This is a genomic window from Myxacorys sp. (genome assembly GCF_059501405.1).
The window spans coordinates 56,484-110,975 of the sequence record NZ_JCACCM010000161.1; the positions used below are offsets into that span (position 1 = coordinate 56,484).

Annotated in this window: 42 protein-coding genes, 1 tRNA gene, 1 pseudogene and 2 CRISPR repeat arrays (1 of these 46 cut by a window edge); of the genes and pseudogenes, 10 read left to right on the top strand and 34 right to left on the bottom strand. The window is 47.0% G+C overall.

Annotated elements, in window-relative coordinates:
• The 4 genes from AC5I6P_RS22090 to AC5I6P_RS22105 all read right to left on the bottom strand — a co-directional run.
• Positions 1-332: the 5' end (the start) of an SGNH/GDSL hydrolase family protein gene (locus AC5I6P_RS22090; protein WP_495695921.1), read on the bottom strand. The gene continues 571 nt to the left of window position 1, outside the view; 332 of the gene's 903 nt are visible here — the first part of the coding sequence; it begins with the start codon at positions 330-332; the stop codon falls past the left edge of the window.
• 164 nt (positions 333-496) lie between these two features.
• Complete coding sequence (gene ilvA / locus AC5I6P_RS22095; protein ID WP_495695922.1) at positions 497-2,008, bottom strand: threonine ammonia-lyase, biosynthetic; 1,512 nt, start codon at positions 2,006-2,008, stop codon at positions 497-499.
• Positions 2,009-2,084: 76 nt separating this feature from the next.
• Complete coding sequence (nudC, locus tag AC5I6P_RS22100; protein WP_495695923.1) at positions 2,085-2,948, bottom strand: NAD(+) diphosphatase; 864 nt, start codon at positions 2,946-2,948, stop codon at positions 2,085-2,087.
• A 163-nt stretch (positions 2,949-3,111) separates the two neighbouring features.
• On the bottom strand, positions 3,112-3,603 hold the full coding sequence (locus AC5I6P_RS22105; RefSeq protein ID WP_495695924.1) for a CHRD domain-containing protein: 492 nt from the start codon (positions 3,601-3,603) through the stop codon (positions 3,112-3,114).
• 1,796 nt (positions 3,604-5,399) lie between these two features.
• Between AC5I6P_RS22105 and AC5I6P_RS22110 the strand changes: the two genes are divergently transcribed.
• Complete coding sequence (locus AC5I6P_RS22110) at positions 5,400-9,878, top strand: NACHT and WD40 repeat domain-containing protein (RefSeq protein WP_495695925.1); 4,479 nt, start codon at positions 5,400-5,402, stop codon at positions 9,876-9,878.
• Between the two features lie 618 nt (positions 9,879-10,496).
• Here the strand turns inward: AC5I6P_RS22110 and cas6 are convergent.
• The 9 genes from cas6 to AC5I6P_RS22155 form a co-directional block, all read right to left on the bottom strand.
• Positions 10,497-11,321 (bottom strand): CRISPR-associated endoribonuclease Cas6, encoded by an 825-nt coding sequence (cas6, locus tag AC5I6P_RS22115; RefSeq protein ID WP_495695926.1) that lies wholly within the window; start codon positions 11,319-11,321, stop codon positions 10,497-10,499.
• Positions 11,290-12,075 carry a type I-D CRISPR-associated protein Cas5/Csc1 gene (gene cas5d / locus AC5I6P_RS22120; protein WP_495695927.1) on the bottom strand — a complete coding sequence of 262 codons (786 nt, stop codon included), beginning with the start codon at positions 12,073-12,075 and terminating at the stop codon, positions 11,290-11,292. Before cas5d ends, cas6 begins: the two co-directional genes overlap by 32 nt.
• Before the next feature lie 14 nt (positions 12,076-12,089).
• On the bottom strand, positions 12,090-13,127 hold the full coding sequence (gene cas7d, locus AC5I6P_RS22125) for a type I-D CRISPR-associated protein Cas7/Csc2 (protein ID WP_495695928.1): 1,038 nt from the start codon (positions 13,125-13,127) through the stop codon (positions 12,090-12,092).
• Positions 13,124-15,973, bottom strand: coding sequence for a type I-D CRISPR-associated protein Cas10d/Csc3 (cas10d, locus tag AC5I6P_RS22130; RefSeq protein WP_495695929.1), 2,850 nt, complete (start codon positions 15,971-15,973; stop codon positions 13,124-13,126). The genes cas7d and cas10d overlap by 4 nt, the downstream gene beginning before the upstream one ends.
• A gap of 466 nt (positions 15,974-16,439) precedes the next feature.
• The gene (locus AC5I6P_RS22135; protein WP_495695930.1) at positions 16,440-16,715 is read right to left on the bottom strand and encodes a hypothetical protein; all 276 of its coding nucleotides are present in this window, start codon (positions 16,713-16,715) and stop codon (positions 16,440-16,442) included.
• A 64-nt stretch (positions 16,716-16,779) separates the two neighbouring features.
• Complete coding sequence (locus AC5I6P_RS22140; protein WP_495695931.1) at positions 16,780-17,094, bottom strand: HNH endonuclease; 315 nt, start codon at positions 17,092-17,094, stop codon at positions 16,780-16,782.
• Positions 17,095-17,194: 100 nt separating this feature from the next.
• Positions 17,195-17,833: a hypothetical protein gene (locus AC5I6P_RS22145; protein ID WP_495695932.1), complete on the bottom strand. Its 639-nt coding sequence runs from the start codon at positions 17,831-17,833 to the stop codon at positions 17,195-17,197.
• 108 nt (positions 17,834-17,941) lie between these two features.
• Entirely contained in the window at positions 17,942-18,250 is a 309-nt protein-coding gene (locus tag AC5I6P_RS22150; protein WP_495695933.1) for a hypothetical protein, read from the bottom strand.
• The gene (locus AC5I6P_RS22155; protein ID WP_495695934.1) at positions 18,247-18,552 is read right to left on the bottom strand and encodes a hypothetical protein; all 306 of its coding nucleotides are present in this window, start codon (positions 18,550-18,552) and stop codon (positions 18,247-18,249) included. Before AC5I6P_RS22155 ends, AC5I6P_RS22150 begins: the two co-directional genes overlap by 4 nt.
• Positions 18,553-18,701: 149 nt before the next feature.
• Between AC5I6P_RS22155 and AC5I6P_RS22160 the strand changes: the two genes are divergently transcribed.
• Positions 18,702-18,872, top strand: coding sequence for a hypothetical protein (locus AC5I6P_RS22160; RefSeq protein WP_495695935.1), 171 nt, complete (start codon positions 18,702-18,704; stop codon positions 18,870-18,872).
• A gap of 416 nt (positions 18,873-19,288) precedes the next feature.
• Positions 19,289-22,412: a CRISPR direct-repeat array (repeat unit 36 nt; unit sequence GTTTCCATTCAAGTGGTTTCCCCAGCGAGTGGGGAC).
• 199 nt (positions 22,413-22,611) lie between these two features.
• Here AC5I6P_RS22160 and cas2 (AC5I6P_RS22165) read toward each other — a convergent pair.
• From cas2 (AC5I6P_RS22165) to AC5I6P_RS22210, 10 genes are all read right to left on the bottom strand, one after another.
• Positions 22,612-22,890 (bottom strand): CRISPR-associated endonuclease Cas2, encoded by a 279-nt coding sequence (gene cas2, locus AC5I6P_RS22165; RefSeq protein WP_495695936.1) that lies wholly within the window; start codon positions 22,888-22,890, stop codon positions 22,612-22,614.
• 25 nt (positions 22,891-22,915) lie between these two features.
• A complete protein-coding gene (gene cas1, locus AC5I6P_RS22170) occupies positions 22,916-23,899 on the bottom strand; it encodes a CRISPR-associated endonuclease Cas1 (RefSeq protein WP_495695937.1) in 984 nt (327 codons plus the stop codon).
• Between the two features lie 65 nt (positions 23,900-23,964).
• On the bottom strand, positions 23,965-24,246 hold the full coding sequence (gene csx18, locus AC5I6P_RS22175; RefSeq protein ID WP_495695938.1) for a CRISPR-associated protein Csx18: 282 nt from the start codon (positions 24,244-24,246) through the stop codon (positions 23,965-23,967).
• Positions 24,247-24,331: 85 nt separating this feature from the next.
• The gene (locus AC5I6P_RS22180) at positions 24,332-25,609 is read right to left on the bottom strand and encodes a hypothetical protein (protein WP_495695939.1); all 1,278 of its coding nucleotides are present in this window, start codon (positions 25,607-25,609) and stop codon (positions 24,332-24,334) included.
• 90 nt (positions 25,610-25,699) lie between these two features.
• Complete coding sequence (locus AC5I6P_RS22185) at positions 25,700-27,268, bottom strand: hypothetical protein (RefSeq protein WP_495695940.1); 1,569 nt, start codon at positions 27,266-27,268, stop codon at positions 25,700-25,702.
• Between the two features lie 10 nt (positions 27,269-27,278).
• Positions 27,279-28,949 carry a hypothetical protein gene (locus AC5I6P_RS22190; RefSeq protein ID WP_495695941.1) on the bottom strand — a complete coding sequence of 557 codons (1,671 nt, stop codon included), beginning with the start codon at positions 28,947-28,949 and terminating at the stop codon, positions 27,279-27,281.
• 6 nt (positions 28,950-28,955) lie between these two features.
• On the bottom strand, positions 28,956-29,357 hold the full coding sequence (locus AC5I6P_RS22195) for a hypothetical protein (RefSeq protein WP_495695942.1): 402 nt from the start codon (positions 29,355-29,357) through the stop codon (positions 28,956-28,958).
• Entirely contained in the window at positions 29,354-30,178 is an 825-nt protein-coding gene (cmr4, locus tag AC5I6P_RS22200; protein WP_495695943.1) for a type III-B CRISPR module RAMP protein Cmr4, read from the bottom strand. The genes AC5I6P_RS22195 and cmr4 overlap by 4 nt, the downstream gene beginning before the upstream one ends.
• Positions 30,179-30,189: 11 nt before the next feature.
• Positions 30,190-31,203, bottom strand: a complete 1,014-nt coding sequence (locus AC5I6P_RS22205; RefSeq protein WP_495695944.1) for a type III-B CRISPR module-associated Cmr3 family protein — start codon at positions 31,201-31,203, stop codon at positions 30,190-30,192.
• On the bottom strand, positions 31,188-32,903 hold the full coding sequence (locus tag AC5I6P_RS22210) for a Cas10/Cmr2 second palm domain-containing protein (protein ID WP_495695945.1): 1,716 nt from the start codon (positions 32,901-32,903) through the stop codon (positions 31,188-31,190). Before AC5I6P_RS22210 ends, AC5I6P_RS22205 begins: the two co-directional genes overlap by 16 nt.
• A gap of 182 nt (positions 32,904-33,085) precedes the next feature.
• Between AC5I6P_RS22210 and AC5I6P_RS22215 the strand changes: the two genes are divergently transcribed.
• Positions 33,086-34,276, top strand: coding sequence for a helix-turn-helix transcriptional regulator (locus tag AC5I6P_RS22215; RefSeq protein ID WP_495695946.1), 1,191 nt, complete (start codon positions 33,086-33,088; stop codon positions 34,274-34,276).
• Between the two features lie 44 nt (positions 34,277-34,320).
• Here AC5I6P_RS22215 and AC5I6P_RS22220 read toward each other — a convergent pair.
• From AC5I6P_RS22220 to cas1 (AC5I6P_RS22240), 5 genes and pseudogenes are all read right to left on the bottom strand, one after another.
• Positions 34,321-34,980, bottom strand: a pseudogene (locus AC5I6P_RS22220) (IS630 family transposase); the annotation flags it as partial.
• A 93-nt stretch (positions 34,981-35,073) separates the two neighbouring features.
• A complete protein-coding gene (locus tag AC5I6P_RS22225; protein WP_495695947.1) occupies positions 35,074-36,216 on the bottom strand; it encodes an IS4 family transposase in 1,143 nt (380 codons plus the stop codon).
• 58 nt (positions 36,217-36,274) lie between these two features.
• Entirely contained in the window at positions 36,275-36,655 is a 381-nt protein-coding gene (locus AC5I6P_RS22230) for a helix-turn-helix domain-containing protein (RefSeq protein WP_495695948.1), read from the bottom strand.
• A gap of 227 nt (positions 36,656-36,882) precedes the next feature.
• Positions 36,883-38,787: direct repeats of the CRISPR family, unit length 36 nt; unit sequence GTTTCCATTCAACTGATTTCCCCAGCGAGTGGGGAC.
• A gap of 183 nt (positions 38,788-38,970) precedes the next feature.
• A complete protein-coding gene (gene cas2, locus AC5I6P_RS22235) occupies positions 38,971-39,249 on the bottom strand; it encodes a CRISPR-associated endonuclease Cas2 (protein WP_495695949.1) in 279 nt (92 codons plus the stop codon).
• Positions 39,250-39,257: 8 nt separating this feature from the next.
• Entirely contained in the window at positions 39,258-40,253 is a 996-nt protein-coding gene (cas1, locus tag AC5I6P_RS22240) for a CRISPR-associated endonuclease Cas1 (protein ID WP_495695950.1), read from the bottom strand.
• Between the two features lie 360 nt (positions 40,254-40,613).
• Between cas1 (AC5I6P_RS22240) and AC5I6P_RS22245 the strand changes: the two genes are divergently transcribed.
• The 5 genes from AC5I6P_RS22245 to AC5I6P_RS22265 all read left to right on the top strand — a co-directional run bounded on the left by AC5I6P_RS22245 (position 40,614) and on the right by AC5I6P_RS22265 (position 47,301).
• On the top strand, positions 40,614-40,793 hold the full coding sequence (locus tag AC5I6P_RS22245) for a hypothetical protein (RefSeq protein ID WP_495695951.1): 180 nt from the start codon (positions 40,614-40,616) through the stop codon (positions 40,791-40,793).
• A gap of 343 nt (positions 40,794-41,136) precedes the next feature.
• Positions 41,137-43,893 (top strand): TnsB C-terminal domain-containing protein, encoded by a 2,757-nt coding sequence (locus tag AC5I6P_RS22250; protein ID WP_495695952.1) that lies wholly within the window; start codon positions 41,137-41,139, stop codon positions 43,891-43,893.
• Positions 43,894-43,895: 2 nt separating this feature from the next.
• Positions 43,896-45,017 (top strand): ATP-binding protein, encoded by a 1,122-nt coding sequence (locus AC5I6P_RS22255; protein WP_495695953.1) that lies wholly within the window; start codon positions 43,896-43,898, stop codon positions 45,015-45,017.
• Positions 45,004-45,915, top strand: a complete 912-nt coding sequence (locus tag AC5I6P_RS22260) for a TniQ family protein (RefSeq protein WP_495695954.1) — start codon at positions 45,004-45,006, stop codon at positions 45,913-45,915. Before AC5I6P_RS22255 ends, AC5I6P_RS22260 begins: the two co-directional genes overlap by 14 nt.
• Before the next feature lie 24 nt (positions 45,916-45,939).
• Positions 45,940-47,301 carry a TniQ family protein gene (locus AC5I6P_RS22265; RefSeq protein ID WP_495695955.1) on the top strand — a complete coding sequence of 454 codons (1,362 nt, stop codon included), beginning with the start codon at positions 45,940-45,942 and terminating at the stop codon, positions 47,299-47,301.
• A gap of 158 nt (positions 47,302-47,459) precedes the next feature.
• Here AC5I6P_RS22265 and AC5I6P_RS22270 read toward each other — a convergent pair.
• The 6 genes from AC5I6P_RS22270 to purE form a co-directional block, all read right to left on the bottom strand.
• Positions 47,460-47,541 (bottom strand) — tRNA-Leu (locus tag AC5I6P_RS22270).
• A 97-nt stretch (positions 47,542-47,638) separates the two neighbouring features.
• The gene (locus AC5I6P_RS22275) at positions 47,639-47,971 is read right to left on the bottom strand and encodes a hypothetical protein (RefSeq protein WP_495695956.1); all 333 of its coding nucleotides are present in this window, start codon (positions 47,969-47,971) and stop codon (positions 47,639-47,641) included.
• Between the two features lie 174 nt (positions 47,972-48,145).
• The gene (locus AC5I6P_RS22280) at positions 48,146-49,501 is read right to left on the bottom strand and encodes a 2-succinylbenzoate--CoA ligase (protein WP_495695957.1); all 1,356 of its coding nucleotides are present in this window, start codon (positions 49,499-49,501) and stop codon (positions 48,146-48,148) included.
• Positions 49,486-50,430 (bottom strand): o-succinylbenzoate synthase, encoded by a 945-nt coding sequence (locus AC5I6P_RS22285; protein ID WP_495695958.1) that lies wholly within the window; start codon positions 50,428-50,430, stop codon positions 49,486-49,488. The genes AC5I6P_RS22280 and AC5I6P_RS22285 overlap by 16 nt, the downstream gene beginning before the upstream one ends.
• Entirely contained in the window at positions 50,430-51,335 is a 906-nt protein-coding gene (gene menA / locus AC5I6P_RS22290; RefSeq protein WP_495695959.1) for a 2-carboxy-1,4-naphthoquinone phytyltransferase, read from the bottom strand. The genes AC5I6P_RS22285 and menA overlap by 1 nt, the downstream gene beginning before the upstream one ends.
• Before the next feature lie 109 nt (positions 51,336-51,444).
• Positions 51,445-51,963, bottom strand: a complete 519-nt coding sequence (gene purE, locus AC5I6P_RS22295; protein ID WP_495695960.1) for a 5-(carboxyamino)imidazole ribonucleotide mutase — start codon at positions 51,961-51,963, stop codon at positions 51,445-51,447.
• Positions 51,964-52,002: 39 nt separating this feature from the next.
• Here purE and nagA point away from each other — a divergent pair, with 39 nt between their 5' ends.
• Together nagA and bchM are read left to right on the top strand one after the other, a co-directional pair.
• Entirely contained in the window at positions 52,003-53,241 is a 1,239-nt protein-coding gene (gene nagA / locus AC5I6P_RS22300; protein ID WP_495695961.1) for an N-acetylglucosamine-6-phosphate deacetylase, read from the top strand.
• Positions 53,242-53,748: 507 nt separating this feature from the next.
• Positions 53,749-54,432, top strand: coding sequence for a magnesium protoporphyrin IX methyltransferase (bchM, locus tag AC5I6P_RS22305; RefSeq protein WP_495695962.1), 684 nt, complete (start codon positions 53,749-53,751; stop codon positions 54,430-54,432).
• The last annotated feature ends 60 nt before the right edge of the window (positions 54,433-54,492 follow it).

Genomic DNA, 54,492 nt, shown 5'->3' on the forward strand with positions numbered 1-54,492 from the left:
TCACGAGCATTTGCTGTTGTTGCACCACCATAAGCAAAATTGTTAGTCTGCTCAGCGCTCAATCCCAACTTAGCCGCCAATTGTTCAACCCAAACTCGACCATTCGAGTAGCGTCCCTGAAAGTAGGGTGGCGTGGGTGGATATGTGCCCTCGGTTACACGAAACACATTTCCCGAATCAGAAAGACTATCCCCAAAAACATAAAGCTGATTGATCTGGGAATTGCTAGGAGAAGTGACTTGCATTACCTTAGGCTGAGAAGTTTGAGATTGGGTGGTCTGACACGACGCCATCAGTCCTGTCAAAGCAACAGCTAAAAATGAAAGCCGCATAAGAATTTTCTTCACGTAGATTCCTTGGTTTTACAGACATCAGTGTATAGAAATTGGTAAGTAAGCACACTGTCTTTAGTCGTAACATTTCTTTGGAGCCGTTACTCCCTCGAAACTGTCTAGGACGCTACTTAATGGCTACCCATCTGTTAAAAAGACCACAATCAACTCAGAAACAATTTATAAGCTGGATTTTGACTTTCATTCCAATAGCGATATCCTAACGTATCTAGAAAGGCTTGCCACTCTTCCATTTCATGAGGCGGAACTTGAGTTCCAATCACAATTCGTCCGTAGTCTGCGCCGTGATTGCGATAGTGAAATAAACTGATATTCCAATCAGGACTCATACAATTGAGGAATTTAATTAGCGCACCAGGACGCTCAGGAAATTCAAACCGATACAGCAATTCATTATGAGCCAGCGGCGATCGCCCACCTACCATATGTCTTAAATGCAATTTCGCTAACTCATCATCGGTTAAGTCAATGGTTTTAAATCCATGAGCTTCAAACGTTGTGGCAATGTGAGTCGCATCGGCGCGGTCTTGAATTTGCACACCGACAAAGATATGCGCATCACGCTCGTCTGCAATGCGATAGTTAAACTCGGTTAAACCACGTCTGCCAATGCAATCGCAAAACTTGCGTAAGCTGCCTCGTTCTTCGGGAATAGTGACAGCAAAAATGGCTTCTCGACGTTCTCCGAGTTCAGCGCGTTCTGCTACAAACCGGAGTCGATCAAAGTTCATGTTTGCACCGCACGCGATGGCGATCAAGGTTTGATTCTGAATTTGCTCTCGTTCCACGTAGGATTTTGCAGCCGCGATCGCAAGCGCGCCTGCTGGTTCTAATATCGATCGCGTGTCTTCAAACACATCTTTAATGGCAGCACAAATTCCATCTGTGTCGATCAGCATCACTTCATCCACATACTGCTGGCAGAGGCGGAACGTTTCGACGCCGACTTCTCGCACCGCGACTCCATCCGCAAACAAACCGACTTGCGGCAATCTAATGCGGTGTCCTGCTTGCAACGATTGATACATCGCATCTGCATCAACTGGCTCAACGCCAATGATTTTGATTTCAGGACGCAAGCGCTTGACATAAGCCGCAATTCCAGAAATCAATCCGCCTCCACCAATGGCAACGAAAATTGCATGGATTGGTTGTTGGCACTGTCGCAACAGTTCCATGCCAATGGTTCCTTGTCCGGCAATCACATCGGGGTCATCAAAGGGATGAATAAACGTCAGTCCTTTTTCTGCTTCTAGCTGACGAGCATAAGCGTATGCATCATCATACGTGTCGCCGTGTAAGACAACTTCTCCGCCACGGGCTCTCACCGCATCAATCTTCACTTGCGGCGTGGTGAGTGGCATGACAATAATTGCCGTGGTTTTTAACCGCTTTGCCCCCAACGCCACGCCTTGAGCATGATTGCCCGCCGACGCCGCAATTACGCCTTGCTTCAGAATATCCGATGGAAGCTGCGCCATTTTGTTGTAGGCACCCCGCAACTTAAACGAAAAGACAGACTGCATATCTTCTCGCTTGAGCAGCAGCTTGTTGTTAAGCCGCGTGGACAAATTGGGTGCATAGTCTAACGCCGTTTCTTGAGCGACATCGTACACACGGGCAGTCAGAATTCGTTCGAGATAGTCGGAGTGCATGGCGTCAATAAGGTGGAGTAAACCCAGGAGAAGACCCTATTTTACCTGACTCGCTTGGCTCCACTCGCTTGGCTTCTTAGAGGAAGCGCTTAGTGTCGGTGCGATTCACCTTAGGAAGCTCCGCAGGATCGACGTCGCAAAACCAATCAATCAGCTTACGCGCAATGCTCAGCTTCGGTGGAATCTTGGGCAGGGCTGATTTGTGAAACCACGCCGCCGCTTCTAACTCTTGGGGATCAAGCCTTAGTTCACCCCCTGCATACGCCGCCGTAAATCCAATCATGAGGGAATTGGGAAATGGCCAAGGCTGCGACCCAAAGTAGCGGATATCTCGAACGGTAATGCCTGCCTCTTCGTACACTTCTCGCACGATCGTTTCTTCTAACGATTCTCCAGGTTCGACAAATCCCGCTAAAACGCTATACATTTCAGCGGAAAATCGGGGAGCGCGTGCTAACAAAATTTCTTCACCGCGATGAATAAGCACAATCACCGCAGGTGATAACCGGGGATAGCTAACGAGACCGCAGTTTGGACACCGTTTCGATCGCTCGTGAGGTGATTGCGTAGTCGGAGTTGCACAATGCCCACAGAATTGGTGAGTGCGATCCCACTCCATAATTTGAATGGCGCGACCCGCGATCGCAAACAGATCATCGTCTAACTGTCCATACACCTCGCGCAGTCCTTCAAAGCGCATTCCCACGGGTGCCGTTGTCTCTGGCGCTAATTCGGCGGAGTAGCAAGGTTGATCATCCAACATGCCTAAAAACTGCGTGCGGATAGGCTCTAATCCAATCTCAGCAAGGCTGTGAGCGTGAGGCAACTGGATTTCTGTCTCTAATTCCTCTACCAGTAGCTGATTGTTTAGATAGGCGAACCAGCAGGCCGATCGCGACTCTTGAGGAGAAACAGTACTGGGAACGAAACTGCGAGACATGCCAATAGTTGATGGGTCGCTTCTATCCTATCGCAGTCAAATCATTGGTTTTGTTGCAACCAAACTGTTGCAAAAGGTAGATACTCATAGACGATCGTCTCCAGCACCTTCAAGCAGAGGTGTTCATTAAGTTGGCTCAGTGAACACCTTTAATCTGCATTAATTAATAGGAACGAAGGATACCGCGTAGTTCTCCAGCACGATTCTTCTTGGTGTGGATATCGACATAGAGCATACCGTTAGATAGCGCTTGCTGTTGCTCACTGGTTAACGTGTATTCACCAGCAAATCTACCACCCATGCCACTTTCATTGGGGTTGACGGTTAACGCATATTGAAACGGACCATTTTTTGTTGATTCGCCTCGGTGGATGTGTACGGCAGACGTGATGTTGGGATTAGCAGGACTGACCGGATCGGTTGCATAGTCGCGAAGAGGACTCGATAGGTTACTGAAATCTCCCCGCATCACTAAGCGATCGCCGACTAACACCGCTCCGGCTGCCCCAAAAGCAGCATTCGAGGGTTTGGTTGGCACAACGGCATCTTTCGTGAGGACTGCCACATACCGTGTCATTGTCTGGGTCGGCATCATTTGAGCTGGCATCATTTGAGCTGGCCTGTCTTGAGCCGGCATGTCTTGAGCTGGTGTCATCTGAGCAGTTATGACAGATTCTGCTTGCTGTAGATTCGATAGCAATTGTTGATTGAGCCAATCAGGAGATTGTGCAATTTGAGAACTAAACGACGGAGATGAGAGACCGATGATAGCGACACAAGTAACCAGAGCAAAAAGGAAATTGACTAGAACCCGTTTATTTTTTTTCATGGCTTTTGGTTTGAGTGCATTGGCCTAGCCAGTAGTACGGGCAACTGAATCACTTAGATTCACTTTGTCTAAGTATTCAGTACAACCAGCGATAAATTCGGTTCAGAAAATCGTCAAAGTAGACACGCCTCGGGCAACGCTTTGCAAAGAGGCTTACTTTCGAGATCCAACGGTTACTGCTGCACTGTACGCTGTACAGCAAGAACTGGGCTTAGAGTACTCTTCGAGGAAGCTGCAAGCCTAAGTTGTCCGGGTTGGACAGCTTAGGCTTGTACGACTTTAACCATAAGTTGAACATTGTTTGAACCATAAGTTGAGCAAAGATGGGAGAAAAAGCTGATCCCACCATGCTGTCTTAACCTTAGGTCTTCCAAGTTTTTAATCATAAGTTGAACGACAGTACAAAGATAGAGGCATAAACTGAACAAAATTTTGTAAACAAAACTTTATGATTGGTCGATTCTTATTCTTCACCATTAAGAATTATAAAGATCATGGTGCTGGTAAAGATGTAACTGCAACCCTAGGTTGTCCAAGCGTAAAACTTCAGTTAGCTCTAGTTTCTTCGTGTTCAAAAAAGCAGCATTCAAAAGGGCAATTCTCTTTGCCCTTTTGTTAACTGGAATCTTCACCTTTGCCACGATCTCAGAGGCACGTCGCCCAGTTCTGCATCCATAATCCACCTCACGAACCCAAAATGTCTCTGGACAATTCGACTATTATGCACTGACGCTTTCTTGGTCGCCCGACTGTTGTGCGGCAAAGAGCAGCAGTGATCCGCAATCTTTACAGTCCCGTAAACCGGAATAGGCTCTCTGCAACCCCTCCCTATGAACGGTAGGATGTCTGCGGAAAATGCTTCCTTCTGATAGTGTTGTCATGAAACTTGAGCCAATTCGCCTGTGTGCTGCTTGCTATGTAGAAGTACCTTGTCATCAAATTAGATGGCAGTTCAAGGAAACGCAGGGCGGCGATCGCCATAAAATGATGCTTTCGTCAGAATGCCCTATGTGCAAAGCACGGTTCAAGATCCCATCCTTGTGGAGTGAGAGCTTATGCCACAGATGTTTTACCCCTTTGGGGAAGCTAAAAAAGTTTCAGAAAACGTGGGTTTCAGAGGAGCTAATTTAGAAGATCATCAGTAAAAGTAACGAAGCTGTTTAGAACAGACGGATATTGAACATTAAGGTAGTCCCAACTGATACCTTCAGTTATACCTATTGCAGCAATCAAATAAGAAAGTTTATAACAAGCTAGTTCGAGATCGTACCCCCGAGATTATCCATGCAGCAGGGAGACAATGTGCGACAGACGTGTGGTTATTGGATGATTTGAGAAAGATTCGCGATCGGCGAGGTTGGCAGAAGTACTTGGAAGAACACTATGCAGAATTAAAGGGGCATCGAGTAGTTTGGCAGAAGGATGCTGACCCATATTGCATAAAGCTAGCGCGTTCTATGATGCGGACAAGACAGGGAGAACGAAAAGCTAGGGATTGAAGAGGCTGGATTTAGCTGGAGCAGCAGCCAAGTTAAACAAATCTACGTAATTTACCATTTTCTCTGAAGAGTTTGGATAATTAACGATTAAGTGTCCAGCGGAGCGAAAGTAGGAGAACGCTTGTGTTTGAGTTGGCTAAGTTGATTGACATGATTGTCGGGTTCGCAACTCCAGTCGTACAAGATAAGCTCCAGCGCAGTGAGCTTGTGATTAAGCTGTTGAAGCAACTGAACCTCGAGCCAGATCATCCGCCCGCTGATTTTACAGCCGTTTACCAATACACGCTGGTGGAATATGGTCTCGGCAAGCCAAGGGTAGTCTTGGAGATGTTCCGACACGCTGAAATTCAAGCCATTTTTCGCAAAGCACTGGATCAGAATAACCCAAGTCTGTTGCTCAAAGAAGGCGAGACGTTTCTCTCTGGAAACACGTTAGGCGATCAAATTCGAGAGCTAGGGATTGACGCGAGACAGGAGTTTTACCAGTTTGCGGCAGTATTTATCGAAGTTGCCAAACGCACCCGCACTCCGGCTGAAGTCTTAGCAAATCACAAGCTTGAGTCCTTGCACCGACAAATTGGCAGTATCCAGGAGCGATTGCATCGGCTGCCGACACTCGAAGCCCTGCGGACGGAGATGGCGCGATTAGCGGCTCAGAACTATCCGGCGTTGCCTGGAACTGGAACCATGAAAACTCCTGCATCGATTCAAGCAAGACAGTTTCAGGAAAGCCAGTGCCGAGCCTTCGCGCTTGCCCAGCAGATGAAAGGCTGGTTTGAAACCTTGGGATACCGATTTGAGTTGCATGAGGAATGGCAAGACGATTATTTTGAATGGATTATCGATATTCCGGTGCGGCGCGGGCGGTACGATCGCATCTTGGTGCGCGGCATTGATGGTGAAGCAGGATTAGGAGATATCAGGGCAGTGCGACAATCGGTTGAAGCACAACGAGCCGATGAAGGCTGGTTGGTAACAACACGGCGCATTAGTCGAGCAGCACGGGAGGAAGTTGAGAAAGAAGAGAATCACGACCTGGGTTGTTACACATTCGATGAACTGCTTGATCAAGATGCAGACTTTGGTGGCTATCTAGACTGGCTAGAATCAGAAATTCAGCGACGGGGCATTGAGCAAAAGTACATTCCACTGGCTTGCATCAAAGAAGAGGTTGATCCCGACACGAAGCAGCGCATCGGCGTGAGTCGCTATGACGATCGTGATGGTTGGATTGATGGCTATATTGATTTATGGCTAGATGACCCAGCAAAAGAACATATTTCGGTGTTAGGAGAGTTTGGCACAGGCAAAACCTGGTTTGCATTTCACTATGCGAGTCAAGCTCTCAAACGGTATCGAGAAGCTCAACAGCGTGGAGTCGAGCGCCCTCGATTACCGTTGGTAATTCCATTACGAGATTATGCTAAGGCGGTGAGCGTAGAGTCGCTGTTCTCAGAGTTCTTCTTCCGGAAGCATGAGGTGAGATCGCTGACTTATTCTGCGTTTGAACAACTCAATCGCATGGGCAAACTGCTGCTGATTTTTGACGGATTTGATGAAATGGCAGCGCGAGTCGATCGTCAAGAAATGATCAATAACTTCTGGGAACTCGCGAAGATCGTTGTGCCAGGAGCGAAAGTTATTCTTACCTGTCGAACAGAACATTTTCCAGAAGCGAGAGAAGGACGGGCACTCTTGAACGCTCAGTTACAGGCATCCGTCTCGAATTTAACTGGAGAAATGCCTCAGTTTGAGGTGCTAGAACTAGAAAAATTTGACGATGAGCAAATCCGACAGGTGATGTCGCTGCAAGCGGAATCTGACACTGTGGAACAGGTAATGAACAATCCGCAGCTTCTAGATTTAGCACGTCGTCCAGTAATGACGGAGTTGATTATAGAAGCGTTGCCCGATATTGAGGCAGGCAAACCTGTGGATATGTCACGGGTGTATTTGTATGCAGTGCGGCGCAAGATGGAGCGGGATATCAAGGAGGAGCGCACGTTCACGTCATTGGCAGAAAAGCTCTATTTTCTGTGTGAGTTGTCTTGGGAGATGTTGAGTAGTGATCGCATGAGTCTCAACTATCGAGAGTTTCCTGATCGCATTCGTCGCCTGTTTGGGTCGGTTGTTCAAGAGGAAAAAGACCTGGATCACTGGCATTACGACATGATGGGGCAGACGATGCTGATTCGGAATGCGGATGGTGACTATATGCCAGCGCATCGATCGTTGTTGGAGTTTTTTGTTGCCTATAAATTTGCAGCGCAGTTGGGAGCATTAGCTCCTGATTTTATAGAATTAGCACAAGCACAGTCTTGTTTAGATACAGGTGCAGAACCACAGGATTATAATTGGTCTGCTTACTTTCGCCGTGAATTAGATGAAAAAGGACTAAGTAAAGCGATCGCACCTTTGAATAGCTTTATCAGTGAAAAACTTGAGGAACTACAATCAAGCTTTGGAAAAGCTCCATTAGTAAAAGCTGTAATAGACTTATTAGTTCCAATGCTAGTCTCTACAGATCCCCTCATACAGATTCTAAGAAGAACCCAAGGTAGAACCCCTGAGCAAGTCCGATATGTTGGTGGAAATTCAGCGACATTGGCAGTGGAATTAAACAATTACGCGCTTGAGGGGCATGATCTCAATCAAGTAATAGTAATTGGTGCTAATTTTTCAAAATCCAGCTTACGCCATACTAATTTTACTGATGCGACCCTGATCGAATCTACTTTCACCAACGCTCTTAGTGAAAACTACTCGGTCGTGTGGAGCTCAGACGGAGAAGTTCTTGCAACAGGTGGTGGGGATGGATTAGTTACTTTGTGGAATACTGAAAGTGGAAAAAGGCTAAAGACTTTTGCAGGGCATACTAATTGGGTGCGTGGTGTTGCTTTTAGCACTACGAATGATTTGCTAGTAAGTTGCAGTGCTGATAAAACAATTCGGCTTTGGGATATTCAAACAGGGCAATGCTTGAAAACTCTTCAAGGGCACACTGGTCAAGTGACCTCTGTAGCTTTTAGTCCTGATAGGCAAGTTATCGTTAGTTCAAGTGCTGACAAAACATTAAGAGTCTGGAGCGTTGAGACTGGAGAATGCTTGCATATCCTTGAGGGGCACACAGACTGGGTTCGTGCTTTAACAATTAGCCCTTCAGCAGAGTTTGTTGCTAGTGCTTGCCGCGACCGTACAATACGACTGTGGAACATCAGAAGTGGACAATGTTTATATACATTAACAGAACATGGAGGTCCGGTTAATTCAGTAAAATTCAGCCCTTGTGGTTCTCTTTTGATCAGTGGTAGCGATGACTGCACTGTTAAGATTTGGCAAGTACACGATGGTCAATGTCTGAAAACGCTAGAAGGTCATACTGAATTAGTTTGGTCAGTTGCTTCTAGCTCATCAGGTAAATATATTGCTAGCTCGTGCAGCGACAGGCTAATTAGAATTTGGGATGCAAACAATTATCAATGCATCAAAGTTTTACGAGGTCATACAGGCTGGATTTCTGGTCTTGCCTTTAATCCAGTAAGAGACATTCTTGCTAGCGGAGGCTCAGATCAAACTATTAGAATTTGGGACTTGAATACCACAGAATGTACAAATATTTTGCAGGGATATACCAACAATATTAATGCTGTCGCATTTCACCCATTAGAATCAATGCTAGCTAGCTGTAGTTCTGATCACACAATAAGATTGTGGAATGCTAAGACTGGACAGCACTTAAAGACACTTCAGGGCCACAACAAATGGGTGAACTCTATTGCGTTTACCTCCAATGGAAAACACTTGGCTAGTGGAAGCTCTGACCACACAATTAAGCTTTGGGAAGTTCAAACTGGTGAGCTGACAAGAACAATGGAAGGACATACTCAACCAGTGCGCTCAGTCGCCTTTAGCCCGTCAGAAGAAACTTTAGCCAGCGGTGGTGAGGATGGATCAATTCGGCTTTGGAACATTCACAATAGCGAATGTTATAAGTTGTGGCAAGGACATGATGACCGGGTACTGTCTATTACCTTCCATCCAACAGGCAATTTTCTTGTCAGTGGTGGTAGTGATCATCTACTCAAGCTTTGGGACAAATATAGCGGTGAGTGTCTTTGCACCTTTGAGAGACATGATGAATGGGTGCGCGGTGTAGCAATTGATCCATCGGGAAATTTGATTGCTAGCTGTTGTTCTGATGGCACAATTCGTCTATGGGATATTCATACAGGGCGATGTTTGCATATTTTGCAAGGGCACACTGATTGGATTGATTCTGTTACTTTTAGCCCATCTGGCAAAATTCTTGCCAGTGGTTGTACTGATCACACTGTACGCCTGTGGGATGTTAGTAGTGGGCAATGCTTACGTATTTTGAGAGGGCACTTAAATCCTGCATTATCCGTTGCCTTTAGCATAGACGGTCAAACTTTAGCAACGGGTGGACGGGATGATGCTATCCGATTTTGGGATGTTGAGACGGGAGAATGTCTAAAGATAGTTCGAGATCGTCCCTACGAAGGTATGAACATTACAGGTGTGAAGGGGTTGACCGAAGTCGAGCAAGCCATACTAAAGGCATTAGGGGCAATTGAATATTAAAAACTTATGTTCAATCGCTTCCAGTATCCAATTTTCAATGCCTTTCTTTGTGGGTACTCTGTTGCTGGTAAACGTCCAAATGCTCCGCCTGTGCAGTGACCCGTAGCTGATGTGAATCGGTCGATCGCTCCCATAGTAGTACAGTGAATCAAACGGCAATCTCTGTCCTAGAATCCACTCCACTAAGCGATCGCAGTAATACTTGCCATTCTGGTTCTTCTCGCGTGTTGTGTTCTGATCACGACTTAAAGTTCAACCTATGGGTGAAGTCGTATAATTTTACAATCCCGCAAATCGGGAGATGCTTCACGAGTTATACAGCCGCAACACCAGCGGTATTGTTGCTTGAACTTTCAGTCCCGCAAACCGGGGGATGTTTCGTGAGCCTTTAGCATACTCAGAGCCAACCGTGACAAAATCTTAACCATGTCTTTGGCAAAGCTGATTCTAGGAAAGTTAAGATTCAGCCCTTAAAGCCAGGAATTATTGAACTTATTTATATCATGAGAAATGAGTAGAGCCTTGAGTCTTAAGCATTTTAATAGTTTTAGCAAACCTTCTGAAGATTTGGAACTTGCTGCAGTCTGCCACAAGTCTATGCCCTAGTTTTGGTCACACTCAACTTGGAGTTGTTCCTTTAAGTAGAGTCAATCCCATGCCCATTGCCGTTTTGCGTCCTACTCCTGAGAAGAAGGCAAAGTGAGCCAAAACGTTTGCAATTCTAGCTTGTTGCAAATCGGGAAACTGGTATCTAACCCATCCAACGGAACCCAGCTCAACTGTCCTGTCCAGATTTAGCCGCTGGGATTTAATTTCAAAGTCACAAATCAATCCCGCCCATTGAGTTTTGGGAAACCGTAACTCTTTGGGAGCAAAGGTATTCCAGCGACGCTGTAAACTTCCAAAAACTGAATCGGGCAATGGAACTGGTTGAATGTACCGATTTTGAGCGAGCTTAAAGCTAGTCGGAGAGAGGAACCTTAGTGTTAGCGCTTTTGCGTCTGAAGGCATTTGGGCAAGCAGAGTGTAGTCTGAAGAGCCGACCAGAAAGTGGCTACCTGGCAACATATTGATATCTTTGATAACAAAAGGAAATTTAGAAAGGAGCACTACTTGACTTTCCCACTGCTCTAGCCCTTTCAACAACGGTTCAAGCAGATTTCCATTCAGTAACCCAACCCGAAAGTAGAATTCATCTCCCTCCTGCACAACTCTTCCAAAGCGCTTGCCCATTAGTCCTGAGAGGCTGATGGGAGACTCCTGACTATCATGAATTGCTTGAGAAATTTGTGGTTGTCCTAACTGAAACCATTTCAGAACTTGAGCATGAAGTGCTCGGCTACAGGATAAGGAAAAATCTCCATTGCCCGCAGCCCCGAGTTTAATCACCAATGTCTGCAATGCTGTCGCTTCAAGGTGTGGTAACGAGAGTGTTAGCTCCATAAGCAACTCCTCTTGGCAAACAAATCGTTTCAGGCAAATTCTCTAAGCTTGACCACTCAGACAATTTAGCCCACTGAGCTGGTTTTGAGATCTCCCAATAGTCACCCAACAATTTTGCCTGGCTCACCAGACTAGAAGGTGGCATGACAATCCGGTTATACAGCAATAATCGGGTCGTTTTAGAGAGATCTACAGGATTGAGGGGATGCTCAGAAACATACTCGCCTGCTGCCCTTTGAATTCCACTTTTAGGAATGGGGATGATCTCGACTCGAATTTTCGCTGACCATTTGCCTAGTCTTATCCAGCGGGGGATTCTCGTTTTGGCAGGAGCAATGATGAAGGTTCTGTACTTGCTGCCAACTGCGAGTTCCTTTGCCCGTCCATAGCTGATTGGGTAATTGAGAATATGTCCTCCCGAGCCCAACCGTCTTGATTTTTGATGGTAGAAGGCTTGAGACACATTGAATGTATTGACCTGATATGTCCACTGAAGCGGCAGGGCGGGAAAAACATAAATTCCTTGCTGATTCAGATGTAACAGGTTTTGCTCACTATCAATCTCTAGATACGTAGGACGCTGGGCGACTGCCCCTTCCAATCGATAAGGTCTAGGAATGTAGGCGCTTTCAAATAGCGCATAGCTAAGTGCCCAATTGTGCAGGTATTTTTCTGTCTCATAGAGAGTTCCCATCTCCCGTGAGGCAAAGAAAACATTGTCATGCAAGGTTAAATGGCAAAAATAGAAAACCATTATTCCACCATCCCTCAGATCGAAGAGCCTTGCTGTGCTTTTTTCTTTTCCTCTTTCTTCTTCTCAGGAAAAATTGCTCCGTAGCTTTCACTGTAGATCTGGGTCTGTTGGTAAAGCGTGGTCATAATAAGGCGCTGTTTAACTTCATCCTGATAGATGCCCGTCACTTCTTCGAGCAAGGCATCGAGTTCAGCCCCAAAAATTGTGATGCTGCGAACTGGCTCCTGTTTCAGACAGTTTTTTGCCACCCTTGCTGCCTCATGTCGAAAGTCCTCGATCGTCACGCAAATATCCCCCTTTGCATTCAAGGCATCATATAGCGCTTGTGTGAAATACAAGTTGCTGAAAACTTCACCATCGCAAAAGGCAATACCAACAATGTGATTCATCATCGTCCCGGTTCGGGATTCTTGACCTCCATAGCGGCGCGTGCGAATCAGGTTGCCCAGCACATAAATAAACCCCTCAAATGTGGGATCACGCAGCGTTTCAACACTAGGAAACATCACTTCCGGCAGGACATGGTCTAGATCGTTGATCGAACTTCGCAGTTCTCCCTTTTCACTCATCGTGCCATTTTCTGACGGCGCATTGAAGGTGAAACTGCGGTGGGAAGTTTCATAAGGACTGAGCGAGAACGCTGAGTCTGAGTAGACTTTCGAGCGTTCTGCACCTTTGTCTCCAACCCCGAATCCGTAGATAATACAGTCTGGGCATTTCTTGCACGATTTCTGACTGTTGTATTCGCAAAAGTTGACTTCGCCTTCTACAGCACTGGTTAGTCCTAGCGATCGTAGCAGTTGTCGTCCAACCAGTCGTTCGGGTGTTACTTGCTTGCGCTTGAACATGACCAATCGGTTGATCGATTGCCTAGATTTATCATCTTTGGAATCCAAGCCAGCTTGAGTTCGAGCCGTATTGAGGACACCATCTGTTTGAAACACGGGAAAGGATTGACTGTGACGTACCAGGAAGACATGAACATACTTCCCGGATGCCAGACGGGGAAAAGCCGAATGGAATTGAGGTTTCAATTCTTCTAACACACTCATATCTGTGCTCCTTCAATTTCTTGCTTTTTCGTTTTTGGTTTTGGCTCCTGCATAGCTAGTAAACGATACGCAAACTCTGCACCCGATTTAATTCGGTTACGGTGTTCTTGCAGTAGGGCGCGATCGCCTTTGTACTGAGCTAAAAATAAATCATTGATGCAAGTGGTGACAAATCGTTGAATTGCCTGAATCTCGTTATTGACACGAATCTCAATTGATAAAGACTGATCCATAATCAGGGGGCGTTTGTAGGGTTCCTGTCGCTTCAAAGCGTCATGTAACCGTCCCGATGTCTGTAATATCAGAGTTTCAATTGGCAGATCACTAGGAGTTGAAAGAATCTCCTCTAAAACCTTTAGCAGCGGGAGCACGATCGCGTGGGTTGCTTTCGCTACATGAACTTGGTAGAACGCGCGATATTCCTGGACCAGTCGCTGAGTTAGCTCCAATTGCTGTTCCATGTTTGAATCTCCTGCTGCCCATACTTGAGCAAAGTGCCAGTATCGTTGAACTCTGTCATCCGAAAGACTTTGAAAATGCGAATGAGCAAGGCTAAAAATCGCTGAGACATCAGTTGTTATAGCCTGCACTGTACCGGGAAACAATTGCCAACGAGAGTCAGGGGGATTCGCTTGACAGTCAAGGTGAATACTGTAAGCAATTAGTAGGCGATCGAGCCAATCATTCAGGTGTTTGACCCGTCCCTGGATCTTCTCTTCCAGCCGAATGCTGGTTGGCAAACCCAACAGGCTCCAGAAGCTCGCAGGTCCGTCTATCTTCACTGTTTCGGGGAACTCGCTACTCCTGTTATAAAGTGGTACTGGACTTGCCGTAGCGACTACTTTAATGCCCAGCACAAGTGAGAGCGCCAATACCAAAAAAGCAGGTTCAATCCAAGCCTGTGTCGTCGTTTTACCAGCTGTGGTGGTGTAAGTGATTGCTAGGAAAGGGAGATCACGTTTACCATTATCGTCTGGTCTGGGATCAGACTTCAGCCAAGAGTAGAAGCGCAGGGTATTAGCATTCATCCCGTGTACCTGCCAGAATCGACAAACTTTCCACAAATTGACTCGTTTAAGTTGATTGACTAGGATACGAATCGCTTTTGCGACCTGAGGGGAATGAACCAAACTGGGAAAAAAGTACAGAAAGACAGGTTGTCGCTCTTCCAGCTTGCCTGCGGAAACTGACCAGAAAGACTGCCGCAGAAGCATCTCTAATGACCAGAGTTTAGAAATTCCTCGCTTCAGTTGCCACCCTCCGAGGGGATTCTTGTTGCTATACTGCTGAGGCTTGAATAGCACAACAGAATCTAGCTGGTCTTCTGAGTCAAATTCACTGGAACTGAGGGAGCAAATTGGTTGTTTAGCGGCTTTTGTTTTTGCCGCTACATACGTTGCCAATTCATGTTGAAAGGATGGCGCTGAATTATTCCACCTTGGGAATTCCAAGTACTGAGCTAAGTATTGATTGAAAACCTCACGAGTCGGACTGATTTGAGGTGGAAAAAGTTCTTTCTCTTCAGCCCAGTCCACTAGTTGATTGGCGATCTCCTGAAGCTTGATCGTTACATCATCTGAGTCTAAGTGAGGGTTACTGGCGACGTAATAAGCGGCTGCGTGATACCATCCCCTATTTACCCCGCTTGAGAAGATTTGAGTCTGTTCTGGAGTGATGGCAGATTGAATGCCCAGTTGGTCGAGAACTCGATCGATAAATTCAGGATTAGTCCCAAAAAACTTCTTCTGCAAGAAAAGGATAAATTCTGCAATGCGATCGCTTCTTAGATCCGCCCCACAAGCTAAAAATTCTCGATCTGTTGGATCAAGGTCAAGATTTGCCAGTCGTTTAGGTGTTGCAGGTTCCGTCTCATTCTTGACACAGGCATTAATGACAGTGGGTAGATTCCGAATGAATTGAGCTGGTGAGAATAGCTCCAGCGTTTGAGGCGCAGCTTTCATCCCTTTGCCATCTCGCTTGAAACCAACTTTTCCTCGAAGCATACTGATTGCTAACTGCTCACTAATCTGCTCCCAGATAAAGGTTTGTAGTTTTGAGCAATCAAGCAGTTTGCTGTCAGAGGGAACCAAATAAACGATCCCTTGGGCAAAGAACAGAATGGATTGCCAGTCGAGAGGTTGTACAAAACGCATAATGGCATTGTGGATGCCCTCAGTTAAGAGTCCTGTGCAGGCGCGTACTCGATGATAAGTGAGTTGATGCTGAACACCCAGACGTTTCAAGCATTCTTTTAAGACATTGCCTTCCGGTTTGATGACAATATCAGCGGGATCAGTAAGCTGGGCAGCGATCGCCCCAAACAGAAGCAATGGACGTAGAGGCAACTCTAGGCGATTAGCAGGAATTTTGAGAGCAGTCTTCTTGATTGACAAAGCATGCGGTTGGGTGCTTTGGGTTAAATAAACTATATCTGTCAAATACTCACGCCACTCAGTCCAGAACGCCGCCAGATTTAGTTTGTCTCCAAATGCTCGGTACTGTTTTAGGGTTTCATTAACACCAAGCGTAGGAGGCGAATTATTCTCTCGGCTCTGGCACTTACTGTTGTCATTTTGAAAGATAAGACTCAAGCAAAGCAATCGTTTCTCGTTGTCTGATAGCGCCAATTTTGAGGATAGGAACGGGAACAAGTTCCAGGCAGTCAGCAAACTATTGAGAATGTGAACCAGCAAGCTTTGCTCAGTTTGACTAACATCGTTAGAAACTGGAATCAGACCGAACTCCTGTTCTACAGCAGGTAATACAGTCTCAACATAAGCCAGCAATACTGGATCAATGTCAGACGGTAGAGTTTGAAGTAGAAGAGTCTGGAGTAAGGGCTTCATGGTGAACCCAGTCCTAGGTTAAGACACGACTAATTCCTAAATATTATTACTGGTAAATATTGGGAGAAACTAAAAGAGTAATATTTTGTTCTAATTGTTATTAGGAACAGTATTGCGGCTCACCTAATGAGAAAAGCCGGTTAACCAGGGAGTGAGGCGGAAATCGTTTTGTAGGGCATATATGAACAAGCCAAGTTAGAGCCCTTCAGATGCGCGGATTACTCTCGCCTTTTATACCCAAAACAGCCTGCTGACCAACGATTGTCAAGCTGGATACCTTCATTCAGGTGTGCGAGTGCATCTGGTGATTGATCCTGTTCTAGAGGCAGGACACCGAGGAGTGAAACCGAACGATCTTCACATTGGATTAAACAGAGTTAGGCGGTTGCGATCGTGCTTCAGGTCAATTCTCTCGATGTGACGATGCTAAGGTGCTGAGTCTAATTTCTAGGCATTAGGGGAAAAGTTAGGAGGACTGAAATTGCAAATCGAGGCGATTGGCGATCGAGATCACAATTCCTTTTTTGCGGAGTTCTCCTAGAGCTTTATAGAAGTCTCCATCCCCCAGTTCCCATCGATTACAGAAGGAATCAACTTCAATGGTGGGATTAAGTTTGCCTGGATAGTCGATTTGCAGAGCGAAGAAGAGGTAATCACGATCGCTCGTCAGCAATTTCATCTGGCGGATGCGGAAGAGTTCGTCTCGATCAAGGGGGTAACTGGGGTGAGTTGAATGCGTCATAAAATAACCTGAGATGAAAATCGGCAGAAAACCAAACTGGGCTGGAATCTGGAATATTGCGGCTCTAGTCCTCCCATACGAGCGATCGCCAATCAGACGGAATCAATCCATCTCGCAGCGCGGCAGCGATCATCCCCTGATGGGCAATGCTGGCTCGAAGACAATGGCAGCGGCGACACAGGGTACGCAAATTTCCATCTGCATCTGTACCGCCCTTTGACCGCTCCAAGATGTGATCGATCTGAGCCTCGTTCAGAGGTAGAGAATAGAAAAGCCGATGTTGGCAGTAGGGACCCTGGCAGCGTCCGTTATCTCTGTGCCAGATTCGGGTCCGTGTTGTTTGCCATCCGCTGGACAGCTGTCGTTTAGACGAAGCCATTTTTCACTCCTGATCCCTGCAAAAACCGTGCCTTGCCGAACCTACGCCTAGCCTTGCCGAGGCATACCAAGTCAAGCCGAACTAGCGCCATTCCGTTGAGTTAGACCTCGCTAGCAGAATGGACGTGAAACTGAATAACCTCAAACCGCCCGTAGCCAATCGAGCGTCCGTCTGCGAGTCCAACCAGTTTTCCTGCATCGATTGCAACAGCTTCCATTTCCTGCCTGGAAATAATGGTCTTGTCCCACCACAACGTAAATGAGCATTGCCAACCTAGGGCAGCAGCCACTCGATAGCGAATGTTGTGCCCCCGTGTCGCCACGTTTTTGACGACGCTCATAAAGATATAGACTTCCTGATCAATGTCCTCAGTGGCTTTGAGCGGTTCTTGTGGAAGATAGCGATTCACTAGAATCCGTCGTTCTGGCACTTGCAAGGTGGAAGCCATTTGGCTCAGGAGGCTACTTCTGCCCCGTTTGGTGTATTTAGCCGCATCTCGAAAACAGCCGAAGATATGGGTGGGTAACAGATAGAGTTGCCGTTCGTGAGTGATGAGGACATTGCGCTGCCACTCGGTTGGATCATTCCCGGCAGTTCCACCTCGTTCTCGGCGCTGACCAAAAGATTCAGAAGGATGCAGGTGGTTCCAGAGGAGCGGGCGAGTGCCTTGAATGAGAACGTGCGCATGCAGTTGATTGCCAATCTTAGCTAGAGGGGGCTGGAGAGTCAGTTCGCTCATGTGTTGACCAAGTGAGTTGAGCAGGCGTACTACCTAGCCTTCTATTAAAGATGCCGTCGGTGGGTAGGGCAACTCTCCACCCGCACGGTGCGAGGAATTTACAAAGACTCACATGCTTGAATCGCGATCCCTTCTACACAACTGCTGGCGCAGATCAGCTGGAATTTGCTCGTAATGCTCCCACAGGAAATCGATTTCGGCTAAGCGTCTGAGGTAGATCGGCTCTGGGAGTTGCTTGCTTCGACCCTGTTGAAACCAGCGATCCACTGTGGATTCGGAACAGCTACAGATTTGAGCCATTTGAGCATGAGTCACGTTCCACTTGGCATAGAAGTCAGTTGGGGTGATGCCTAGTTGGCAATGACTGTATAAGTTCAACAAGATATATTCTCTGCGTCCTAGATGTCTCAAGCTCATCGCTGCTGATTCTCCAGAGTGACTTGAGGATGAGTGCCAGTCGTCAGAGGTTCCAAGTCAGCTTCCCAAGCCGTGTCAGTCCTGACCCAACGGCAAGAGGGACTGTGGCAATCCAACCAAATGGTGTACTTCCAAGCCCAGGTCTGTAGGTGGGGAGCCGGGGCGTATTGGATACCTGTGATAGTGCCGAAGTCGAGGGTAGGTTGGGGCCGCCATTGCACCCGCTCTCCAATTTGGAAGTTTGGGGTTGGGAGATGCTCAGGAAAGCCTGTTGGTAGAGCGTTGAGGGGGAGGAAAGACATGACGGCAGGTGAATGCAGCAGTAAGGAGAGCCAAGTGACATCCATCCTACGCCGCTATAGCGCAATAGCGCAAGCGTCATAATGGAAGATTGAGTTTTCAGCCAAAAGCTATGTGACAATTGACCGCACTATTCAAGCAGTAAGGTCAGATGGCACAGGAAAGTCGAGAGGTTCGGGGACGAATTCCCAAGGATTTGAAGATTGCCTTCGAGGTGGCTTGTGTCAGGATGGAGATTACACAAGCAGCTGCCTTAGAAGAGGCGATCCGGGACTGGTTGGTGAAAAAGGGGCTACCCACGAGTGATGAAGGGCAGGGATGAGGAGACAAAAGGCGAAAAATCTTGGAGTATCTTGGAGTATATAGTGAGGATAGAAATGAGTATCGCACCTCAACTACGCTGACTTTCAGCAACAGTTGATATCTAAGTAAGTATCTAAAGCGGGTGGATGCGGAACAGGCGTAAATCGCTCCAGTAGGGTTCTAGATTCGGTAGTTTTAGTTTTAGAAGCGGTAATATCAGGTTCTTTATAACGACTCTCACCATTTCTAAACATTACTTATCTTCATGTATGCCTAGCGGCTAGCAGTTCCTTTGGGAAAGCAGCAGACGATACTCAGATGATTTGCAATCCTTCTTTACAGGAAATTAGGGTGCTCTCTGAGGAAAGGCTTCTACACCAATCAAATATGCCATTAAGGTAAAAAACCTCGTTTATTAGACAACAGCGACTTCGAGTTTCCATTCAAGTGGTTTCCCCAACGAGTGGGAACCAACATCATCACGACTCAGTTTGAGGGTCAAGTTGTCATCTTCAAGTTTCCATTCAATCGGTTTCCCCAACGAGTGGGGACCTAGGTTTCTCTATGCCTGCATTTGCTCTAATTGCAGAAGTTTCCATTAAAGCGGTTTCCCCAGCGAGTGGGGACACGGCGTTGAAAGCGAGCGCTCAACAGTCTGCTACAGTTTCCATTCAAGTGGTTTCCCCAGCGAGTGGGGACCCGAACCATGATAATTGAATGGCTAAACGGAAAGTTGTTTCCATTCAAGTGGTTTCCCCAGCGAGTGAGGACCTACCGAGGGGATGTGCTAGAACTCAATTCGCTTTTGCTGGTTTCCATTCAAGTGGTTTCCCCAACGAGTGGGGACGTACTGGCTAAACAATCAGTCGAGGTTCAGAACGCCGTAGGAGCCATCAAGTTTCCATTCAAGTGGTTTCCCCAGCGAGTGGGGACGCGTGTGAGATTACGTCACTTGACTGCGTGACGTTGAAGAACTTGTTTCCATTCAAGTGGTTTCCCCAGCGAGTGGGGACGCCTTTATTTGCGCCGCCCGCGCCGTCCTTTATCGAGTTTCCATTCAAGTGGTTTCCCCAGCGAGTGGGGACCCAATCAAGAAGATGTACGGCAACATTGTTGTCTTTGGTTTCCATTCAAGTGGTTTCCCCAGCGAGTGGGGACTTCACAGTCAGTATGGGTTAATGATGATGGTACTTTGTTTCCATTCAAGTGGTTTCCCCAGCGAGTGGGGACCTCATCGCTCAATCGGTTGGCGTACCGCTAGCCAAGCTAGGTTTCCATTCAAGTGGTTTCCCCAGCGAGTGGGGACCCGAAACGGCGATCGCGGCTGCAAAGAAAAGCGCCTTTGAGCGAGTTTCCATTCAAGTGGTTTCCCCAGCGAGTGGGGACGGCGCTGCTCCTTCAGCAGGAGCGCCTTCAGCTTCACGTTTCCATTCAAGTGGTTTCCCCAGCGAGTGGGGACACACACAAAAGGATACTCAGATGATTAACTCCAATTTGACTGTTTCCATTCAAGTGGTTTCCCCAGCGAGTGGGGACGGGGTTGAGGCTACAGGTAACACATGCTTCTCGATTGCTGGGTTTCCATTCAAGTGGTTTCCCCAGCGAGTGGGGACTAAAGCCGGACACTACCAGTCAAACATCCACTCTCTTGAGTTTCCATTCAAGTGGTTTCCCCAGCGAGTGGGGACTTGTTAAATCTCACTTTTTATTATTTGTTCAGGATGTTTCCATTCAAGTGGTTTCCCCAGCGAGTGGGGACCCACAACTCAGAATCTCGCGATTGACGGAATCGGTTTCCATTCAAGTGGTTTCCCCAGCGAGTGGGGACGACTCCGGGATACGATCAAAGCTTGCGGAATACAACGGATGTTTCCATTCAAGTGGTTTCCCCAGCGAGTGGGGACACTATGCGACATGCATCTTGAAGACATTGGTGAAGATGTTTCCATTCAAGTGGTTTCCTCAGCGAGTGGGGACTCCTCTGGATTTCGCCCTGCTTCCGGCTTACAGTAATTTGTTTCCATTCAAGCGGTTTCCCCAGCGAGTGGGGATCAAAATGTAAATATTACACAAGGATACTCAGATGATTGTTTCCATTCAAGTGGTTTCCCCAGCGAGTGGGGACCCTGTCAATGCGGTTAGGTTGTGCATTCTACCGGCGGTTTCCATTCAAGTGGTTTCCCCAGCGAGTGAGGACTTGGGGTACAAACAACTTTCGATAAATCACACAAAGTTTCCATTCAAGTGGTTTCCCCAGCGAGTGGGGACTCGATCATCCTTGCCCTATGTATTGCGGTTCACAAGTTTCCATTCAAGTGGTTTCCCCAGCGAGTGGGGACAAATCAAAACGCCGACGCGATCGCTGTCGCCAGAAGAAGTTTCCATTCAAGTGGTTTCCCCAACGAGTGGGGACTTGAGTACATGAATGTTTCTAGAGCTTCGTCTTCGCTGTTTCCATTCAAGTGGTTTCCCCAGCGAGTGGGGACCAGAATTGTTTAAGTCTGCTATCAGTGAGTTAAAAAGTTTCCATTCAAGTGGTTTCCCCAGCGAGTGGGGACCTAATTGAATACTTTGCGCCGAAGCTAAACTCCCTGTTTCCATTCAAGTGGTTTCCCCAGCGAGTGGGGACTTGCGAAATCCGTTCTAGGAGTTGAAACCGTAGACGGCATCAAGTTTCCATTCAAGTGGTTTCCCCAGCGAGTGGGGACTCCTTGCTCGCCCTTCGCATTGGCGCTATCGCTCTCCTCAGGTTTCCATTCAAGTGGTTTCCCCAGCGAGTGGGGACAATCGAGCCTGGTATACGCTGTGGCACGCACTGGTTTTGTTTCCATTCAAGTGGTTTCCCCAGCGAATGGGGACAGAACATTCCCTGCAATCTTGACGATGCGGGCATTTGTTGTTTCCATTCAAGTGGTTTCCCCAGCGAGTGGGGACTAAAACACGGTGTCGAATCATTCTGCAAAGTCAGGTTGCACGAGTTTCCATTCAAGTGGTTTCCCCAGCGAGTGGGGACTGGAACAGGAGAAGTCTCTTGCTGCTTGGGTTGAGAAGGTTGAGGGTTTCCATTCAAGTGGTTTCCCCAGCGAGTGGGGACTTCAATACCTAGAGAACGGTCAATGGAAGGTTTACGAGACTTTTGGAGTTTCCATTCAAGTGGTTTCCCCAGCGAGTGGGGACCAAGCCCGCTAAGCCTGAGCTAGGCGCAGAGTGGGTCATACACACGGATGGGTTTCCATTCAAGTGGTTTCCCCAGCGAGTGGGGACCTAAAAAGTAAACTCCTTCTCCTTTTCTATCAGGAATCCAATAGTTTCCATTCAAGTGGTTTCCCCAGCGAGTGGGGACGTAAATGGGTTGCAATCAACCCAGAGCCTCTCATATAGTTTCCATTCAAGTGGTTTCCCCAGCGAGTGGGGACTTATATCAGTATTAGTCCCCACAAAGCGTAATAGTGTTTCCATTCAAGTGGTTTCCCCAGCGAGTGGGGACCCCAGATTTACGCTTGCACTCTCCGCTTAAATATGCGTTTCCATTCAAGTGGTTTCCCCAGCGAGTGGGGACTGCCTCTATTGAAACCCACACCCCAAGCGTTGTCCAGAAGCAGTTTGCGAGGGATTCATTCTGAACACGGCAAGTTTGCAACTTGTAGCTCATCCAATTTCATAAAACCCTTACCCAGAAAAACATCGAGGGTTGCAACCCTCGATCAAGCACTTCCGCCATTTTCCTTATCCCTCGCACCTATCAATTAAATGATCACCTAAATGATTACCGATCCCGGCACTTGCACCACTGGCAAACCACCCCAAACCTCCACCTGAGCTAGCGTGTGGCGCGACAGCGGGTAAAACCTGAGGCTATCTTCCTCATCCTTCACCCGTTTCTTCAAGCGACGGCGTAGTTCGCCATATTTTTCGGGCGTAAGAACACATTCAAACACACTGTACTGCACTCGTCGCCCATAGCCTTCCAACAGATCAGCAACCTTCTTGCGACGCTTATCGCAGGGAATATCATACGTGACGACATAAAGCAGCATGAGTATAGATAGCGAGCATTAAAGATTAACGGATGAGATAGGGAGAATAGGCTCTAGTCGGGTCATAGACAAACTGCTTGTATGCCTTCACCTGCTGAGTGAGTAAATCCCATCGAGGCTGTTCTTGATCATCGATTTTGAGGTGTTCCTCCATCCGTTGCAAAAATGCCCGCAGGTACTTCCTACGCCCACCGTCATTGAGATAACAACCCCCATCGTGATAGTCAAAATCCTGCTCAACGTTCACAACGCCTCGATTCACCAAATACAACACCAGCGAATCCACGATCGGTGCCTCCTCAATCAAATCAGAAGCCAGCGCCGCATGACGCTCAGATCCTTGGTGCAAACAGGCATGGTACGGATCAAGCCCCCACAGCTCAATCAAACTCAGCAGATGGTTCCAGAGCAGTTGATAGCCAAAACTGAGCATGGCATTTACTAGATTGCCAGGAGGACGACGAGAACGAGCTGTAAACACAAACCCATCTCCGCTTAAACAATCTCCAAACGCAGAGAAATAGCTAGCCGCCCCTGCTCCCTCCAGCCCCATCAGTCGCTCTATCCTATCGGCCTGACCTGCCTGCTGAATCAAATATTCTAGACTTTGAATAGCGAGAGTTATTGCGGCTGACCCTTTACGGCGCTGTTGCCGCAGTAGCAGCACCCGACAGTTTTTTAGCTTTGCTTGGACAATCGTTCGCGCCACCCCAAGCCGCTCTGCTGCTAGCAATTGTTGTTGCTCGCGCGACGGATGGCGGTAGCCCCGCTCGACAGGCAAGATTTTGCCATAACAGTACCCCATACGCGACAAGTAAGCGATCGGGACATCCTGTTGCAAGCACGCCCGGATTACCTGAGTCGTCACTTGGGATTGACCAAAAATCAGAATCTGTTCTAGTAGGGGAAGCTGCACCTGATCCAGGATTGCTTGCCCCTGCTTGATAATGACCTGTTCTTGTTTGAGCGACAAATAACAGCCTTGTTGAGAAACGTAGAGAGTTCGCACAGGAGGATGAGCCAGGAAGAAGGTTTCAATCGAGTAGTCTGTTTTGGTGAGCGATCACCGATCCATTAACGGCGATCAATATCATTTCTGTCGAACTCTGTTCGACGCTGAAGCTGGGAACGAGTAGTTCTTAGCAACTCGATTTGCTGCGAGTCAGTCATCAGATACCGAACAATGCGATCAGCAGCTGTTGCGGTAACGTAGGACGCGATCGTAACGAGCAGCGTGTTAATGATTACCGCTGCTAGCCCAAGCGGCGCAATCAGCAAAATAATCAGCGTGATTGTTCCGTTGACGGCGGCAGTAGAAAGGTTCCGCACTTGGGCAGAGCGAGGAGTAAGGTACATTAATGGTCTCCAGGTATTAAGGGGGCAACGCAGAATACACTCTGATGTTCACCGTTTCCGATCGGCAGGTGGAGGAGCTGAGAAGTTAGTAGGGCTGAAAAGTGAGATCAAGGAGATTGCAAATGTGTTCGTTTAGGAGATCGAGGGGATTGCTCTTAGAAACCCCTGTTACCTGTTTCATTAACTTGCTCAAAGTCGTTAACACCGTTGCTTCGTCTTCAAGGTATGAGACGCCTACAAATCCATGCACCGAGTCGTTGCGAAGATCACAATACTGATTCAACCCTTGAATCAAGGGAATCAACGACGCAAACTGTGGGTAATACTCCAAAATTGCTAACAGCGTATAGCGATTAACCGACTGATCAACGTTCAGCCTATCTCCTCTAGGCAACGTATACTTCTGCAAATGCTGATAGAGGTTCCCTTGATCTATCTGTTTAATGGCTTGCCAAGACTGCATCTGCTGCGATCGCTTGCCTGACACCTGCAACCCTAGTTTGTCCTGTACCAAAAAGTACAAAACCTGCTCTTGTAATCTGAACACGCTGATCAAGAAATCCGAGTATTTCTGCCCTTTCAGCCGAATTAGCGCATTGAAATAGACTTCTTGCAGTAATGCTTTAGTATCCTTCTGCCGTAGGAGAGCAATTTCTTGCAGCCATCGGCAATCAACCCGATCTGCAACCGCACCTAAACAAGAATGGGCTTGATCAAAGTCGAACGAAATGCGGTAGTACCCATACTGCAACAAAGCAGTAATGACCTCTGTAGCAAGCTGACTAGCATTCAGGGTGATCAAAGCACCACTGTAGTTATAGTCCTGGATTTGGCGCTGAATCACCTTTAGGTCAAACTCGTTCTTCAACGTATTCACATCCGTTTTGAACACTCTCGGCTGACCGGCTCGCATCTCCTTGGGGTTCCGCACTTGCCAAACATGGCTTTGCGGAGCATAACCCGCCGCTTGCAACGTACTCCAAGCCGACTTCATCACGGGCGTCCCTGAGGAGGCGTTAAACTCCAATGTGTCTTGTAGACCGAGATACGGCAGCGCTAATTCGATTCCTTGTCGGGCTGCTTGAACTGCCAGCAGCAAATTAACCGGATCTTCAGAAAGAGACTCATCGACTGGAAGAATCGCGATCGAGGATGCGAGTAAATTCGCAGGTGTAGCAGTCAACCATGTTTTGGTATCGCTCGCTCGTTGCTCTGTTGTCGCAGTATGGAGCAAAATGACTCGACTAATGGTGTGTTGCTCAGCCAGTAGATGATTGACTAGAGAAACGATCGATCCTTCCTGCTCAGTGTTGTCAGAAAATGGATCTTGATTCCCCACAAACGAAAGAATGATGCTTGCCATAGCCATGCAGGTCATTGATTTTTTGGGTTTGAAGCTTTTGTCAAACCCAGTTACAGCTAGGTAATTCAGGAGGCGCGATCGCCTAGAAGACTAGAGTTCGGTGATTGCATCTTTCAATTTTTGATGCACGATCGCCATCAAACTGGCTTCTTCTAAAGATTCAAACTCTTTAGGGAGATCTGCCTTTGCAATGAAATTGAGATACGTCAGAATTCGCTTTTCCCAACCAATTGGATCATCCACTTCCCAGTCTTTTAGTAGTTCAGCTTGTGACAAGCCTTGCAATTGATGAAAATTCTTATTGCGCTTTTCTCCAATTCCATCTTCTGAGTTCCAAAATCGATTCAAACCTGATAATTCATAATCAAGCTTTTGAGATCTGAATAAAATATATAAGTCTTCACCGAAAAGAAGTATGCCTTTTGGCTTTTGATCCTTTTCTCCAATATTTTTAAGTTTCTCCGCTAAAGTTAAAAGCTTTTGCTTTAGCTTAGCAAGGCTATTTTTAGGCGTAGTACCGTCCTGTTTGAATTTTGCGTCTTTAAAATAGTCATTAGGAGATTCAAGGATCGAAGGCTGTAGAAAGGCTCTATCATTTTCAATTTCAATGTACTCATAAAATACTTTCTTGCCCCAATTTGAAAATGCTCCTTCAATAGATCGAAAACTATGGAAAAATGCCTCAACAGTGTTGCCTTGCTCTAAACGTATCCAAGCCAAATAAGCCGCTTCATAGGCAGTCCACCACCAAGGCTGCGATCGCTCCTTTAGCTCCTGAGCAAGTTCTTGATCTGACAACTTCTGCAACTCATTTACAAACTCATCAAATTTGGCAAAATTCCACTGAATTGCCGCCTTTAGTAGAATTCGCGTGTGATCGTCTTTCAGGTAGGGTTCAATCAGTGCTTGCACACCTGTATAATCATGACGATTAAGTAGGGTTCTTGCTTCTTGCAAGCGAATTCCCTTGAGATAAGATGAACTTGGCAAAATTTCTGAAGGTCTGATACTTTGCTCACTGCTCACCAAAAATCGGGTGCGATCGCCAAACCTCGCCAAACTTGAAAACTGCACAGCCGAAGAAATAGCTGGAGTACCTGCCTGATGGCTTACATAGATAGCCTGCGGTTCAGTCTTAAATTCTAAGCTTCTGATTTCTTGCTGCACTAAACCCAAAACGGCATCCCAATCATCTAAACCCCGCTCAGAAAGCTGTGGTTTGAGTATAAGTGGTGTAACAATCGCATCCGGAAACTGCTGATGGAAATAACCCTCTAAAATTGGATAAAGCTGACAGGTATCTTGCCAATAGGGACACCGTTTTGTTTCGCGATCGGCTTCGGTGAAAATATTCTCTTGATCGCTCATGAGAACAATAATCTGGTCGATCACAACCTCCCGAGCTTTCAATTCCTGCGTAAAGTCTTGCAAGAGTGGAAGCATCAATATCGGCTGTACTTCATCCGGCAAGAGATCGTAAGCAATACCAAGTACTCGTGCAGGCAACCGATAGGGTTCTCCACTATCGTTGATTGCTCTCGTTGGTTTAAATGGCACTCTAAGAAGTGATTTCTTGATTGCCTGATACCAATCACTCCAATCTTCATCGTTGATCAACTGAACATCACTACTTCCAGTTGTCACTAACCAAACATCCATGATTGATCCTTTACCACAGTCGCTTAAATTCGGTTTCTTGATCCAGGAATCGAAGGAAACTTCTTGCCGTTTCTTGTTCCTTCTCATTTCCCGTAACATTGGGGAAAATCGTTAGTAGTTCAGCATATTGTCCGGTGTTCTTCCAAACATCTTTACCCTCTTGGTTCTGAGTTTTACGGAATTTGGGATACATCCGATGCCACAGCCGACCAATCTGACCCATTTTCCCTGTGAGTTCAGACTGTTTAATTGAAAGTCCTTGCTTGTAGGGCTGGTGCAGCCAATCAATCGCAAGACTATCTTCTTCATCTTCTGCTAGTCGTCCCCACACTTGCACATTGTCTTGATGCCAAGCTTCCCGAATTTCAGGCGTTGGCTTCCCTAGATTTGCAGTTTTTTGCAACCAAGAAAATTCTCTAGCCTTGTCATGGAAAGACTCTAGGAATTTAGTGATTGATGCCAAATCCTCTCTAAACGGAATGTAAAGAGGAAAGGAACGCCTTGTGAATTGCCAATGGCAACCAATCATCTGCCGCTCATAGTCAGAAAAGAAACGGGGATGATAAGCCCGTCGCCAGGATTTGCCAAAGCCTCCCAACAACAAGGCAAATTTCATGAGTCGAATCGTGAACTGTTTTAATTCGTCTCGTTGCTCTTGTCCAAGATCAGATTTCATCAATAGCACATCCAGAATGGCATCCCCTGTTTCATAGATGGGTGCCACATTGTTGCGATTAATGGGCGATCGCCATTCCTCTAACTCTAGATCCGGCGCGCTAAATGAAATTCCTAGCAGTCCGACAGTGGCATCTTCACCCTTACCAATACCGCCCCATAACACCTTGGTTATCTTGTCAGCCGTCCTTTCATCGGTGATGCCGTTAAATAAGCGTCGGGTATGCCCGCGCAGAGCCGCTTTGAAGATATTAGGACGGAATTCACCCTGCCCATTGATCAGTTTGGATGCCTGCCCTTCACCCGACAGTCCAAAGCTCACTAGCTTGTTGCCACTGTGGGTTGCAATCTGACCATAGCCGGCACTGACTCGTGAACCGATCCCTTGCTCTAGCGCAGTTTGCCATACTTTCCAGACCATTTCCCATTGATCATTGGTTAACACTTTTGTACTGGAAATTCCAAACACAAAGGTTGGTTGATGCAGAGAAATTTGGATGAATGCGCTGTGATTTCCTTGATTTTTGCCTTGCCAATCTTCTTGGGGATGCACCACATCTACAAGTGTGTCAGTCAACCATTCAGCATCGTTGGGGTATCCCCCATGAAAGCGCAGTATACCAGGATGCAGTTCTCCATCTTTACCCTTTCCGCCACAGAAATACAGCGCCTCGTCAGCAGGGCAAAGGTGCTTACAGGCTCTTAGAAACGCACCTTTCATACTGGAACCAGGAAAGTAAGCCCAGCCCCGTTCTCCAATGACTGGACGGATCACTCCAGCATCCTGACCACTGTTGGTCACCATGCGCCAGGTGAATTGATATCTACGAGTTTGAATATGCGATTCAAACTGTGGAATGGTTTTCTGGTCACAGGCTTCTTGCCATTGCTGCGCCCAGTCGTAGGCTTGCTGATCGGCTTTTTGACTGGGAATCAATCGCTGAATTTGCGATCGTCCACCCACCTGTGCCTGAAACATCAATGGCACGTAATCATGATCTGGCATGGTGAATTATCTCCCGTTGTTAGGCTTCTTGTAGCGTTGCGTCCACCAAACCAAGCTGTCACAAAGCTCGATGAGAATTGCCAGGGCAATTTTACGCTGTTCAATATCAAATGCCCATAGCTTCTCTGACATAGCTTGAATGGAGCGCGTATCACCAGTCACTTTGTCATTAGGAATGCTAACCCCAGCTTGCTTCATGATTTTGCATAGTGCATCCCATGTTGCTTTCCAGAAATCTGATTTGTCTTTTTCTTTCTGAGACAAGCGTAAATGTTCCCCCCAGAAACGCTCTAGACCGTAAGCAGTGGTAGCTCGCATCTTGTGGCTCTCGCCTAAAACATCTTGATCTCGAAACTTCAGTGTTAATTCCTGGGCAACCCGATCGATTTCGTATAGCTTCCAAGTCATGCGGCTACTCCTTCGCCCTTGAGCGTAATTTGACAATTGCCAAACCCAATCGACTCCAATCCACCCAGGTAAATTTCGCCACTCTGATTTCCGTCTCCAAAGGGCTTCCAGGAATCTTTCGCTTCAGTGTCTCGAACGGCGATCGGGAAGACCATAATTGTTCCTTCGGGTAAAGCTTCGGTATTAAAGAATCCGCCGCCATCCACCCGCTTTTCGTCGTCCTTCAGCCGCACTCGACTTTGACGATACAGCGCCATGTCGTGAATCATGCCGATTTCGTCGTCGCCAACTACCACAGCAGATAGTTCTTCACCATTGGGAAACCAGGCTTTTAAATCCTTTGTTTCCTTCAACTCCAGAAATCCAAAGTTGAAAAAGAGCTTCTTTTTACCTTCTACGTTGAGTGGTTTGAGGGTTGATGACCCGGTGTACTTCTCAGGTATCCTGGTGTTTTTAAGTTCACCGCCCACAATACGCTGATAACGTTTCAGCAGTTTTGGGCAACTGACCCATACGACGGGCTGCCCCGGACAAAATACGGGCAACCATAGCAGCGATGCGTACTCAAACTTCACCACCGATTCCGTTGTTGAATCTGATTCACCCGTTTCTGCCGGAGCACCGTACCAGAAGCTCTCGCCGCCTTTGCCACGCCGCATTTCTGAGCGAAACCGACCTCGAATGGAGCTACCGGGAATAATGCCCGTTTGCGTAAATTGATCTCGAAAAATCAGATTGAGGTTGCCGCTTTCTTCCCCTGCTGTCGCCCCCACATGCAGTGGCGCGAGAGCTTCAATAATTCCGTAGGCTCGCTTGTACATAGCTATTCTCCTTATGCAACACCATCAATTTCAACAGGAAGGCATAGCCCACAACCCAAATGCTTGAGCGGTAAGCCTTCTCTTGGAAACCAGTCTTCTGGGAATTCCCACCAGGTTTTGTCTAGTGGTTTCTTGAACACGTAGACTGTTCCCGGTGGTACGGCATAGCGCCCACGCCCTAATCTGCCTCGCTCGGTTGAGCGCTGACCAATACGGTAACGATATGGAATAGGCTTATCTGTCAGCATCTTCATCCCCTGATTCGGAAATTCAGAATGCTTGGGATAACGATGGGACAAATGGTTGGACCCCCAAACTCCAGGTGAAATCAGAGCACAGGCTTTCTGAATTTTGGTAGTGAGCAATTGATGAACCGTGCTCTCTGAGGAGATTTCCTGGCAGCAAATTTCTACCATGTGCCCTTCTCCGCCAAAGCGATACCAACCATCCGGCAGTGCATAGGTTGATAGATAAACTAAGCAAAAGCCTTCATCCATCTGCACAGCGTTTTCTAGAAATAGACCATGCTTTGGCAAAACATGTCGCTCATCAGACTTCATCTGTGGATGTAGAAACGATACATATTCCCACGGTGCATGGCTCATTTCATGATTCTTCCGAATATCTGAGGTCTTGCGCCGCCATGCATCAATGCTTTGCCAGCGATATTCCCCTTCAATATCTTGTTTTTTTGGATCTCGCTCCCATTGCCGTTGAGCAGTTAGTTTCCACTCATCGTCTTTACCTTCTCCAATAATTCGATGGCGTGGGGTCGGCACATAGAAGGCTTCTGGGTCATCTTGCTTTGCCCAAAAAGGTCCTGAGATGAACAGCTCATGCTTGAGCTTGTCATGGGCAGCAATTTCATTATGTTTATTTTCACTGAAAAAAAGCCCTGCCAAGGTTGCAGCATCTGGAGGAAATTTCGCTCCTGATCGCCCAACCAAGTTTTCAGGAGACAAAAATGCCCCAGCACTGCCGTAGAGAAAACCTAAGGGCGAAACAATGACTAAGTATTTGAACATAACTGCCATCCCACCTGTACTAAATCATTGATCCACTGCACAACAGCAGCATCACTGTTATCACCTGCGATCGCTTTCCACTGGTTTTCCTTCTCTTTGGCTGTCTGGATTTCTTGTCCCAGGTCACCAAAGTAGAGATCAAGCATTGCTAGTGCCAAATCTCGATCAATTGAGTTGTTATTGATCTCGCGGAACTGAATTGCGCGACGTGATTTGAGATGTGCCCAATCGTTGTAAAGATGTGCCCAGTTTTTACCACCAATGCGATCGCTGTAGCGCTCAATGATTTGCAAATGTGCCCAAGGACAGGTCCATTGCACATACTGACCACTATTGAAAACAACTCGAATCGTGACGCGATCGCGCCCTAAACTCTTAGCGTGTTTCTCAGCTTCTCGGCAGTGCTGCAAAATGTCTCGCTGGGGGACGCTATGCCCGGCCCAGACAAATCCAACACTGAATGTCATTTTGAGATGCAAAGCTTCTTGTAAGTCAGCTTGAAGATTTTTCCATTCATCAGGCAGTTCCCGTAACCATTGGAATGCCTCTAACGGTTCAATGGGTTGATCGCGTTTACTTCGATACAGCACTCCTAAGAAGTCATCCCCACCCGCATAGATGACTCGTCCTAGGTCCTGAGAAAATTTCTGCTTAAACGTCCCCCCCCACTCACGCATCGCCAAACTAAACTGCTGAAGGTGTTCATCTCCCTGGTCGCCAGTGAGTTTTTTAAGCTTCTTACCAACTTCGTCACCATCACCCATGAACCATCCGGTCCATCGCCCTTTTTCCATACCTATTTCAGGCATTCGTGCGATCTCAGTAAATCCTTTTTCCAAGGAGAGTATTCCAATTGCATCAGCGATCGCTTCATAGGTCACTAATCGCTTTACCAACTCTGGAACACTCAGTCTTTCGTTAGGTGCAACATATTTACCAAAATTGTCTTGATTAGAGTTTTCAATTTCTTTTAACTTTTTAAGGTCTGGAAACGGCGGTTTAACTAGCCTATCTGGGTTATCTAATCTCCAGGCAAGACGGTAATAAAAGAGTTCCATCTCCTCTTTTTCATCTGGTGTGAGTGCTCGCCCCGGAGTTAGGTGTTCTCTACCAAGACAATGCCAGGCGATCGCGTCCGTTCCACTTAAACTAGAACTTTCGCCAATCCAGTTAATCCCTGTCCAATCGCGCTTCAACTTGCGAGTTTCTAAGTCCTCCATCGCCGCTTTAATCGTGCTTTCAGTAGAATCATCAGGATTGTTTTTGCCCCATCCCACAAATACTTCCCAAGCATGGCTGCCCCAGCGTTCCCACTCACCTTTTTGCTTGCCGATTTGATCGTCCGTCTGCGACCAAAAATACTGGTTTTTTGGGATACCGATGTTGTCTTCGACCCACTCGCGACAAATTCTCAAAATTTCTTGCCATTCTCTTAACAGCGTATTTTGCACAATTTCCCGGGTGAGGTGTCCTTTCACCAGAATTCGGTTAGGCATCCCTTCTTGAACACGAATCAGACCAGGAGAAATAACACTTCCTTTTCCTAGCACCTGTTCAGCTTCTTCAACCAATTTGAAACTCAAGTAGGACAGAATTAGCGAGGCACCGAACAAATCTCGGAGTTTACGCGACTTTTCGATGAAGCCTTGAACTGGGGCAAAGCTGATAACAGTGTATTGAGAAGCAGACTCAGCAGACACAGGCGAACACTCCTTAGCGGCGACACCATTGCAGTACGACTATAGCGAGGGTTCCCAGCCAAATCCTAAAGAAAACAAATATTCATTGCTCCTTTATTAAAAAAGCTGGGAACTTTATCTACATGACATCACGAAGACTAGATAAATAAAAGATCAATATTTTATTTTGCTTGACAATTCTTATGGCAAAAAAGCCTGTTATTCATCCTTATTCTGACCAAGCAGCCTTCGATCGCCTGATGGTATTGCTCACTACCCTGATCAAGCACCCAGGAGTAAGCAGTCGGGATGCCAAACAAGCTCCCCATCAGGATGCCCTGGAAGACTTGCATCAACACATGCAGAGCACTGCCCAAGCCGTGGGCATTCCTTTCTCTGCCTGTGCCTTGCCGACGCTACGCAAGGACCTGGCAACCCTACGGCACTACGGTGTTCTTGATCGCAACCGCTATGACTGGGGCTATTACCTAGGTACGGGGGCGATGGCACAGGAAGACTTACCGTTGGTGCTCAATGCACTTGCATCTCAAGCCACCTATCAGGGTGACGCCCAGGTAAGGCGGCTATACCAGACCCTCAGCCAACGGTTCAAGCGGCTCAATCTGGAAAGTCAAGGACAGTTGTTTTATCCTGTGCGGGCGCATTTCAACCGAGCGATCGTCCATACAGACCCGGATGAAATGCTGCGTAAGCAGGAGAACCGGAACACACTCTTTCACGATCTGGAGACGCTGGAACGGGCGATCGTCCAGGGCTTACCAATTGAGATTTACCTGTCCCGCAACCTTTACGCTGGAAAAGTTAGCTACCGCCAAGTCTATCCACTGCAATTGCTTTACTATGACGTTGCCTGGTATCTCGTCATGGAAGATGTTTCCAACGGACATCTAGCTATTTCTCGGCTGGATCGGTTCACACAATATCTAAGAATTCTGGATGCTACTGGACGTGGATTGGAAGCACAGCACCGAAGCTTACAAGTTACTCATCAGCTTCTGAGAAACGGCTGGGGATTAAATTTGGGAAATCCTGATGAACAACAAATGGAACGACAAGGGACGCTGCCTCTGCTCCCAGTGAAGGTCCGCTTCTTTGCTCCTACTTCTCGATTCATTCAAGAGGGAGAGCGCCGACATATCAAGCAAAAGATTCTGCCTGGACCCAATGATGAGAAAACAGGTGAGCCTGCTTATGTGGACTATGTGGTGAAGTTACCAGAGCGATCGCTGAACGAGTTCAGCTTTTGGGTGTTTCGGCACATGGAGAACGCACAGGTGCTGTCACCGCCAACCTTAGTTGAGAAGCATCAGCAAGCGATTGCTAAGTTAGTGACCCGGTACACTTTACAGGAAAATCTGAATGAGCGTTGCTGAAAGAGCTATGACTTTCGCAGGAAGAGTTACTGTCTGATAAGTAGCTAGCCAGAATTAAATATAAAACGTTCAACGGGATACCCACGCCTTTGACCTCGTTGCTCAATGAGTTCCATCAGCGTGATTGCCAAATCATACTCATGCTCAAACAACTGAGAACACAGTTCATGCCGCTTGAGATGCAACCATTCATCTTCAATTCGATTCATCTGGGGTGAATACGGCGGTAAGAAAAAGATGAATAAGCCCATCTCCTGCCATTGTTGCCAATAGGCTTGCACCACCTTTGAGCGGTGAAACGAGGCGCCATCTTGGACAATCACTGTGATTTGTCCGGTCGCTTGCCAGTGAGCTTTGGCTCGTTCGGCTTGCCAGTGCATCAAAGTCAAGTAGCGTTCGCTGTTGAACCCACCCACGACCATGCCGTAGTCAAACTGCTGTCCCGGTTGCCAAAACCCAAGTAGGCTGATGCGGCGACCTCGACCATGCGGTTTAACAATCCGGTGCTGTTGTCCTTGCCGGACATAGCTGTATGTCAAGGGGCTGCTCTTTTCAAACCCACTTTCATCCAGATACACCAGTCGCACTAGTCCTTCAGCTTCCCATTGCTTGAGCATCTCCCAGTCCGCCCGTTTGGACTTCACATACTCTGGCTGTTCGGGCTGTGGAGGGCTGTAGCGTAATCGTTTCCAACGGAACCCCTTTTTTGCAGCAAGCGGCTCATGGTGCGCTGGCTCAAGTGAACATGGCGTTCATTGGCTAACTTGTGACACAGTTCTCAAGGGGTGACAGCGCGGCTAGAAAGCGGACTGGATGAGGGAAAGCGCCCGTAATCCTCGCAGGAAAAAAGAGCGCTTTTGCGGTTTAAGTCGCATCAACCGCTCTGCCCAGACTGACCACGCATCCATCGCGTCAATCCACAGCGTTCCGTACAAGCCTATCCAAAAATTACTGTGTTGCCGAATGCGGCGATTTGAGTTGACGCGAGCGACATACTGTTGGACGTGTTGACGACGAATGCGAGTGCCTCGCTCAGTCGAGATCGTATAGGCGATAGCGATCAACCCTAGCAGGGCTAAAAAGCGTTCGTGATTGACGTGGCAGTGTTCCATGTCGTAGCCACCGGATTTGAAGTCTTTGAACATCCCCTCAATGCGGAAGCGTAAAGCATAGCGTTTGAGGGCCGCTTCAGCGGTTTCGAGGTTGGTGAGCAAGTACCAAACTTCATTTGCTTTGTCAGAGCGATGTTGACGTTTCCACCGCAGGGCAAGGTTATGTTTGCCAAAGCCGGTTTTCTGCGTAACTTGGAGCTGAACATGGAATTGCGTTGTGCCAGGAGACTGGGGCAAGGCATCCAATCGCTCGAAGTCACTGTTCTCGGCTGTTTTGACGGTTGTGCTTTTCGGTAAGCGAAAGACAAAGCCAATGCGTTGACGCACGCACCAAGCCGCCAGCGCAATTGAATGAAATTCACGGTCTCCGAGTAACACCAGTCGGTAGCCGTGCAACAGTCGCAAGACCGGAGCGATGACCGATTTCTGCTCGTCAAGATTACTCTGCCCCTGCTTATCGAGCAAGCGCCAGTACAACGGAATGGCCCGTTTGCCGTGAATCAAACTGACCATCAGCAGGTTATGGTCTTGCCATTGGGTCCGGTCAATCGCTAAGCAAAGCTGTTTACCCCGTCCGTATTGTTGCTTGACCCAATGCTTCACGATAGGAAACCACATCGCCTTGGGTTGCAGTGGTGGCAAACTAAGGAATCGCTGCAAGTTGCGACGGCGGCTCTCAAACTGAATTGGTTGGGCAAACAGCATCGCTAAACGTTCGAGCGTGATGCATCGTTCTCTCTGCAACAGTTCGACCAGCATTTGGAGAGTGATAAATTGAGCTTGAGAAAGCTGCGCTTGCACACAGGCTTGGTAAAATTGAGGCAACATATGATTAAATGCGAGGGTGAATCCGAGATTTACCCTTTTTTTCTGCTTTTCACATCCCTCATCCGGCATTCTGTCTAACTTCTAGCTTCGCTGTCACCCCTTGAGGACACAGTTGCAAACTGGTGTAACTGCGCTCTTCCTGCAACCATTGCTCAACGGCTTTAACATCCTCCTGTTGCCAGTGGCGTTGCCGTCCTGGTCGCCGCTTCTCCCACAGTCCATAGAGCCCGACCGTCTGCCACTGTCGAATCGCACGTCGTACGCTATGCTCGTGCATTTGTAAGTGTTGGGCAATTTGTCCTACACTCCATCCGGTACTGTTGAGGCGCACGGCCATTGCTCGTTGGCGAGTTCGACGGGGTACTTCTGTGGCTAAACTCAGTTCTCGTAAGGTGGTGTCTTCTTCAATGGTTAACTCAACTCGTAATGGAGCAGGCATCTTGATAGCAAGGATGATTAATACTCCAGCTATTTTATATCTTTCTATGGCAACCTACTTACTTCAAACAGTGAAACTACAAACGCAGCAAATCCTTCAACATCCACTAGGTTTGATATTGTGTATCACCTGTACTCAAGCTTGAATTCAGTGTAAAACCTTTAATTTTCTCAAAGTTCTAACCTGACTAGCCTTGATTGTCGCTGACGTTCTCGCGATCCCCTTTGGTTTCCATTCAATTGATTTCCCCAACGAGTGGGGACAATGTTTCAATACAACTCAACTACTGGAAATATCAGTTTCCATTCAACTGATTTCCCCAGCGAGTGGGGACGTGCTAAGGATTCGATCAAGCCATTTAAGCGGAGTGGTTTCCATTCAACTGATTTCCCCAGCGAGTGGGGACTTCGATTGGGTTCTTAATGGGCGTGGCGATGCGGTGGTAAGGTTTCCATTCAACTGATTTCCCCAGCGAGTGGGGACTTTCCCTCGCTCCGGTCAACCTGGAGAGCTGCCCCTATGTTTCCATTCAACTGATTTCCCCAGCGAGTGGGGACCGGTGGTGACGCTAACCTTGCCGAAAACGCTTTGCCTTGTTTCCATTCAACTGATTTCCCCAGCGAGTGGGGACGCGGTGATGACGATGCGATCGAAGGGGCGAATCCTCGTGGGTTTCCATTCAACTGATTTCCCCAGCGAGTGGGGACGACTCAGAACGACTTAGCAACGGCGCGGGCTATTGCTGTTTCCATTCAACTGATTTCCCCAGCGAGTGGGGACCGATCCAATCAACCGTTAAAAACACAAAAACCACATAGGTTTCCATTCAACTGATTTCCCCAGCGAGTGGGGACGCAAGGATGTAGTCAATGAAAGAGTGGTACTCTTTGTGTTTCCATTCAACTGATTTCCCCAGCGAGTGGGGACACGCCGAAGTCTTCGCTTATGAAGTCAAGATCACTCGCCTGGACGAAAGTTTCCATTCAACTGATTTCCCCAGCGAGTGGGGACAAGCGATCGATGCAGAAATCATCGCGTAAGCCCTTGGGTTTCCATTCAACTGATTTCCCCAGCGAGTGGGGACCCCCTTTGGACTGCTCACGCCTTAGTTGAGACGCGATCGCACATCCGTTTCCATTCAACTGATTTCCCCAGCGAGTGGGGACTCGATATACATGGTTGTGGCGTACCTCTGCAACGCCTCCTGTTTCCATTCAACTGATTTCCCCAGCGAGTGGGGACTTGAGACTTACGACGATTACATCTTTGATGTTCGTGGTTTCCATTCAACTGATTTCCCCAGCGAGTGGGGACAACTAATCACAAACATGATTGCGGATCTCCTTGAGAAGTTTCCATTCAACTGATTTCCCCAGCGAGTGGGGACTTCTGATTTTTGCTTCAGTGTGAGTGGTGATCACAGTTTCCATTCAACTGATTTCCCCAGCGAGTGGGGACCCCCGACTCTCTCTATTTCTATGAAACTCAATAAAACAAAGGTTTCCATTCAACTGATTTCCCCAGCGAGTGGGGACTTTTTTAGATAAAGCTAGATGCTCATGCATGTTCGAGTTTCCATTCAACTGATTTCCCCAGCGAGTGGGGACGCTGCTTCAGATCGTCTGGCATACTGCTTCCATCCAGTTTCCATTCAACTGATTTCCCCAGCGAGTGGGGACCAATGTTTTCTTTAGGTCTGTTAGCTGGGTCTCTGGTTTCCATTCAACTGATTTCCCCAGCGAGTGGGGACTAGTTGATTGAGATTGGACTCGTGCATAGTAGACGGTTGCGTTTCCATTCAACTGATTTCCCCAGCGAGTGGGGACTGGGGATACAATGTCGATTCGATCAATTATTCCGTGCAGGTTTCCATTCAACTGATTTCCCCAGCGAGTGGGGACCAGCGCAAAGCTACGCGATCTACCTCACCTCCCAATGCAGTATGCAGTTTCCATTCAACTGATTTCCCCAGCGAGTGGGGACGAAACATTGAACTTTTCCAAAAATTTACGTTTTCGCGAGTTTCCATTCAACTGATTTCCCCAGCGAGTGGGGACCTAACAGTATTGAAAATATATGGAATATTATGTCTATTTGTTTCCATTCAACTGATTTCCCCAGCGAGTGGGGACTCCCCATACTTTAAAGCTAAATCCCATGAGGCGTCCAGCCTACATCTGCGAACCTCAGCCACAATCAAAGCCATAACCGTCAAATTCCTCCTTGTCAAAACAGCGAAAGCACCACAGCACAACGCATCGAGGCTCAGAACCAAGGAATCGCACATCCGCAAGATTGTCCTCAGCCTCGCACCCCTAAACCACGATCGATCCCTGCCGCTTTGTCAACGGCACCCCGCCCCAAATCTCAACCTGCCCCAGCGTGTGTCCCGACAGCGGATACATCCGCACACTATCCTCTGGCAACTTCACCACCTGCTGCAACCGCACTCGCAACTCACGAAACTGTTGTAGAGACAACACGCACTCAAACACACTGTATTGCACCCGTTGCCCATAAGCAGACAGCACATTTGCTGCCTTTGTCCGACGCTTCTGGCAAGGAATATCATACGCCACCACATATAGCAACATCCTGCCTCCTATCGAATCCGATACGGCTCATATCTCAGCGACACCTGAGTAATAAACTGCCGGAACATTTTTACCTGCCGATTTAACACATCCCATCGCGGAGCCATTCCTCCGGTCGCGGTCTGCACCTGCTCTTCCATCCGCCCAATCAACGCCATCAAAAGTTTCTTGCGCCCCAGCTCATTCAAATAGCACCCTCCGTTCGCTGGAAAGTCAAAATCATCCGTTGCGTCCACCATCCGTCGATTCACTAAATACAGCACGAGCGAATCCACGATCGGTGCTCGAAACACCTCAATCAAATCTGAAGCCAACGCTGGATGACGCTCACTTCCCTGATGCAAGCACGCCTCATAGGGGTCTAACCCCTGCAACTCAATCAAACTCAGTAAATGATTCCACACCACCTGATAGCCAAAACTCAACATAGCATTCACCGGATCTCCTGGTGGACGTTTTGATCGCCCTGTCCAGACGAAATCTGGATGATTAATGCATATGCCAAACACCCCAAAATAACTTGCTGCCCCCGCCCCCTCATACCCCATTAACTGCTCGATCGACGTTGCTTGTGCTATCTGTTGCGCCAATTGTGCCAACTGTGTGATTGCTCCCAATAATTCCGCATTTCCCTGCCGCCGCTGCTGCCGTTGCAAAATTACTCGACTATTCTTCAGTTTTGCCACTACAATTTGTCGCGCGATCGCCAATCGAATCTCTTCCGATAAGGCATATTGCTGTCGTGCCAGCGATCGATAGCCGCTCGTCACGGGTAGCACCCGTCCATAGCAGCGTCCCATGCGTGACAGGTAGACGATCGGAATACTGCGAAACAAGCACGCCCGGATCAACTGGGTCGTTAACTGCGACTGACCAAAAACAAGAATCTGTTCCAGCATGGGTAACTGCGCCTCTTGCAGAACAGTCTTGCCCTGCTTTACTACTACACAATCCTGTCGCAGTGACACATAGCAACCTTGCTGCGAAACATACAGCGATTTCATAAAATCCTCCTGTGCTACTCCGATCCACAAGAGAAGCGGAATCATTTCAGGAGCGGCATTTGCGGAACTTTTTGAGCTTAGTACAAAATTATTCTGTAAATTCTCTTGCTCGTGCAAATGTTCTAGTTTTGTTAATTGCGCGATCAGTGTTGCAATTCACTTGCGATCGTACAGGTAATCAACTGCTACCAATAACGTAATGCTAATGACTCCAGCCAAATTCATTAGAATAGCTAGCGGCACTGGAGCGATCAAACTATTGATAACATCAACAAACAAGAGGCACACGTAAGCGGCAGATGAGGAAGAATACATAAAAACATGTAGAAAAAGTAAATCAACAAATTGTAAATACACACTATGCCAGTCGAATTGCTGCAGCCTGTTCATCTCTCACTCACATCTGCGGCTGGAAACGCCGCATTCAATATTTGTACAACCCACTGGTTTAGAGCATTAAATGGATTGACCCTAGAACTCAAGCTCGTTCAAGACCTATCTCATCGTGCTGAAAATGACATTCGTATCACTTACGATTAGAAATGCCCTTGAACTTATGAACATATTGGTCTCAACATTCAAAATAGGTATTGAGCGTTTTCAGAGACGGTAACGCCAGATGAGCGATAAATTTTAATATCGCCATCATCGTGGGACGATTGGATGTCTTTCCATCCGCAATAGATTGCTGCAAAACTGGTAGTCTGCGAGATAACGACAAGGCGCTGCTCGCCCTTGTCTAAGCCACTTCCAAAACAGCTACGTTCGTTAAGCAAAGACAGTAAACTTCGATAGTTCCATCCAGAAGAAAATCTGATATCATTGTCAAAACTGTACATCTGTACTCCAATTTCGCGTACTCCTGAGCAGTAGGACTCAAAGTATGCTTGACGCAAAGAGTTTTGATAACTGGTGTCAGAGTCTTGGTGTTAGTCAAACAACCCGTGCCGTCATTGAAGGGGTTCGCAACTCTGCTCCTTCACGTCGAGTGCAGAGCCGTCGGGGAAATGTTGTTGGCAATTACCCTAGCCACAAAATGGGCTTTACCATTCAATTTGAATCACACCGCAACGAGTTAGCGCGAATATATGAGCTAGAGCATGATTCCAACGTTTTGGAGTATTACGACCAACCTATACCTATTGAGCTTGACTACCTATCCAAGAATGGGCGGCGTAACCGGCATCCATACACACCAGATTTTTTCATCATCCGAAAAGATTCTGCGGGTTGGGAGGAATGCAAGACTGAGCAAGAGCTTATCAAGTTAATAGAGGATAGCCCCAACCGTTATCAACAAGATGAGCAGAGCCAATGGCATTGTCCTCCCGCTGAAACCTACGCAGCACGATATGGCTTGTTTTTTAAAGTACGGTCAGATTCCGAAATAAACTGGATTTTTCAACAAAACTTCGCTTGGCTGGAAGATTATTTTCACCTAGATAGTTCAGAGCTTAGTGAAGAAGCTGTGCAAAACCTGCTTAAGCAGGTTTCCGATGAAGAGGGCATTACGCTAGCAGAATTACTCCGGCAAGCTAACCCAGACGATATCTATACCTTAATTGCAACTGACTCACTGTATGTCGATCTCCATGCTGCTCGATTAGCAGAACCCGATCGCGTCCAAGTCTTTTCTGATCAAGCAACTGCCTTTGCTTATCAGCGTGCTACAGAAGTTGCTCTATCCCTTCCAAATCACTCACAAATCATTTCTATAACAGTTGGGGCTTCTCTTGTTTGGGATGGCGAGTGCTGGGAAGTCGTTAATACTGGAAGTACTACAACCGGACTACTTAGAGCAGATAACCAGTTCGTAGAGCTACCAAATGGAACCGTTGAAAGTCTCATTCAGCAAGGCAAAATTACTGCCCTAACCGAAACTGAAGACACAACTCGTCAGGACAAAATTCAAGAAATTCTGCGGCGTGCTAAGCCTGGGGACATTGCCGAAGCAAATCGAAGGTATGAGCAAATTCAGCCTTATCTCAACCCAGATGCTCCACCTACACCTTCTAGCACCATTCGTCGTTGGCGAATTCAGTACCGTCAAGCAGAGGCAGCCTATGGCAGTGGATATGTCGGACTCCTACCAATTAATTATGCAAAAGGGAACCGAACGAGCAAACTTGGTGAGCCTGTTCGAGAATTCATGATTAAATTTATCAAGGAAAACTACGAAACCCTGAAGCATCGTAGAAGGTGGCGAGTCTACGAGTCTTTAGTTGCTGCTTGTGAAGCCCATCAACCTAAACTTACTCCTCCTAGTTCTACAACCTTCTATAAGGAGATCAAGCGCCGCTCCGGCATGGAACAAACGGCAAAACGGGAAGGGCGACGGGCAGCTATCCAGGAACGTCCTACTTATTTGCAGTTGGAATTAACCACTCCTCGACATGGCGATCGCCCCTTTGAAATTATTCACATTGACCATACCGAAATTGACGTTGAACTGGCTATTTCGTTGACTTCCCTTACTCAATGCAATTTCAACTCCGGTAATTCAGGTCTTCCTAATTTAGGAAGACCTTGGGCGACATTCATGGTTGATGCTTATAGCCGTCGTCTCTTAGCAGTCTATTTGAGTTACGAGGAACCCAGCTACCGTTCCTGCATGTCCGTATTGCGTATCTGTGTTCAACGTTTCAAACGATTTCCTCAGTCAATCGTGGTAGATAATGGCCCAGAATTCCACAGCAACTATTTTGAACAACTACTAGCATATTTTGCTTGCACGAAAAAACACCGTCCTCCAGCAGATGCTAGATATGGCTTTGTCGTAGAGCGTTTGTTTGGTACTGCTAACACTCAATTTGTTCATGAGTTACGTGGTAATACTCAAATTAAACGTTTGCACCGCAAAGTTACAAAATCTGTCAAACCTGAGAGCCAGGCAGTTTGGACACTGGGTGAGTTGTATGAAGCTTTCTGCCACTGGGCATATGAAGTCTACGATAAGCGACAGCATCCAACACTAGGACAAAGCCCCCGTGAAGCCTTCAATGATGGTTTAGCCATTGGCGGTAGCCGAACTTGCCGCCGAGTGGAATATGACAAAACCTTCCGAATTCTGACTTTGCCAGCTCCAGAACGAGGAAACCGGAAGGTACAACCGGGGCGAGGCATCAAAATTAATAACATTTACTATTGGTCGAATACTTTCCGTGACCCAGAAATTGAGCAGTCAAAGGTTGAAGTGCGGTATGAACCTTTTGATGCCAGTATTGCCTACGCATTGGTGCGGGGGCAGTGGGTGGAGTGTGTTTCTGATTGCTACCAGTATCTTCAGGGACGTTCCGAAAAAGAAATCCGTTTGGTCAGTGCAGAATTAGTAAAACGTAAGCGAGATCAAGGACGGAATGTGATCACCTCCGACAAGGAACTGGTGCAGTTTTTAAACTCTGTTGAAGCCAAGGAAGGTAAGTTTTTGGAACAACGCCTAAAAGCTTCTGAGAACAAGCAAGTAGTGCAGGCAATTACAGCTGTTGAAACTGATTGCTCTGTTGATTCAGTAGTTCCTTCGAGTCCTGTTACTGCAGATGGTCTATCAGATAGGGAACCGCTGCTTGATGAACGACTAGAGACAAATGAGCCTAATTCTGATAGTAGTTCTAGCAATTTGGAATTCTACGGAGAGTGGTAATTATGCAGTTCCAAAAAGGCTTTCCGCGAGAGTTATTAAATCAACCCATTGCTGATAGAGTTGCCTATTTTCAGAGCTATACAATGCCTCATCCTAAGCTTAAAGATGCCGCTCAACAGTTGATGCTCTCAATTCATCAACCTGCTGGAGCCTCTCTAATCTTTGTCTTTGGACCAACAGGGGTTGGCAAATCCACCTTATTAAGGAAGGTTAGAAAAGAACTAATTGAAGCAGCGTTACCTCGGATGGAAATTGATAAGGGGTATATTCCAGTTGCCGGAATCGAAGCGATCGCTCCAGAATTTAGCAATTTTGATTGGAAAGATTTTTATGTACGCGGACTTATGGCTCTTAATGAGCCGATGATTGACAAGAAGATTAATCGTACCAATTCAAAGCTTAAACTTCGTTTGGCATTAGAGTCTGCCCTAAGCAATCGAAAGCCTGATGCATTTTTTGTCGATGAGGCGCAAAATTTGGGCAAGGTGGTGAGCGGACGCAAGCTACGTGATCAAACTGACTGCATCAAATCCCTCGCAAATATTGCTCAAACCCGGTTTGTTCTTTGTGGCACATATGAGCTTTTAATGCTACGGAACTTGAGTGCTCAATTGTGCAGACGTAGTACTGATATTCATCTCCCTCGCTACTATGCAGAATCTACTCAGGATCGGGAAACGTTTCAGGGCATTGTGCAAACCCTCCAGTTTTACCTTCCCCTGCCAGAAACTCCCGATTTACTGGGTTTATGGGAGTTTTGTTATGAACGTAGTATTGGCTGTGTGGGCATTCTGAAGGACTGGCTATCACGCACCTTAAATGCTGTTCTGGAAAAAGATCCAAATGCAGCTACTTTAACAGCTGAAGATTTGGAACATCATGCTTGGTCAATGGAGCAATGCATGATTATGCTATCCGAAGCAAAGGAAGAGGAGCAGAAGTTGACGCCTAGAGCAGAAATTCGGAACGAACTGCGTGCCAGCCTAGGATTAGATTTACTTGCTTCGTCTAAAGCGGAAAGTCCCACCGAACAAAAAAAATCCAGAACAAAGAAAACCCAAGACATAGGCAAACCTCTCCCCCAACGCCGCCCTGTTGGGAAAAACCAATATGCTAATCCATGAATTGAAGTCCTACGATTCATGGGATTTAGTTCTACCAGCTACTCCAGAACGCAGTAAGCTCTACTACTTAGAACCAATTGCGGAGGGTACTCCATATATTGAAGGGTTAGTTAGCTATATTTGTCGATTAGCTAAAGCGCATTGTGTCTCCCCAGCTATATTAATTAAGCAAGAAATATTGCCTAGCTTCAGACAAAACTACAGCATAGGTTTAGGAGCAGTTCATGAAGTCAGAGAAGAGGGGGGTCTAGTTTCAGTTTCTTCTTTTGCAAAGCCAGTTTATAAGAGAAATCCTAATGAATATGGGCTTTTAGCTTGGCAATATCTTGAGGGACTCAAGGTTTTAACTCTAAGAGAGAACCTGCAACCCCTTACGATTCCAGACTGGATGAATAAACCTTTTCAAGCAAAGCAAAGCAAAGTCGAATTGGCACGAGAAGTCCGAGCTTGGTGTCCAGAATGTTTTCAAGCTTGGCGTAATGCTAAGCAACCTATTTATGAACCTCTACTTTGGTCAATTGCTGCTGTTACTGTTTGTCTTCATCATGGTCAACCGTTGCAATTCTGTTGCCCAAACTGTAAGAAGACTCAACGACCTATTACAGGAAGAATGCAGGTAGGGCAATGTTCTGGTTGTTTAGGTTGGCTTGATGTGCGTCCAGGTCAAACTTCAGAAGCGGAACATTTGATTGAGGCAGAGTTGGATTGGCACCTTTGGGTTGCAAAGCAAATAGCAGAGGTACTAAGCGTTACACCTACCATTCCATCGCTAGAAACAAGGAGAGCGATCGCTGGGGTGCTGAGTGACAAAGAGAAACCCTACCCAATAATCTCGCCTCAATCAATTCAACACCCTCAATGGAACCTGCTTGAAACATTCGCTCATTGGGCTCATTAAGAAATCTCACTTATAAATCTCACAATGACTTCACCCATTGCTGAACATTGGGATCTCATATATCCTGCTAGTCCACCTCGCAGTCGTCTTTACAGTTTGCAACCGATAGGAGTCGGAACTCCTTGGGTTGAGAGCTTGACTGGATACATGGCTCGGCTAGCAGAAGCACACTGCGTCTCGCCTGGAGATTTAATTGCCAATGAACTTAAATCTTTGGCTAGCAAATCTCACGGAAAAAGCTACTTACATCAGACAAGTAGCTCTACAGAAAGTCTAAATAGCACCGGACGTATGGCATTGGAATTGGTTCAAGCACTGGAGTATCAAACCCTACGTCTCGATCTCAGATATCTAACCCTCTTGTCGTGGGCTGACATTTTGCCGCCGAAAGGTTTATTACGACGTATCCGTGCTTGGTGTCCTAGTTGCTACAATGAGTGGCAACACAATCAGAAACCTATCTATGAGCCACTCCTATGGGCACTAGAAACGGTCTCAATCTGCTTAAAACATCGGCAGCAACTGCGCTCATGTTGCCCAAAATGCCAACGCCAACTACCCGCATTGGCGTGGCATTCTAAACCTGGATACTGTTCTAGATGCTACCAATGGTTAGGTACAACTCTTACTCCGGAAGTAGCTACCTTAACAACAAATCCCGACGAACTAAAATGGCAAAGATGGGTTTTAGAGAATGTAGGGAAATTACTCGAAACTGCTCCTAGCTTATTAAAAGCACCTACTAGGGAGCGAATTTCTCGTTCGCTCTCTGTTTGTATCTCGCGCACCGTCGAAGGGAATATTGCTGAGTTCGCTCGTCAATTAGGAACACACAAAAGTGCAGTATGGCAGTGGAAGTCGGGCAAAGCCTTGCCTCAATTGTCAATGCTTCTCAAAATCTGTCAAATTTTAGAGATAGACCTACTAAATTTCTTGTTTAATCCAGAATCTTTAACTAACACACGCGATTCGTTAGCCATTTTGGTAAAGCGAGACTTCCCTTCTCAAAAACCTAAACAACAGCTTGATACTGATCAAGTACAAGAATTCTTGCAATCTGCCCTTATAGAAGAACCTCCTCCAACTATGAAGGCTGTTGCCCAAACGTTGGGACACAATTCCCGATCGCTCCGACGCCGATTTCCAGAACTGTGTTCTGCTATCTCGGCTCGGTACTTAAATTACCGAGATCAGGTTCGTGCTGCAAAAGTTCAAGAGTCTTGCCAAGAGGTACGTCAGATTGCTCTCAAACTTTATGGTGAAGGTATTGATCCTACACGCAGCTACATATCCAGGTACCTAAGCAAGCCAGCATATTTTCGTGAACCTGCTGTTGTCGCCGTACTAGAGTCAACTCGACAAGAACTAGGACTTAAAAATTCTTAACTCCTCATGTAAAAGTGTCTTCAAAAAACTTAGTTAAGAACCTTTAAGTTCTTTTTGAAGCATAAGATGAACAGACGACTTTTGAAGCATAAGATGAACGGATGTCCAACTTATGGTTAAAGTCGTAGCTTGCCTAATCCAATATCTCTGATTCAGTATGCGGATGAAAGGACTTGAACCTTCACTTCTTGCGAAACCAGAACCTAAATCTGGCGCGTCTACCAATTCCGCCACATCCGCGCATGACATCCATCATATCAGGGTAGGGGAAATTGGGAACAAAACTGAGGCAAAAAAGCAAACTCTGTTCGCCCCAATTCCCATATTCCAACTCCTTCTAACCCAAGCTGCCCAAACTGAGCGGAATCAAATTGCCTTCGATGGTGAATCCTAATAGCATTTCTTCGCCGGATTGGATCGGCGTTCCTGTAATAGCGCAGCGCTCTTCTTGCTGAGCGATCGCTGAGATCGTGGCTCGAATATCATTGGCAGACAGTTGCGGCGTAAAGTCGCCTGATCGCTGATGCACGTACTTCCACAAAATATCTCGAATCAACGCTTGATATCCTTGATTGCCAGAGAGCGTCTTGAGTTGTTCTTTTAAGTCTTTTTCCAAGCGGATGCTGGTGACTTCCATTTCGGTGGTGCTGGTGCGAGTTAAGGTAGGCATTGCTTCGTCTCCTAAGTAGATATGGACAAGGATATAATACAAGTGTAGTACGCGATTCGTAGACTGTACTCGATTTCTGAAAGTTCTTTATCAAACTACAGTTCTTTGTCAAACTACATCTTTGTCAAACTACAGTAGAAGCGACGTGAGGGCGGTGAGAATCGGAGACGACCTTTATCGCAAGGGAATTTGGGAATGATTGAGAGCATTCCTCACCACTTGCTGTAATTGCCCTTGATTCATTTTGCCTTGAGCATTTCTAGGAAGTTGTTTAACTGCAATCCAGTGCTTTGGATATTTATAACGACTCAATTTTCCATCTAGTCTCTGCTGAACTTGACTAGAAGAGATCTCAAACTGAGGAACATAGACAGCTACGATCGCTTGTCCCCACCTGCGATCGCCAATTCCCAAAACCGCTACATCTTTTACTAACTCTGTTGATCGAATCGCAGATTCTACTTCTGATGGAAATACGTTCTCACCACCCGTAATAATCTTGTTGCCCGCTCGCCCAACGATGTGTAAAAATCCTTGCTCATCGATGTAGCCTAAGTCATCTGGCTTGTAATTGGAACGTCGATCAAAATTTGGATAATAGCCCAACATTAAGGACTGAGACTGAATGGAGATTTTATGGTTCAGAATTTCGATTTGAGCATGAGGAAGCACGCGCCCACAGCCACCTTGACCGTTTAAGAAATCCATTGGCTTGAGCGTTGCAATTTGAGACGCCGTTTCGGTCATGCCATAGGTCGGGGCAAGGGGAAGACGCAGCGATCGCGCCTCTTTTAACAGAGCATCCCAAGCAGGCGCACCGCCCAATAAAATCGCTCGAAATTGGCATAACCAAGATGCCGAGGACGGTAAAAGGCGCTGAAGTTGGGTCGGCACAAGCGAGAGAAAAAAGCCTTCAGCCTCAAGCCGCTGTCCTGCTTCAACCGCTTTCCAAGGCAAAATGATCAGCTTGCCGCTCGAGAGCAGCGATCGCATCACTTGCATCAATCCGCTCACATGATAGAGCGGCAATAGACAAAATGAATTAACAGCATCACAGCCAAAATAATCTCGAAATCCTTGCACCGAAGCGCTTAAGGTTTCCCAAGTATGCATAGCAAACCGAATATTTCCCGACGTTCCACCCGTCGCAATCATAATTAGCGTTGAATGTCCATCCGCTCCATCTGCTCCTTGCGAAGCGTTTCCGAAGGCATTTGTTGCATAAGTTGCATAATCTGTTGTCACCTTGCCCCAAATTACAGTGGGCTTCGCCAACTGGAAGACCTGCTGCCATTCAGAGCCGCCCCAATTTGGATTGCAGAGAAACACACGACAGGGAACGGAGCAAGCCGCCACAAATCCTGCTAAAAAGTGGAGCGGATCTGATTCAGCTAGAAAGATTGTTGGAGTTGAATAGCGACGCAGTTCCTGATACCGTTGTTGGGCTAATTGTAGTAATGCTTCAGCATCGTAACCAATTAGCCACGACTGTTTAGCCCAGTGTTCAAGCAGCGTTAGAGGCGTTGCCATAATTCCTCAAAGTCTTCCATCATCAACTCATTAAACCAGTGCGTTATACCATAGCCAGCGGCACGATGGGATAATTCTGATGCGAGTTTTAAGCTGGCATAACGTGCGATCGCGGTTTCAAACACCGAGGAAAACACAGCATCAATGTTGTGATGTTGACAAAACTGATGTAACCGCGACGGAAATCCTGCAATCGCGGCTTTAATCACAAAAATTCCTCGCCACCCATTTTCATAACAAGCTTGCAGTTGCTCAAATGTTGCGACTGATTCATCTAGCGCGATCGCAGTTGTGTAGTGGTGACTCAGCGCTAACATTGTTTCAAATTGATTAATCGGAAGCGGCTGTTCTATAAACTCGATGATGTGGTGATCTGTCAGAGCTTTGTTCAACGAATCGCATCGGTCTAACCACTGTTGCGTTTCAATGAGGTTGAGTCCTGCATTCGCATCGAGTCTCAACTTAGCAGTGTCAGGAATTAATTCTACTAATCGTTCTAACGTTTGCAGTTCATCTGCGATCGCGTTTACTCCAATCTTCCATTTGAAGGTGCAATAGCCCTGCTGCCAAAGGTCTTGCCAAGCGGAACAAGCTTGTTCTCCGGTCGGTAGCAACGCGCTCAGACTATGCTTCACGCTTCGAGTCGATCGAGGTTGAGCACTCTCAAACCCAAACTGACATGCAGGTAAATCATTGGGAATTGCGCGAATGAGCGCGTCATTGATCGCTGTAGGCAAGGATTGGCAGAATGCGATCGCGGCTTCAAACGTCTCTGAACCAAACCACTCCAACGGTGCAATTTCTCCAAACCTAACGGTTTGATCGTCGCTCAGCCGCAAAATGATGCCCTTGCGGACGTGCCAAGCTCCATGACTAGTCAGCAGAGGAGGACGGAACGTACGACAGTAGGGTCGAAATTCAAACCGCATTACACCCACGGTAAAAAGAAGCCTAATCCCAACAGCAATCCACTCCAAAAATGCAGTTCAACGGCAATTAATCGACAAAATGTAAGCTTGTGGGGTTGGTCATACTGCGTTCCAATCACGTGACAAAGCCGCTTTGCAACAGGCAAACTCAACATCGACAACAACGCCCAAAACGGAAAGACCTTTAGAATCACAAACAAAACCGTGAGTGCATAAATGCTGCTGCAAATCCACGGGAGCAACGCCGCTGCTCGTTTACTTCCCAGCCTGACGACAGGAGATTTTTTGTTGATCGCCGCATCATCTTTGACTTGGTTGAAATGCGAACAAAATAAAATCAAACTAGTCGCAATACCTACCACGATCGAGGCAGCAAGATTTGTATTTGACCAAGCTTTTGTTTGGCTGTAATAGGCAGCAGAAAAGGCTAATGGACCAAATGCGACAAAACATAATGGTTCGCCAAGTCCCTTGTAACTGAGACGGAAGGGAGGCCCTTGATAGACATAACCAATTCCACAACAGAGCAGAATTAAGCCAATTACGGTGAAATCCTTTTGTTGAAGTGCGATCGCGCTAATGCCTGCTAGTCCCAGCGCTAAACAAAAATTGCTAACCCAAAAGATTAGCGATTTATTCCCCGTCATATTCACGAGCGAATTGGCTTTATTGACATCAACTCCCGTTTCAGAGTCAAAAACGTCATTGCTAAAGTTTTCCCAAGCCAAAATTAGAATCGCTGAGAGCAGAAACGTGAAGAAGATTGAAGAATTGAATGCTTTTGTTTCAGCAAATGCAACAGCAGAACCAACCCAAATGGGCATGATGGCAACGCTGTACATGGGTGGCTTAATCGCGGCGTACCAGAGTTTTCGATTTACAGGCTCGATCGTCCTCGTGGTCATTCGCACTACTCCTATTTTCCTCAAACGCTAGTCAAATAAAACACTAGTCAAACATTCTTTCCAGTCTCCCATTCAGGTTTGAAAAATCTTCTAATCGGTTATAGAAACGTTACATGTCCTTGAGGTATTGTTGATACCCTATTTCATTCAACTTTGCCTGTTTCTCTCGCACCATATCTGTCAAACTCTGACGGTAAGTTTGAATTTTTAATAACAGATGGGGATCGTGACTTCCCAAGATTTGAACCGCTAACAGGCCAGCGTTTTTTGCATTTCCGATCGCAACCGTTGCCACCGGAATTCCAGCAGGCATTTGCACAATAGAATAGAGCGAATCAATCCCTCCAAGCTGACGAGTCTGCACCGGAACTCCAATCACCGGAAGCGGCGTCAGTGATGCTACCATTCCCGGTAAATGCGCGGCTCCGCCTGCCCCTGCAATGATCACTTTGAGTCCTCGCTGATGGGCTTGCTTAGCATAGTCCACCATTCGTTCTGGCGTGCGGTGAGCCGAGACAATTTCAACTTCATAAGGAATGTTAAACTCCTCGCAGACCGCGACCGCAGCTTGCATGGTCGGCAAATCTGAATCGCTGCCCATAATGATGCCAATCAAAGGTTGAGTCATAGAATTGAAGACATACGTTGTTGCAATCGCTAAAAGCGGATGACCGATAGCTTTTTGATTATCAATGCTCGTGTGCCGCATTTCCAGGGCGTACAGCAAATTTGGATTCAAGACGGGGCAATTAGTGCGGTTTCTGAAGAAACCGCACTAATTGCCCCCGATTTGCCCGTTCTCGATGTTGCAGGCGATTGGGTTTCTCTCGGTGGAGTTGATTTACAAATCAACGGAGCGTTAGGTTTAGCCTTTCCCGATCTCAATTCCAGCAACGTTGATCAATTAGCAGCAATCGGTCAATTCCTTTGGAATCAAGGTGTTGACGGATTTCTGCCAACCCTTGTGACTACCTCCATTGCCAATATTCAGCGCGCTCTCGCCACGATTAGCTCTGCAAAGCTTCAAAGGGGTGCATCTGATTTCGGACACGCCTCTTCTTCCCAAATCCTTGGCGTCCACCTTGAAGGACCGTTCCTAAATCCGCAGAAACGTGGGGCGCATCCTGAAGAGTATTTACTGCCGTTGACCGTCGAGCAGATTCAGCGAGTTCTGGGCGATTATGCCTCTATTGTCAAAGTCGTGACGCTTGCCCCCGAACTTGATCCGACGGGAGAAGCGATCGCTTACCTTCGTTCGCTTGGCATTATCGTTAGCTTGGGTCATTCTCAAGCAAGCGCCAAGCAAGCGCAGCAAGCCTTTGCTGGAGGCGCATCGATGGTGACTCATGCATTTAACGCAATGCCCAGTTTGCATCACCGAGAACCCGGATTACTGGGAGCCGCGATCGCGGCTCCGACCGTACAATGCGGTTTCATCGCCGATGGACAACATGTTTCTAAAATCATGCTGGATGTGTTCTTGAAAGCCAGCCGCTACGATGAAGGCGCATTTCTGGTCAGTGATGCCCTCGCACCTCTCGGTTTACCCGATGGTCGATACCCCTGGGATTCGCGAGAAATAGAAGTGATTGAAGGAACGGCACGCTTGCTAGATGGCACCCTTGCAGGAACGACGTTATCTCTTCTAAAGGGAGTGCAGAACTTGGTTCAATGGAAGATTTGTGATGTCGAAACCGCGATCGCATTAGCGACAACTGCTCCAAGACGTGCCATTGGTCTCTCAACTTACCTTCACCAGCCTGCTCATCTCATTCGTTGGGCCCTGGATGACAAAACCGATAGCCTAAGTTGGCAGCGCATCACACCTGAACTTGTAGCTTCGCAATGCTTTCAAGAAATTAAATCTTGTGTGCCAGATAAAATTCTGTCTGATACGAACCCGTAGTTTTTAAGCCAAAGACGTAGAATTCAGGTTATGTTAGCCCCGCGCACGATTGTTATTTTGCGATGCTATCATTCTGTCTTCAGGGTGCAAGGGATAACGTCTAACCAGACCTGACGCAAACGGTCTTTAGAGCATTGAGCTGAATAAATCTTTATAAAAAAACGGGGCACGGTTCAGGTGCCCCCAAGATACTCAGATTGACTTGTCAAAGCAAAAGTTCCTTCGCAGCCGCCCGCAGACTACCGTGGTATTGTAGGCATCTGCGCGAGGTTGTTCAGGTTTTGCCTGTCCGTAGGATAACTGAGAAGATGCTGCCGTAGCTTAAGCTACACAAAAAGTTTATCAGAACCTCACGTTTGCAGGCGATTTATCCCGTATCCAGGAAACAGCTTTCATACTTTAAATATGAAATTGAGAAACGCTCCGTAATTCACGTATGGGGCGTTTTTTATTCGTGTCCCATAAGTACTACCATAAAGCTTGGTGAAAATAAGCATAAACAAGTCTATGAACGGGACGGATGATAAGACTGAGGTGCGCGACTATTTCAACGCGACGGGCTTCGATCGCTGGCAGCGAATTTATGGAGATGGTGACGTTAATAAAGTTCAGCTTGACATCCGCACTGGGCATCAGCAAACGGTAGACACGTTGTTAGGCTGGCTTAAAGCTGATGGCAATCTTTCCCAATTGACAATTTGCGATGCAGGATGCGGGGTCGGTAGCCTCAGCATTCCGTTGGCTCAGGAAGGAGCCAAGGTCTTTTCGAGTGATATTTCCGAGAAGATGGTCGGTGAAGGAAAGGATAGAGCAACGGCGATCGGGTTGAGGGATAATCCAACGTTCTCGGTCAGCGACCTAGAAGACTTAACCGGAACCTATCACACGGTTGTCTGTTTGGATGTGTTAATTCATTACCCGGCAGAACAAGCAATGGATATGATCAAGCATTTGGCGAGTTTGGCAGAGCACCGGATTGTCCTTAGTTTCGCGCCAAAGACGTTTCTGCTGACGATCTTGAAAAAGATTGGTGAGTTTTTTCCCGGCCCGAGCAAGACAACTCGCGCCTATCAGCACCGCGAAGCTGATGTAATTCGCGTGCTAGAAGAATGCGGATTCACGATTGGGCGCAAGGCTATGACTAGTACGCGATTCTATTTCTCGCGGATGTTAGAAGCAGTTAAAGAGTAGCAAGGTTAGGTTGTGTTGATAATTGTGTGAAGTTGGGCTGAATACGCTAAACCTAAACCG

Bases quoted from the DNA above. Each gene is read 5' to 3' on its own strand.
- ilvA (WP_495695922.1), bottom strand. From the start codon at position 2,008: ATGCACTCCGACTATCTCGAACGAATTCTGACTGCCCGTGTGTACGAT.
- nudC (WP_495695923.1), bottom strand. From the start codon at position 2,948: ATGTCTCGCAGTTTCGTTCCCAGTACTGTTTCTCCTCAAGAGTCGCGA.
- AC5I6P_RS22105 (WP_495695924.1), bottom strand. From the start codon at position 3,603: ATGACACCAGCTCAAGACATGCCGGCTCAAGACAGGCCAGCTCAAATG.
- cas6 (WP_495695926.1), bottom strand. From the start codon at position 11,321: ATGGAGCTAACACTCTCGTTACCACACCTTGAAGCGACAGCATTGCAG.
- cas5d (WP_495695927.1), bottom strand. From the start codon at position 12,075: ATGGTTTTCTATTTTTGCCATTTAACCTTGCATGACAATGTTTTCTTT.
- cas7d (WP_495695928.1), bottom strand. From the start codon at position 13,127: ATGAGTGTGTTAGAAGAATTGAAACCTCAATTCCATTCGGCTTTTCCC.
- cas10d (WP_495695929.1), bottom strand. From the start codon at position 15,973: ATGAAGCCCTTACTCCAGACTCTTCTACTTCAAACTCTACCGTCTGAC.
- AC5I6P_RS22135 (WP_495695930.1), bottom strand. From the start codon at position 16,715: ATGACGCATTCAACTCACCCCAGTTACCCCCTTGATCGAGACGAACTC.
- AC5I6P_RS22140 (WP_495695931.1), bottom strand. From the start codon at position 17,094: ATGGCTTCGTCTAAACGACAGCTGTCCAGCGGATGGCAAACAACACGG.
- AC5I6P_RS22145 (WP_495695932.1), bottom strand. From the start codon at position 17,833: ATGAGCGAACTGACTCTCCAGCCCCCTCTAGCTAAGATTGGCAATCAA.
- AC5I6P_RS22150 (WP_495695933.1), bottom strand. From the start codon at position 18,250: ATGAGCTTGAGACATCTAGGACGCAGAGAATATATCTTGTTGAACTTA.
- AC5I6P_RS22155 (WP_495695934.1), bottom strand. From the start codon at position 18,552: ATGTCTTTCCTCCCCCTCAACGCTCTACCAACAGGCTTTCCTGAGCAT.
- AC5I6P_RS22160 (WP_495695935.1), top strand. From the start codon at position 18,702: ATGGCACAGGAAAGTCGAGAGGTTCGGGGACGAATTCCCAAGGATTTG.
- cas2 (WP_495695936.1), bottom strand. From the start codon at position 22,890: ATGCTGCTTTATGTCGTCACGTATGATATTCCCTGCGATAAGCGTCGC.
- csx18 (WP_495695938.1), bottom strand. From the start codon at position 24,246: ATGTACCTTACTCCTCGCTCTGCCCAAGTGCGGAACCTTTCTACTGCC.
- AC5I6P_RS22180 (WP_495695939.1), bottom strand. From the start codon at position 25,609: ATGGCAAGCATCATTCTTTCGTTTGTGGGGAATCAAGATCCATTTTCT.
- AC5I6P_RS22185 (WP_495695940.1), bottom strand. From the start codon at position 27,268: ATGGATGTTTGGTTAGTGACAACTGGAAGTAGTGATGTTCAGTTGATC.
- AC5I6P_RS22190 (WP_495695941.1), bottom strand. From the start codon at position 28,949: ATGCCAGATCATGATTACGTGCCATTGATGTTTCAGGCACAGGTGGGT.
- AC5I6P_RS22195 (WP_495695942.1), bottom strand. From the start codon at position 29,357: ATGACTTGGAAGCTATACGAAATCGATCGGGTTGCCCAGGAATTAACA.
- cmr4 (WP_495695943.1), bottom strand. From the start codon at position 30,178: ATGTACAAGCGAGCCTACGGAATTATTGAAGCTCTCGCGCCACTGCAT.
- AC5I6P_RS22205 (WP_495695944.1), bottom strand. From the start codon at position 31,203: ATGTTCAAATACTTAGTCATTGTTTCGCCCTTAGGTTTTCTCTACGGC.
- AC5I6P_RS22215 (WP_495695946.1), top strand. From the start codon at position 33,086: ATGGCAAAAAAGCCTGTTATTCATCCTTATTCTGACCAAGCAGCCTTC.
- AC5I6P_RS22225 (WP_495695947.1), bottom strand. From the start codon at position 36,216: ATGTTGCCTCAATTTTACCAAGCCTGTGTGCAAGCGCAGCTTTCTCAA.
- AC5I6P_RS22230 (WP_495695948.1), bottom strand. From the start codon at position 36,655: ATGCCTGCTCCATTACGAGTTGAGTTAACCATTGAAGAAGACACCACC.
- cas2 (WP_495695949.1), bottom strand. From the start codon at position 39,249: ATGTTGCTATATGTGGTGGCGTATGATATTCCTTGCCAGAAGCGTCGG.
- cas1 (WP_495695950.1), bottom strand. From the start codon at position 40,253: ATGAAATCGCTGTATGTTTCGCAGCAAGGTTGCTATGTGTCACTGCGA.
- AC5I6P_RS22245 (WP_495695951.1), top strand. From the start codon at position 40,614: ATGCCAGTCGAATTGCTGCAGCCTGTTCATCTCTCACTCACATCTGCG.
- AC5I6P_RS22250 (WP_495695952.1), top strand. From the start codon at position 41,137: ATGCTTGACGCAAAGAGTTTTGATAACTGGTGTCAGAGTCTTGGTGTT.
- AC5I6P_RS22255 (WP_495695953.1), top strand. From the start codon at position 43,896: ATGCAGTTCCAAAAAGGCTTTCCGCGAGAGTTATTAAATCAACCCATT.
- AC5I6P_RS22260 (WP_495695954.1), top strand. From the start codon at position 45,004: ATGCTAATCCATGAATTGAAGTCCTACGATTCATGGGATTTAGTTCTA.
- AC5I6P_RS22265 (WP_495695955.1), top strand. From the start codon at position 45,940: ATGACTTCACCCATTGCTGAACATTGGGATCTCATATATCCTGCTAGT.
- AC5I6P_RS22275 (WP_495695956.1), bottom strand. From the start codon at position 47,971: ATGCCTACCTTAACTCGCACCAGCACCACCGAAATGGAAGTCACCAGC.
- AC5I6P_RS22280 (WP_495695957.1), bottom strand. From the start codon at position 49,501: ATGGCAACGCCTCTAACGCTGCTTGAACACTGGGCTAAACAGTCGTGG.
- AC5I6P_RS22285 (WP_495695958.1), bottom strand. From the start codon at position 50,430: ATGCGGTTTGAATTTCGACCCTACTGTCGTACGTTCCGTCCTCCTCTG.
- menA (WP_495695959.1), bottom strand. From the start codon at position 51,335: ATGACCACGAGGACGATCGAGCCTGTAAATCGAAAACTCTGGTACGCC.
- purE (WP_495695960.1), bottom strand. From the start codon at position 51,963: ATGACTCAACCTTTGATTGGCATCATTATGGGCAGCGATTCAGATTTG.
- nagA (WP_495695961.1), top strand. From the start codon at position 52,003: ATGACCGATAGCTTTTTGATTATCAATGCTCGTGTGCCGCATTTCCAG.
- bchM (WP_495695962.1), top strand. From the start codon at position 53,749: ATGAACGGGACGGATGATAAGACTGAGGTGCGCGACTATTTCAACGCG.